The organism is Mesorhizobium sp. B2-7-3, assembly GCF_006440715.1.
Taxonomy (GTDB): Bacteria; Pseudomonadota; Alphaproteobacteria; order Rhizobiales; family Rhizobiaceae; genus Mesorhizobium; species Mesorhizobium australicum.
This window is the reverse complement of sequence record NZ_VFTY01000010.1, coordinates 224,355-272,935: the sequence shown is the minus strand read 5'-3', so window position 1 is coordinate 272,935 and position 48,581 is coordinate 224,355. Positions and strand designations below refer to the sequence as shown.

Annotated in this window: 52 protein-coding genes and 1 tRNA gene (1 of these 53 only partly in view); 16 read left to right on the top strand and 37 right to left on the bottom strand. The window is 61.8% G+C overall.

The window, feature by feature from the left end; translation table 11 throughout:
• Positions 1–87: 87 nt before the first annotated feature.
• Positions 88–163 (bottom strand) — tRNA-Lys (locus tag FJW04_RS22975).
• Between the two features lie 257 nt (positions 164–420).
• Here FJW04_RS22975 and FJW04_RS22970 point away from each other — a divergent pair.
• Positions 421–891 carry a BA14K family protein gene (locus tag FJW04_RS22970; RefSeq protein WP_140664185.1) on the top strand — a complete coding sequence of 157 codons (471 nt, stop codon included), beginning with the start codon at positions 421–423 and terminating at the stop codon, positions 889–891.
• 104 nt (positions 892–995) lie between these two features.
• On the opposite strand, the gene FJW04_RS22965 is transcribed toward FJW04_RS22970, so the two are convergent.
• From FJW04_RS22965 to FJW04_RS22890, 16 genes are all read right to left on the bottom strand, one after another.
• Positions 996–1,472 (bottom strand): DUF6882 domain-containing protein, encoded by a 477-nt coding sequence (locus tag FJW04_RS22965; RefSeq protein WP_140716900.1) that lies wholly within the window; start codon positions 1,470–1,472, stop codon positions 996–998.
• Positions 1,473–1,495: 23 nt separating this feature from the next.
• Positions 1,496–2,998, bottom strand: a complete 1,503-nt coding sequence (gene glpK / locus FJW04_RS22960; RefSeq protein WP_140716898.1) for a glycerol kinase GlpK — start codon at positions 2,996–2,998, stop codon at positions 1,496–1,498.
• Positions 2,999–3,089: 91 nt separating this feature from the next.
• A complete protein-coding gene (locus FJW04_RS22955) occupies positions 3,090–4,817 on the bottom strand; it encodes an ABC transporter substrate-binding protein (RefSeq protein ID WP_015317738.1) in 1,728 nt (575 codons plus the stop codon).
• A gap of 79 nt (positions 4,818–4,896) precedes the next feature.
• The gene (locus tag FJW04_RS22950) at positions 4,897–5,184 is read right to left on the bottom strand and encodes a DUF2160 domain-containing protein (RefSeq protein ID WP_015317737.1); all 288 of its coding nucleotides are present in this window, start codon (positions 5,182–5,184) and stop codon (positions 4,897–4,899) included.
• 2 nt (positions 5,185–5,186) lie between these two features.
• Entirely contained in the window at positions 5,187–6,104 is a 918-nt protein-coding gene (locus tag FJW04_RS22945) for a carbohydrate ABC transporter permease (protein ID WP_140616343.1), read from the bottom strand.
• A 1-nt stretch (position 6,105) separates the two neighbouring features.
• Entirely contained in the window at positions 6,106–6,972 is an 867-nt protein-coding gene (locus tag FJW04_RS22940; protein ID WP_027044598.1) for a sugar ABC transporter permease, read from the bottom strand.
• Positions 6,973–8,040, bottom strand: a complete 1,068-nt coding sequence (locus FJW04_RS22935; protein ID WP_140716896.1) for an ABC transporter ATP-binding protein — start codon at positions 8,038–8,040, stop codon at positions 6,973–6,975.
• Between the two features lie 10 nt (positions 8,041–8,050).
• Positions 8,051–9,130 (bottom strand): ABC transporter ATP-binding protein, encoded by a 1,080-nt coding sequence (locus FJW04_RS22930; protein WP_140716894.1) that lies wholly within the window; start codon positions 9,128–9,130, stop codon positions 8,051–8,053.
• Between the two features lie 41 nt (positions 9,131–9,171).
• On the bottom strand, positions 9,172–10,698 hold the full coding sequence (gene glpD / locus FJW04_RS22925) for a glycerol-3-phosphate dehydrogenase (RefSeq protein WP_140616337.1): 1,527 nt from the start codon (positions 10,696–10,698) through the stop codon (positions 9,172–9,174).
• A 126-nt stretch (positions 10,699–10,824) separates the two neighbouring features.
• Entirely contained in the window at positions 10,825–11,592 is a 768-nt protein-coding gene (locus FJW04_RS22920; RefSeq protein WP_140716892.1) for a DeoR/GlpR family DNA-binding transcription regulator, read from the bottom strand.
• 127 nt (positions 11,593–11,719) lie between these two features.
• A complete protein-coding gene (locus tag FJW04_RS22915) occupies positions 11,720–13,132 on the bottom strand; it encodes a pyridoxal-dependent decarboxylase (RefSeq protein WP_140716890.1) in 1,413 nt (470 codons plus the stop codon).
• 115 nt (positions 13,133–13,247) lie between these two features.
• Positions 13,248–13,979: a peptidase gene (locus tag FJW04_RS22910; RefSeq protein ID WP_015317729.1), complete on the bottom strand. Its 732-nt coding sequence runs from the start codon at positions 13,977–13,979 to the stop codon at positions 13,248–13,250.
• Positions 13,980–14,010: 31 nt separating this feature from the next.
• Positions 14,011–14,802 (bottom strand): transglutaminase family protein, encoded by a 792-nt coding sequence (locus tag FJW04_RS22905; protein ID WP_140716918.1) that lies wholly within the window; start codon positions 14,800–14,802, stop codon positions 14,011–14,013.
• 64 nt (positions 14,803–14,866) lie between these two features.
• A complete protein-coding gene (locus tag FJW04_RS22900) occupies positions 14,867–15,808 on the bottom strand; it encodes an alpha-E domain-containing protein (RefSeq protein WP_140716888.1) in 942 nt (313 codons plus the stop codon).
• Positions 15,809–15,949: 141 nt separating this feature from the next.
• Positions 15,950–17,362, bottom strand: a complete 1,413-nt coding sequence (locus FJW04_RS22895) for a circularly permuted type 2 ATP-grasp protein (RefSeq protein WP_181166272.1) — start codon at positions 17,360–17,362, stop codon at positions 15,950–15,952.
• A gap of 171 nt (positions 17,363–17,533) precedes the next feature.
• Entirely contained in the window at positions 17,534–17,770 is a 237-nt protein-coding gene (locus FJW04_RS22890) for an Lrp/AsnC family transcriptional regulator (protein WP_010909609.1), read from the bottom strand.
• Between the two features lie 319 nt (positions 17,771–18,089).
• Between FJW04_RS22890 and FJW04_RS22885 the strand changes: the two genes are divergently transcribed.
• Entirely contained in the window at positions 18,090–18,509 is a 420-nt protein-coding gene (locus FJW04_RS22885) for a DUF4864 domain-containing protein (RefSeq protein ID WP_140716886.1), read from the top strand.
• 6 nt (positions 18,510–18,515) lie between these two features.
• Here FJW04_RS22885 and tgt read toward each other — a convergent pair whose 3' ends face one another.
• From tgt to coaD, 7 genes are read right to left on the bottom strand one after another with little or no spacing between them, the layout of a single operon-like run.
• Entirely contained in the window at positions 18,516–19,646 is a 1,131-nt protein-coding gene (gene tgt / locus FJW04_RS22880) for a tRNA guanosine(34) transglycosylase Tgt (protein WP_140716884.1), read from the bottom strand.
• Positions 19,639–19,908 (bottom strand): hypothetical protein, encoded by a 270-nt coding sequence (locus FJW04_RS22875; protein WP_140716882.1) that lies wholly within the window; start codon positions 19,906–19,908, stop codon positions 19,639–19,641. Before FJW04_RS22875 ends, tgt begins: the two co-directional genes overlap by 8 nt.
• Positions 19,898–20,983: a tRNA preQ1(34) S-adenosylmethionine ribosyltransferase-isomerase QueA gene (gene queA / locus FJW04_RS22870; RefSeq protein ID WP_015317722.1), complete on the bottom strand. Its 1,086-nt coding sequence runs from the start codon at positions 20,981–20,983 to the stop codon at positions 19,898–19,900. Before queA ends, FJW04_RS22875 begins: the two co-directional genes overlap by 11 nt.
• 6 nt (positions 20,984–20,989) lie before the next feature.
• Positions 20,990–21,439, bottom strand: a complete 450-nt coding sequence (locus tag FJW04_RS22865; protein WP_023773870.1) for a DMT family transporter — start codon at positions 21,437–21,439, stop codon at positions 20,990–20,992.
• 12 nt (positions 21,440–21,451) lie between these two features.
• Positions 21,452–21,964, bottom strand: a complete 513-nt coding sequence (locus FJW04_RS22860; RefSeq protein ID WP_140716880.1) for a peptidylprolyl isomerase — start codon at positions 21,962–21,964, stop codon at positions 21,452–21,454.
• Between the two features lie 27 nt (positions 21,965–21,991).
• The gene (locus FJW04_RS22855) at positions 21,992–22,579 is read right to left on the bottom strand and encodes a peptidylprolyl isomerase (protein ID WP_140616324.1); all 588 of its coding nucleotides are present in this window, start codon (positions 22,577–22,579) and stop codon (positions 21,992–21,994) included.
• 15 nt (positions 22,580–22,594) lie between these two features.
• Positions 22,595–23,095, bottom strand: a complete 501-nt coding sequence (coaD, locus tag FJW04_RS22850; RefSeq protein WP_015317718.1) for a pantetheine-phosphate adenylyltransferase — start codon at positions 23,093–23,095, stop codon at positions 22,595–22,597.
• A gap of 194 nt (positions 23,096–23,289) precedes the next feature.
• Between coaD and FJW04_RS22845 the strand changes: the two genes are divergently transcribed.
• The gene (locus FJW04_RS22845) at positions 23,290–23,442 is read left to right on the top strand and encodes a hypothetical protein (RefSeq protein WP_015317717.1); all 153 of its coding nucleotides are present in this window, start codon (positions 23,290–23,292) and stop codon (positions 23,440–23,442) included.
• Between the two features lie 67 nt (positions 23,443–23,509).
• Here FJW04_RS22845 and gyrA read toward each other — a convergent pair whose 3' ends face one another.
• Together gyrA and FJW04_RS22835 are read right to left on the bottom strand one after the other, a co-directional pair.
• The gene (gene gyrA / locus FJW04_RS22840; RefSeq protein ID WP_140716878.1) at positions 23,510–26,308 is read right to left on the bottom strand and encodes a DNA gyrase subunit A; all 2,799 of its coding nucleotides are present in this window, start codon (positions 26,306–26,308) and stop codon (positions 23,510–23,512) included.
• Between the two features lie 235 nt (positions 26,309–26,543).
• Positions 26,544–27,374, bottom strand: coding sequence for an AraC family transcriptional regulator (locus tag FJW04_RS22835; RefSeq protein WP_140716876.1), 831 nt, complete (start codon positions 27,372–27,374; stop codon positions 26,544–26,546).
• Between the two features lie 85 nt (positions 27,375–27,459).
• Between FJW04_RS22835 and FJW04_RS22830 the strand changes: the two genes are divergently transcribed.
• The 3 genes from FJW04_RS22830 to FJW04_RS22820 all read left to right on the top strand — a co-directional run bounded on the left by FJW04_RS22830 (position 27,460) and on the right by FJW04_RS22820 (position 29,130).
• Entirely contained in the window at positions 27,460–27,993 is a 534-nt protein-coding gene (locus tag FJW04_RS22830) for a hypothetical protein (RefSeq protein ID WP_140716874.1), read from the top strand.
• 32 nt (positions 27,994–28,025) lie between these two features.
• Positions 28,026–28,418 (top strand): VOC family protein, encoded by a 393-nt coding sequence (locus FJW04_RS22825; RefSeq protein WP_140716872.1) that lies wholly within the window; start codon positions 28,026–28,028, stop codon positions 28,416–28,418.
• A gap of 82 nt (positions 28,419–28,500) precedes the next feature.
• A complete protein-coding gene (locus FJW04_RS22820) occupies positions 28,501–29,130 on the top strand; it encodes a MarC family protein (protein WP_015317712.1) in 630 nt (209 codons plus the stop codon).
• Positions 29,131–29,136: 6 nt separating this feature from the next.
• Here FJW04_RS22820 and FJW04_RS22815 read toward each other — a convergent pair whose 3' ends face one another.
• Both FJW04_RS22815 and FJW04_RS22810 read right to left on the bottom strand, forming a co-directional pair.
• A complete protein-coding gene (locus FJW04_RS22815; RefSeq protein WP_140716870.1) occupies positions 29,137–29,562 on the bottom strand; it encodes an OsmC family protein in 426 nt (141 codons plus the stop codon).
• Positions 29,563–29,688: 126 nt separating this feature from the next.
• Positions 29,689–30,213, bottom strand: coding sequence for a single-stranded DNA-binding protein (locus FJW04_RS22810; protein WP_023773877.1), 525 nt, complete (start codon positions 30,211–30,213; stop codon positions 29,689–29,691).
• A gap of 225 nt (positions 30,214–30,438) precedes the next feature.
• On the opposite strand from FJW04_RS22810, the gene FJW04_RS22805 reads away from it, so the two are divergent.
• The 8 genes from FJW04_RS22805 to FJW04_RS22770 all read left to right on the top strand — a co-directional run bounded on the left by FJW04_RS22805 (position 30,439) and on the right by FJW04_RS22770 (position 38,521).
• Positions 30,439–30,753, top strand: a complete 315-nt coding sequence (locus FJW04_RS22805) for a metalloregulator ArsR/SmtB family transcription factor (RefSeq protein ID WP_015317709.1) — start codon at positions 30,439–30,441, stop codon at positions 30,751–30,753.
• Positions 30,750–31,211, top strand: coding sequence for an SRPBCC domain-containing protein (locus FJW04_RS22800; RefSeq protein ID WP_140716868.1), 462 nt, complete (start codon positions 30,750–30,752; stop codon positions 31,209–31,211). The genes FJW04_RS22805 and FJW04_RS22800 overlap by 4 nt, the downstream gene beginning before the upstream one ends.
• 23 nt (positions 31,212–31,234) lie before the next feature.
• A complete protein-coding gene (locus FJW04_RS22795) occupies positions 31,235–31,840 on the top strand; it encodes an ATP-dependent Clp protease proteolytic subunit (RefSeq protein WP_140716866.1) in 606 nt (201 codons plus the stop codon).
• Positions 31,841–31,927: 87 nt separating this feature from the next.
• Positions 31,928–32,227, top strand: a complete 300-nt coding sequence (locus FJW04_RS22790; protein WP_140664216.1) for a hypothetical protein — start codon at positions 31,928–31,930, stop codon at positions 32,225–32,227.
• Between the two features lie 697 nt (positions 32,228–32,924).
• Entirely contained in the window at positions 32,925–35,846 is a 2,922-nt protein-coding gene (gene uvrA / locus FJW04_RS22785; protein ID WP_140716864.1) for an excinuclease ABC subunit UvrA, read from the top strand.
• A 41-nt stretch (positions 35,847–35,887) separates the two neighbouring features.
• Complete coding sequence (locus tag FJW04_RS22780) at positions 35,888–36,355, top strand: GNAT family N-acetyltransferase (protein WP_140616514.1); 468 nt, start codon at positions 35,888–35,890, stop codon at positions 36,353–36,355.
• 28 nt (positions 36,356–36,383) lie between these two features.
• Entirely contained in the window at positions 36,384–37,190 is an 807-nt protein-coding gene (locus tag FJW04_RS22775) for a DUF72 domain-containing protein (protein ID WP_140664221.1), read from the top strand.
• 182 nt (positions 37,191–37,372) lie between these two features.
• Positions 37,373–38,521 (top strand): GGDEF domain-containing protein, encoded by a 1,149-nt coding sequence (locus tag FJW04_RS22770; protein ID WP_140664224.1) that lies wholly within the window; start codon positions 37,373–37,375, stop codon positions 38,519–38,521.
• Positions 38,522–38,558: 37 nt separating this feature from the next.
• On the opposite strand, the gene FJW04_RS22765 is transcribed toward FJW04_RS22770, so the two are convergent.
• The 6 genes from FJW04_RS22765 to urtA all read right to left on the bottom strand — a co-directional run bounded on the left by FJW04_RS22765 (position 38,559) and on the right by urtA (position 44,754).
• Positions 38,559–38,735: a hypothetical protein gene (locus FJW04_RS22765; RefSeq protein ID WP_013531844.1), complete on the bottom strand. Its 177-nt coding sequence runs from the start codon at positions 38,733–38,735 to the stop codon at positions 38,559–38,561.
• A 261-nt stretch (positions 38,736–38,996) separates the two neighbouring features.
• A complete protein-coding gene (gene urtE, locus FJW04_RS22760; protein ID WP_015317701.1) occupies positions 38,997–39,692 on the bottom strand; it encodes an urea ABC transporter ATP-binding subunit UrtE in 696 nt (231 codons plus the stop codon).
• A gap of 69 nt (positions 39,693–39,761) precedes the next feature.
• Positions 39,762–40,508, bottom strand: a complete 747-nt coding sequence (urtD, locus tag FJW04_RS22755; protein WP_015317700.1) for an urea ABC transporter ATP-binding protein UrtD — start codon at positions 40,506–40,508, stop codon at positions 39,762–39,764.
• 6 nt (positions 40,509–40,514) lie between these two features.
• Entirely contained in the window at positions 40,515–41,750 is a 1,236-nt protein-coding gene (urtC, locus tag FJW04_RS22750; protein WP_140716862.1) for an urea ABC transporter permease subunit UrtC, read from the bottom strand.
• Complete coding sequence (urtB, locus tag FJW04_RS22745) at positions 41,747–43,363, bottom strand: urea ABC transporter permease subunit UrtB (protein ID WP_140716860.1); 1,617 nt, start codon at positions 43,361–43,363, stop codon at positions 41,747–41,749. Before urtB ends, urtC begins: the two co-directional genes overlap by 4 nt.
• A gap of 110 nt (positions 43,364–43,473) precedes the next feature.
• Positions 43,474–44,754, bottom strand: a complete 1,281-nt coding sequence (gene urtA / locus FJW04_RS22740) for an urea ABC transporter substrate-binding protein (RefSeq protein WP_224528120.1) — start codon at positions 44,752–44,754, stop codon at positions 43,474–43,476.
• A gap of 344 nt (positions 44,755–45,098) precedes the next feature.
• On the opposite strand from urtA, the gene FJW04_RS22735 reads away from it, so the two are divergent.
• Complete coding sequence (locus FJW04_RS22735) at positions 45,099–45,506, top strand: hypothetical protein (protein WP_015317696.1); 408 nt, start codon at positions 45,099–45,101, stop codon at positions 45,504–45,506.
• A 156-nt stretch (positions 45,507–45,662) separates the two neighbouring features.
• Here the strand turns inward: FJW04_RS22735 and FJW04_RS22730 are convergent, their stop codons facing one another.
• From FJW04_RS22730 to FJW04_RS22720, 3 genes are all read right to left on the bottom strand, one after another.
• Entirely contained in the window at positions 45,663–47,234 is a 1,572-nt protein-coding gene (locus tag FJW04_RS22730) for a GMC family oxidoreductase (protein ID WP_140716856.1), read from the bottom strand.
• 46 nt (positions 47,235–47,280) lie between these two features.
• Positions 47,281–47,811, bottom strand: a complete 531-nt coding sequence (locus tag FJW04_RS22725; protein ID WP_015317694.1) for a hypothetical protein — start codon at positions 47,809–47,811, stop codon at positions 47,281–47,283.
• Positions 47,812–47,889: 78 nt separating this feature from the next.
• On the bottom strand, positions 47,890–48,285 hold the full coding sequence (locus FJW04_RS22720) for a VOC family protein (protein WP_140664242.1): 396 nt from the start codon (positions 48,283–48,285) through the stop codon (positions 47,890–47,892).
• 245 nt (positions 48,286–48,530) lie between these two features.
• Here FJW04_RS22720 and FJW04_RS22715 point away from each other — a divergent pair, with 245 nt between their 5' ends.
• Positions 48,531–48,581: the start of a ribbon-helix-helix domain-containing protein gene (locus tag FJW04_RS22715; protein ID WP_015317692.1), read on the top strand. The gene runs 249 nt beyond the window's last position; the window shows 51 of its 300 coding nt (coding positions 1–51); its start codon is at positions 48,531–48,533; its stop codon lies off the right edge, out of view.

The window sequence follows — 48,581 nt, the reverse complement described above, 5'->3', positions numbered from 1 at the left end:
ACTCCAAAACCCCTTCGGGCCAAAAGTGTTACCCATGTCTCCGGTATAAACCGTAACCTATGTGTCCGGAACGGACCCCTTTGACGATGGTGAGCGCGATGGGATTCGAACCCATGACCTACTGATTAAAAGTCAGTTGCTCTACCGGCTGAGCTACGCGCTCCCGCGGGCTCGAAAAGGCCGCCCTCGAAATTGCGCGGAACATAGGGAGAGTGCCGCGACCGGTCAACCGGAAAAGATGGGTTCCAAACCTGCTCTTTGCCCTAATCCGCCGCCTCTTGCTTGTTCCCCCGGGTTCTGGCGAGCAGTCCGGCGGTTTGGGTTTCGGTGCGGGAACGGCTGCCTACACGGCGGAACAAATCCGACGCACTGTCGTTTTTTGCCAAAGGGACGTTCGCCAAACCCTCGAGGAGAATACCAATGAATAGAATCACAACGGGCCTGCTTGCCGCCACCCTTTCGGCGACATTCGTCGCGGCGGAGGTGGTGCCGGTCAACGCCCAGCCCAACTACGTGCCACTCTCCCAGGCGGCAGCGCCGGATGTACAGACGGTGCAATACCGGGAGTGGAGGAGAAACCGCTCCTTCGACCGCAATTTCTCGCGCAATCGAAGCTTTAGCCGCAACGGTGACATGTATTGGAATGGGCATCGCGGCTATCGTGAATATCGCCGCGGCTATCGCCGTCATGGCGACTACTGGTTCCCGCTGGCCGCCTTCGCGACTGGCGCGCTGATCACCGGCGCGATTGTCAACAACGAGAACAACCGCGTCTATGAAGGCAACTCGCACGTTCAGTGGTGCTACGATCATTATCGGAGCTATCGCGCTTCCGACAACACCTTCCAGCCGAACAATGGTCCTCGTCGGGAGTGCCGCTCCCCTTACTGATCCCTGTTGAGTATCAGTAGCTGGTAATGGTGAGTAAAGGCCCGCGTATAGAAGACGCGGGCCTTGTCGCGCTATCCTAACATGGTTGGCAGTGGTCGCGTTTGTCAGCTGGCCCAGCTCAGGCTCTTGATAACCAGGTAAAGACCGCCACCTTTGCCGCGGGGAGAGCGGTACGCTCCAACAGCGTCGCAAATCCGTACCATAGCCCCGCTGAGTTCCCATCCGAGTGCTTCGAGGTCGTCGTCGGTATCGACCACGTAAGCCTGCGCCAGCTCGTCGATGCCGTTCTGTTCCCCGAAGGATCGGACCTGCTTTGCGTCCGCAAGGAGTTCGTCGGGCAGGTTGGAGTTCGCCCAGGCCCATAGCCAGTTGCCAGCCATTGTGCTCGTGGAACCCGCGATCTGGATTTCGGCGACGACCGCGACCTTCCCTTCCTGTGAAAACAGCAGCTTCCCCGCTGTCAGGTCGTAGTCATAGCGCGGCCAGTGCCCCAAGTGGAAATCCTTCTCCAGACGGGCGTTCTTCGCGGTAAGCTGTTCGAATGCCTCCGCGCACCAGTTGCTATACCATTCCGGCGTCATTTCCCCCTCGCCAAGCCCTCACATCAAGGCGAATATGGCACGCTCAATGTCCGGCGCACAGCGTCCCGCCAGCCCGCCAATTTGACGGACCGGGTAGCGGATTCCATGTCGGGCACGAACCGCCGCTCCAGGGCCCAGGTCTTCGCGAATTCCCGCGCCTTCGGCCATACGCCGGCCTTCGAACCGGCAAGCCATGCCGCCCCCAGCGCGGTCGTCTCCAGAATTGTCGGCCGATCGACCGGCGCGTCGAGAATGTCGGCCAGGCGCTGCATGGTCCAGTCCGATGCCACCATGCCGCCATCGACCCTGAGCACCGTCTTTGCCTTGGCGCCCTTCCAATCCTTGTGCATGGCGTCGAGCAGGTCGCGGGTCTGGTAGGCGACGGATTCCAGTGCCGCGCGGGCAAACTCCGCCGGTCCGGTGTTGCGGGTCAATCCGAAAATCGCGCCCCGCGCCTCGGCATCCCAGTGCGGCGCACCGAGCCCGACAAAGGCCGGCACCAGATAGACGTTCTGCGTCGGATCGGCTTCCGCCGCGAGTTTGCCGCTCTGCTCTGCCTTGCCGATCACCTTGATGCCGTCGCGCAGCCATTGCACGGCAGCCCCAGCGATGAAGATCGAGCCTTCCAGCGCATAGGTGGTCTTGCCGTTCAGCCGATAAGCAATGGTGGTCAAGAGTCGGTTCTTCGACCGCACCAGGTCGCTGCCGGTGTTGAGCAACGCAAAACAGCCGGTGCCATAGGTGGATTTCATCATGCCCGGCTCGAAGCAGGCCTGGCCAATCGTCGCGGCATGCTGGTCGCCGGCAACGCCGAGGATTCTGATTTCGGCGCCAAACAGGTTTTTCTCTGTTATTCCATAATCATCGGCGCAATCCTTGACTTGGGGCAGCATCGCGGCGGGGATGCGCAGGATGGCCAGCAGCTCCTCGTCCCAGGCATTCTCCGCAATGTTGTAGACCAGCGTGCGCGACGCGTTGGTGGCATCCGTGGCGTGAACCTTGCCGCCGGTCAGCCGCCAGATCAAAAAGCTGTCGATGGTGCCGGCGAGCAGCTCGCCCTTCTCGGCACGCTTCCTCGCGCCCTTCACCTTGTCCAGCATCCAGGCGATCTTGGTGCCGGAGAAATAGGGGTCGAGCAGCAGGCCGGTCTTGCGGGTGAATTTCTTCTCAAGCCCCTGCTTCCTGAGCTTCTGGCATAGCGGTGCGGTGCGCCGGTCCTGCCAGACAATGGCGTTGTGAATCGGTTTGCCGGTCGCTTTGTCCCAGATGACGACCGTCTCGCGCTGGTTGGTGATGCCGATCGCAGCCACATCCGAAGCGTCGCGGCCGGCATTCTTCAGCGCGGCCCTCACCGTCTCAATGACGCTCGACCAGATCTCCTCCGGATCGTGTTCGACCCAGCCTGAGGCCGGATAGTGCTGGGCGAATTCCTTCTGTCCGCTGCCCGCGACATTCATCGTGCCGTCGAACAGGATCGCCCGTGTCGATGTCGTTCCCTGGTCGATCGCAAGCACCAAACCGCTCATTCTGCATCCTCCGCCTTGACAAAAAGAAGGGAGACGGCAACGCGCCGCCTCCCTCAATTTCACACGGGCGCGAACGCCCGCATAGATCGTCTTACTTTTGCCAGCTCTTGACCAGTTCGTCGTAGTTGATGGTGACCGGCTTTTCCTTCTCGTTCTCGATCTTGAGCTGAGGCGCGAGATTGCCCTTCTTGACCGCGTCGGCGTTCCAGTAGGCGAGATCATGCTCTTCGGCCATCTTCGGGCCGATATCGCCCTGGACACCCGATTTCTCGATGCGGCTCATCACCTTCTCCTGCTCGCCGCAGAGCGAGTCCATCGCTTCCTGCGCCGTCTTGGCTCCGGACGACGCATCGCCGATTGCCTGCCACCAGAGCTGAGCCAGCTTCGGATAGTCAGGCACGTTGGTGCCGGTCGGGGACCACTGCACACGGGCGGGTGAGCGGTAGAACTCGATCAGGCCGCCGAGCTTCGGCGCACGTTCGGTGAAGCTCTTGTCGTGGATAGTACTCTCGCGGATGAAGGTCAGGCCGACATGGCTCTTCTTCACGTCCACGGTCTTCGAGGTGACGAATTGCGCGTAAAGCCAGGCGGCCTTGGCGCGATCGGTCGGCGTCGACTTCATCAGCGTCCAGGAACCCACGTCCTGGTAGCCGAGCTTCATGCCGTCCTTCCAGTAGACGCCGTGCGGCGACGGCGCCATGCGCCACTTCGGCGTGCCATCGTCGTTCAGCACCGCCTTGGCGCCGGCGTCGACCATCGAAGCGGTGAAGGCGGTGTACCAGAAGATCTGCTGGGCAACCGCCCCTTGCGCCGGCACCGGGCCGGATTCAGAGAAGGTCATGCCTTGCGCTTCGGCAGGCGCGTAGGCTTTCAACCAGTCGAGATACTTCTGGATCGAATAGACCGCCGCAGGACCATTGGTATCGCCGCCGCGGGCGGTGCAGGAGCCGACAGGGCGTGAATTCTCGTCGACCTTGATGCCCCACTCGTCGACCGGCAAGCCATTCGGCAGGCCCTTGTCGCCATTGCCGGCCATCGACAGCCAGGCGTCGGTGAACCGCCAGCCCAGCGACGGGTCCTTCTTGCCGTAGTCCATGTGGCCATAGACCTTCTTGCCGTCTATCTCGCGACCGGTGAAGAATTCGGCGATGTCCTCATACGCCGACCAATTGACCGGAACGCCGAGGTCGTAGCCGTATTTCGCCTTGAAGTCGGCCTTGTTCTTCTCGTCGTTGAACCAGTCGTAACGGAACCAGTAGAGGTTGGCGAACTGCTGATCGGGCAGTTGGTAGAGCTTCTTGTCGGGAGCCGTCGTGAACGAGGTGCCGATGAAGTCCTTCAGGTCCAGGTTCGGATTTGTGACGTCCTTGCCCTCACCCGCCATCCAGTCGGTCAGATTGCGCACCTGCTGGTAGCGCCAGTGGGTGCCGATCAGGTCGGAATCGTTGACCCAGCCGTCATAGAGGTTCTGGCCGGTCTGCATCTGCGTCTGGATCTTCTCAACGACGTCGCCTTCCTGGATAACGTCATGTGTGATCTTGATGCCGGTGATGGCGGTAAAGGCCGGCGCCAGCACCTGCGATTCATACTGGTGGGTGGCGATGGTTTCAGAGACGACCTTGATGTCCATGCCGGCGAACGGCTTGGCGGCGTCGATGAACCATTGCATTTCGGCTTCCTGATCGGCGCGCGAAAGCGTCGACAGGGGGCCGATTTCCTTGTCCAGGAAGGACTTGGCTTCGTCCATTCCGGCATAGGCATTGCCTGCCCCCAGCAACAGGACAAGGGCGGTCGTTGACGTTAAAAATTGCCGTCGCATTAGTTTCCTCCACAGTTTTAAGTTTCAAGTGCGATCTGGAGCAGTCGCCGGCACGCGGCCGCTCCAACAGTTTCCCCCTCTATACGTAGCGGAACACGCCGACGGCGTAGACCACGGAGAGAGCGAGAGCCCACCAAAGGTTGGATCCGACGAGACCCAGCCAAGCGAGATGAATAAAGGCACTGCCAAGCAGCGACAGAAACAGGCGATCGCCGCGTGTCGTCTCGAAGCGCAGCATGCCGACGCGCGGATTGCCGCCTGGCGAGGCGTATTCCCAAGCGGCCATGCCGCACAGCAACAGAAGAATGGTGGCGAAGAAAGCGGCCGTCGGCCACGTCCACGCCATCCAGGAGAGGTCGAGATTCATGATCATACCCTCCCCAGGGCGAAGCCCTTGGCGATATAGTTGCGGACAAACCAGATGACGAGCGCGCCAGGGATCAGCGTCAGCACGCCGGCTGCGGCAAGGAGGCCCCAGTCCATGCCGGCGGCCGATACGGTGCGCGTCATGGTGGCGGCGATCGGCTTGGCGTCGGTGGTGGTCAGTGTGCGCGCGATCAACAGTTCCACCCATGAGAACATGAAGCAGAAGAAGCAGGCGACGCCGATGCCGCTGGCGATCAGCGGCATGAATATCCTGACAAAGAAGCGCGGGAACGAATAGCCGTCGATATAGGCGGTTTCATCGATCTCCTTCGGCACGCCCGACATGAAGCCTTCGAGGATCCACACCGCCAGCGGCACGTTGAACAGGCAGTGCGCCAGCGCCACCGCAATGTGCGTGTCGATGAGGCCGAAGGCCGAATAGAGCTGGAAGAACGGCAGTGCGAACACGGCCGGCGGCGCCATGCGGTTGGTCAGCAGCCAGAAGAATAGATGCTTATCGCCGAGGAAACGATAGCGCGAGAAAGCGTAAGCCGCAGGCAGCGCCACCGACACCGAAATCACCATGTTCATGACGACATAGGTGATCGAGTTGATGTAGCCGGAATACCAAGCCCTCTGCGTGAAGATGGTGACGTAGTTGGCGATGGTCGGCGTGTGCGGGTAGAGCGTCATCGAGTTGACGATCTCGGCATTGGTCTTGAAGCTCATATTGATGAGCCAGTAAATCGGCAGCAGAAGTACGATGATGTAGAGCGTCGGCACGATCCACCACCAGCGCGATTCCTCGCCGCGCCGGCGCATGCGCCTGTCGAGATCGCTCTGCGACAGTGTACCGGCGAGACTTTCCGAGGCGGTCCCGTTCATCGAATTGCGCTCGGTTCGTTCATTGGCGCCAGCCATTTCAGCGCTCCGCGTCGTAATTGGTCATCACGGTGTAGAACACCCATGACAACAACAGGATGATGAGGAAGTAGACCAGCGACATGGCGGCCGCCGGGCCAAGGTCGAACTGGCCGAGCGCCGTCTTGACGAGGTCGATCGACAGGAAGGTCGTCGAGTTGCCCGGCCCGCCGCCGGTGACGACGAACGGTTCGGTGTAGATCATGAAACTGTCCATGAAGCGCAGCAGCACGGCGATCAAAAGCACGCGCTGCATCTTCGGCAGCTGGATGTAGCGGAATACCGCCCAGCGCGAGGCCCCGTCGATCTTTGCCGCCTGGTAGAAGGCATCGGGGATCGAGACCAGCCCGGCGTAGCAGAGCAGCACGACAAGGCTTGTCCAGTGCCAGACATCCATGACGATGATCGTCACCCAGGCATCGAACGGATCCTGCACGTAATTGTAGTCGATGCCGATCGCGTTAAGGTAATAGCCCAACAGTCCGATGTCGTTGCGTCCGAACACCTGCCAGATAGTGCCGACGACATTCCACGGGATCAGCAGTGGCAGCGACATCAGCACCAGGCAGACCGGCACGCCCCAGCCCTTCTTCGGCATGTTGAGCGCGATGAAGATGCCGAGCGGCACCTCGATCGCCAGGATGATAAAGGAAAAGATCAGGTTGCGAACCATCGCTTCCCAGAAGCGGCTGGATGAAAGCAGTTCCTCGAACCATTCGGTGCCGGCCCAGGTGAAGACATTGTTGCCGAACGTGTCCTGCACCGAATAGTTGACCACCGTCATCAACGGTATGACGGCGGTGAAGGCCACCAGCACCAGCACCGGCAGCACGAGGAACCAGGCCTTGTTGTTCCAGGTCTTGTCCATCTATGCCCCCATCTCGACACGCCAGGAATCGGCATAGATGTTGATGCCGGCCGGATCGAACCGCACCTTCGGTTCGGCTGGCACGGTCTCGTCCTCACCGATGACGGCAGCGATGTCCCTGCCTTCCAGCTTGGCGCGAACCACCTTGTGGCGGCCGACATCCTCGACCTTGGTGATCGAGACGGCCATGCCGTCCGGGCCGAGCCGCACATATTCGGGGCGAATGCCGAGTTCGACGGCGCCGCCGGCGGCTTTGGGCGCGCCCGGCAGTACGATACGCTGCGAGCCGAGCGTCGCCGTCTTGCCGTCGATCGCCACAGGCATGACGTTCATGCCCGGCGAACCGATGAAATAACCGACAAAGGTATGGCGCGGCCGCTCGAACAGTTCGGCCGGCGTGCCGATCTGCACGATGCCGCCATCATACATGACGACGACCTGGTCAGCGAAGGTCAGCGCCTCGGTCTGGTCGTGGGTGACATACACCATCGTGTAGCCGAAGCGGCGATGAAGCTGTTTCAATTGCGAGCGCAGCACCCACTTCATATGCGGGTCGATGACGGTCAGCGGCTCGTCGAACAGGATGGCGTTGACGTCCGAGCGCACCAGGCCGCGGCCGAGCGAGATCTTCTGCTTCTGGTCGGCGGTCAGGCCCCTGGCCTTCTTCTTGGCCCAGGACGCCAGGTCGATCATCTCCAGCGTCTCGCGCACCTTGCGGTCGACGTCTGCCTCCGGCACGCCGCGATTGCGTAGCGGGAACGCCAGATTGTCATAGACCGTCATGGTGTCGTAGATGACCGGGAACTGGAACACCTGCGCGATATTGCGCTCCTGCGTCGACAGGGTGGTCACGTCCCTGCCGTTGAACAGCAACTGGCCATGCGAGGGATGCAGCAGCCCCGATATGATGTTGAGCAGCGTGGTCTTGCCGCAGCCGGACGGTCCGAGCAGCGCATAGGCACCACCATCCTCGAAAGTGTGATGCACTTCGCGCAGCGCGAAATCGGCATCCCTGCGCGGGTTCGGCAGATAGGAATGCCTGACATGGTTGACGTCGATGCGCGCCATATCGTCCTCCTCAAGCCGCCAGCTTCGGCGCGGTCACGGCCCGGCCGTGCTCGTCGAAGACCATGATGTGACGTGGATCGATGAACACTTCGACCACCGCGTCTGTCTCGAAATCCCTGATGCCGTGGGTCAACATCACCCAGCGCACATCGGCAAAGTCGAGATGGATGAAGCTTTCGGACCCGGTGATTTCCGTGATGGTGATTTTCGCCCGCACCGGCACCGCGGAGGCATTGGGCCGGTCGAGCGAAAGATGGTGCGGCTGGAAGCCGACCGTATAGTTCGCATCGGCGATGTCGACGAGATCAGCGGGCACCGGCAGCTTGACGCCGCCCTCCAGCAGAAAATCCGCTCCCTTCTTGGCCAGCACGATGGTGTTGAGCGGCGGATCGGCGAAGGTCCTCGCCGTCACCAGGTCGACCGGTTTGCGGAACACGTCGATGGTCGGCCCAAACTGGGTGATGCGGCCTTCCGACAGCGTTGCCGTATTGCCGCCGAGCAGCAGGACCTCATGTGGCTCGGTGGTGGCATAGACGAAGATGGTACCGGCGGCCGCGAATATCCTCGGCAGTTCGGCTCGCAATTCCTCGCGCAATTTGTAGTCGAGATTTGCAAGCGGTTCGTCGAGCAGCACAAGGCTGGCATTCTTGACGATGGCGCGCGCCAGCGCGGTGCGCTGCTGCTGCCCGCCCGACAGATTGAGCGGCGTGCGGTCGAGATAGGGGGTCAGTTTGAGGAGTGCCGCCGCTTCGCGCACCTGGCTGTCGATCTTGCCCTGCTCGACGCCGGCCACCTTGAGGGGTGAGGCGATGTTGTCATAGACGGTCATCGCCGGATAATTGATGAACTGCTGGTAGACCATGGCGATCTTGCGCTTCTGCACAGGCGTGCCAGTGACATTCCGGCCGTCGAACCAGACCGAGCCGGAGGTCGGCACATCGAGGCCGGCCATCAGCCGCATCAGGCTGGTCTTGCCTGAAAGTGTGGGCCCGAGCAAAACGTTGAGCGAGCCGTGCTGAAGCGTCAGCGACACGTCGCGGATGTGCTCGACCGCACCGACCGTCTTGGTGACGTTCCTCAGTTCCAGCATGACGCCTCCTCCCAGGCTTTCCGCATCAGCTCAAAACCTCTTCATTCGGCGGCCGCGACGTGCTGCCGGCTTATGCCGCGCATGAATTCATCGAGTGCCGCGACCTGCTCGCGGTTAAGATGCAAGCCGCGCTTGGTCCGCCGCCACAGCACGTCTTCCGCCGTGACAGCCCATTCGTTTTCAACGAGATAGCGCACCTCGGCTTCGTGGAGATCGCCACCGAAATTGCGGCCGAGATCGGCAATCGACTTGGCCAAGCCGAGCAGCACCTGTACACGCGTTCCATAGAGCCTCGTCAGCCGGCGCGCCAAGCGCTGGTCGAGGAAAGGATAGGCGCTTTTCAGCTTCGCCACCTGCGCATCGAAACCCGTGGCCGGAAAATCGCCGCCCGGCAGCGGCGCATCTGATGTCCACGGCTTGCCGCGCTTGCCGAGAAAACCTTCGATCTTCTCCAGCATCGATTCCGACAGCCGGCGATAGGTGGTGATCTTGCCGCCAAACGCGTTGACCAGCGGTGCGGCGCCGTCGCCGCCATCCGCCTTCAGCACATAGTCACGTGTCGCTTCCTGCGCCTTGGAGGCGCCGTCATCGTAGAGCGGACGCACGGCCGAATAGGTCCAGACGATGTCGGAACGCTTGACGGGAACCGCGAAATACTCGCTCGCCGCGGCACAGAGATAGTCGATCTCGGTGTCGCTGATCCTCACATCATGTGGGTCGCCGGGATAATCCTGGTCGGTGGTGCCGATCAGCGTGAACTCGTCCTCGTAGGGGATGGCGAAGATGATGCGGCCGTCCCTGTTCTGGAAGAAATAGGCGCGCGGGTCGTCGAACTTCTTGGCGATGACGATGTGGCTGCCCTGCACGAGGCGGACATTGTGCACGTCGTTGAGGCCGACGACGCCGGACAGCACGTGGTCGACCCAAGGACCCGCCGCATTGACCAGCAACCGTGCCTTGACCTCGTCGGTCTCGCCGGTCCGCAGGTCCTCGATCTTTATCGCCCAGATTCCGCCCTCGCGGCGCGCTCCAACCACTTTGGTGCGAGTCCGGATCGTTGCGCCCCGGTCAGCGGCGTCACGAGCATTCAGCGCCACCAGCCGCGCGTCGTTGACCCAGCCATCCGAATATTCGAAAGCCTTTTTGAACAGCGGCTTCAAAGGCTTGCCCGCCGGGTCGCTTGCCATGTCGAGCGTTCTGGTCGCCGGCAGCAACTTGCGCCCGCCGATGTGGTCGTAAAGGAAAAGGCCGAGCCGGATCAGCCAGGCCGGGCGCAGGCCCTTGGCATAGGGCAGCACGAAGCGCATCGGCCAGATGATGTGCGGAGCGTTCTTCCACAGAACCTCGCGCTCCATCAGCGCCTCGCGCACCAGGCGGAATTCATAGAATTCGAGATAGCGCAGCCCGCCATGGATCAGCTTGGTCGAACCGGACGAGGTTCCGCTGGCGAGATCGTTCATTTCGGCGAGAAAGACCGAGAACCCGCGTCCCACGGCATCGCGGGCGATGCCGCAGCCGTTGATGCCGCCACCTATGACGAAAATGTCCCGGACTGAAGATGTGTCCACCTAGCTCCTCCACGATTTCGCATTGCACCATTTTTGCTCTTTTGCGAAACCGTGGCGGAATTATTTCGAACTCATAACGAATGTCAAACGAAATATCACACGCCTGTGAGAAGACCGTGAATTGCGTCAGCCAAGCGACGTCTCGATGAGCTGAACCTCGGCCTCCTGGCAGATCTTGCGCACGGACGGGATGTCGCAGCGATCGGTGATGAAGGTGTTGACCTGCGACAGATGGCCGATACGCACAGGCGCCGTGCGTTCGAACTTGGTCTGGTCGGAAACCAGGATGACGTGCCTGGCGTTGGCGATGATCGCTTGCGCCACCTTCACCTCGCGGAAATCAAAATCGAGCAGCGCGCCATCATGATCGATAGCCGAGGCGCCGATGACAGCGTAGTCGACCTTGAACTGCCTGATGAAATCGACCGCCGCCTCGCCGACAACACCCCCGTCGGAGCCGCGCACCACGCCGCCCGCAATCACCACCTCGATCGAGGGATAGATGCGCATCCTATTGGCAACATTGATGTTATTGGTGATGACCATCAGGCCCTCGTGATCGAGCAGTGCCTTGCTGACCGCCTCTGTCGTGGTGCCGATGTTGATGAACAGCGAGGCGTTGTCGGGGATCAGCCTGGCCGCCGCGCGGCCTATCGCTTCCTTCTCGTCGGCCGCGATCTTGCGCCTGGCTTCATACTCCATGTTCTCGATACCAGACGGGAACAAGGCGCCGCCATGGACTCGCGAAAGCAGCCGCTGGTCGCACAAATCGTTGAGGTCCTTGCGTATGGTCTGCGGCGTCACGTTGAAATGCGTGGCCAGGTCATCAACCAGCACGCGGCCGTTGTCCTTGGCCATCTGGATGATCTCTGCATGGCGCGGCGACAGATACATAAGGCAAGCTCCCGTTTTCGTTTTTCTTGCTTATAATAGAAAACGAAACCGATGAAAAGGTGCAAGCCGGCTAACGAAATCTGATGATTGTACGGGTGAACCTCGGTGCCACCTTCATCCAGCCTTTTCAGGCCGTGGCACGTGCAATTTCGGTAATGGCGGTGAAAGCGGCATCGACGTCTCCCGCCGTCGCGTCGAACTGGCCGACCTGGAAGCGGATCGCCACCTTCCCGTCGACCTTCGTTTGCGTCAGGTAGATGCGGCCATCGTCGTTGATCGCATTGACGAGCCGCAGATTGTGCTCGTCGGCATCTGCGCCCGAGGCAGCCTTGTGCCGGAATGAAAACAGCGACAGCATCGGCTCGGTGACGATCTCGAAATCCACCTCCCCTGCCAGCCGTGCGGCAAGGCCCTCGCTCCAGGCGACATGGTTGCGGATCATGGTTCGCAGGTTTTCCAGTCCATGCGCGCGCAGCAGAAACCAAAGCTTCAGCGCCCGGAAGCGCCGACCAAGCGGCACCGACCATTCGGAATAGTTGATGATGCCGTCACGGCCATGTGTCTTGAGGAATTCGGGCTTGATGGCCAGCGTGCGAACGAGGTTCTCGGGCTGGCGAATGAATTGCATCGAGCAGTCGAATTGCGCGCCCAGCCATTTGTGGGGGTTGAAGACGATGGAATCCGCCAGCTCGGCGCCAGCCCAGAAATGCCGGTACTCAGGACAGATCATCGCCGACCCGGCCCAGGCGGCATCGACATGCAGGTAGAGCCCATGCCGACCGGCGACCGCCGCAACTGCTGCAATATCGTCCGTGCCCCCGGTGCTGGTGCCGCCGACGCTGGCGATGATGCCGGCGGGCAACATGCCGGCCGCGCGGTCGGCGACGATTGCCGCGTCGAGTGCGGCCGCATCCATGGCACGAAAACGGCCGGCGACCGGAATGCGCACGAGATTATCCTCGCCTATGCCTGACACCCAGATCGCCCGATCGATCGAAGTGTGCACCTGGTTGGAGGAATAGATGCGCAACCGCCCCTGCCCGGCCAATCCTTTTTTGTTGCCTTGCCAGTCCAGCGCCCGCTCGCGCATGGTCAACACCGCGTTGAGTGTCGCCGACGAGGCCGAATCCTGGATAACGCCGGAGAATCCTTCCGGCAGGCCGAGCGCCTGGCGCATCCAGTCGACGGTCCGCATTTCAAGCTCGGTCGCCGCCGGCGAAGTCTGCCAGAGCATGCATTGCGCGGCCATCGCCGACACCAAATATTCAGCCACCACCGAGACCGGCGCCGCGTTGGCCGGGAAATAGGCGAAAAAGCGCGGGTGCTGCCAATGCGTCATCCCCGGCACGATCTTCTCTTGGAAATCGGCGAAAATCCTGTCCATCGACTCCGCGTCTTCGGGCGGCGATGCCTCGATGCTCCTGAAAATGTCGCCCGGCTCGATCAGCGGCCGCACCGGCCGCTCACGCAAATTGTTGCGATAGTCGGCGCCCCAATCGGCGGCGCGTTGCGACCATTGCCGGAAATCATCATTGTTCATCTTGTCCTCCCGACACGATCATTGGCTGCCGGTGGTAGCCGCCGGCTCCTCAAGATCGGATATTAGTCACCATGTGAAATATTTGAAGCCGCCGGCAGACTGCGAGATATGCGGACTAGCCAGGAAAATCCGGCAGGCTGGCGAAGGCCGTCTTCAGAGCATTCGACCATCCATCGGAGATCGTGCGGTAATACTGGTCGTCCTGGCCGATCCGCTTTTTGAGGCCGACCTGAAAGGCGTCCTGCTCCAGGAAAAGCAGGTCGAGCGGCAGGCCGACCGACAGGTTCGACTTCAGCGTCGAATCGAACGACACCAGAAGCAGTTTCACCGTCTCGGCCAGGCTCATCGTCTTTTCGTAGGCGCGAATGATGATCGGCTTGCCGTACTTGGTCTCTCCGATCTGGAAGAACGGCGTGTCATCGGTCGACTCAATGAAATTGCCTTCGGGGTAGATCATGAACAGGCGTGGCGGGCTGCCCTTGATCTGCCCGCCCAGGATGAAGGAAGCATTGAAATAAGAATCGGCCTTCTCGCCGGCGGGCGACGATTGCGCGATCACTTCCTTCACCGTGTCGCCGAGCAGCCGCACCGTCTGGTACATGGATGGCGTCTCGAGCAGCTTCTCATGACGGTCGGTCACCGCCTTTGTGCGTTCGTCGAGCAGGCTGACCACGGCCTGTGTCGTCGCCAGGTTGCCAGCCGACATCAGCACGATGACGCGCTCGCCCGGCTGTTCCCAGACATGCATCTTCTTGAAGGTCGAGATCGAATCCATACCGGCATTGGTGCGCGTGTCCGACATGAACACGAGCCCGCGATCGATCTTGAGGCCGACGCAATAGGTCATGGAATCTCTTAAGGCGGTAATCCCTGGGGGATTACTGCTCTACCGTGACGGTGACCGCAAGCAGTTCTTCCGCCTGTCCCAGTCGAATTCCCGACACAGGCGAAGCGTCACGGTAGTCGCGGCCGGTGGCCACCTTCACATAGCGTTCGTCGGGAGAAATACCGTTGGCGGGATCGAAGGCAACCCAGCCGAGGCCCGCGACATGCGCTTCTGCCCAGGCGTGGCTTGCTGCCTGCTCCACCGCATCCATCATCAGATAGCCGCTGACATAGCGGGCCGGAAATCCCATGGCGCGCGCGGCGGCGGCAAAGATGTGGCTATGGTCCTGGCAGACTCCGGTTTTCAGTACCAAAGCTTCCTCGGCCGAGGTCGTCGCATTGGTTGTTCCCGGTGTGTAGGCGACGCGCTCGCCAATGACGGCCATCAGCCGGTGCAGCCTGTCAAGGTCGGTGCCCTTGCCGACCGCCTCGGTAAGATCACGGATGCCGCCGCCTATGGTGGTCAAAGCGGTCTCCTGCGCGAACAACCAGAGTGGCGCGAAGCCTTGATGAGGCCCACAAACACCCGATGTATCGCGCGTCACCACCTCGCCCAACGCTTCGACTGTGATGAAGTCGTGGTCACCCTCGACGCTCAACAGCCTGTTGTCGTTGCCGTAGTGGTCGGTAAATCGCACTTCCTCGCGCACACCGTCGACCTTCAGCGCCCAGGACAGCACGGTCTGAGTCGGCCCGCTCACGGGAAGCAGCCGCAGCCTCTGGAGCAGATACTGCACCGGTGCGTCGTAGCGGTATTCGGTCCGGTGCGTGATTTTCAGCCGCATGGCCATCTTCCGTTCGCGTGCATGATCTCTAGCGAAAAACGATATCCACTACCCGGGATCATGCTCAATAAAACCTGTAGTCCTGCGCGATCTCGTCGCCGAGCCTGGTGTTGTCGCGAATGAACCCGGCCAGGAACTCGTGCAGCCCGGCGTCGAATATGTCCTTGATCGATCCTGCTTGCAGCATTGTCTGCGTGTTTTGCGCCGTCGCATGGCAGGCATGGCGCTCGCCATAGTCGTCGCCCAGGAACTTCAGATGCTCTGCCAGGAAGCGATAGCAGAAGGTTAGCGATCGCGGCATGCGGACGTTGAGGATCAGGTAGTCGGCGATGTTGGTCGGCTTATAATCGGCATCATAAACCCAGCGATACGAGCGATGCGCCGACACCGAGCGCAGGATCGATTCCCACTGATAGTTGTCGAGCGTCGAGCCGACCCAGGAGATCGACGGCAGCAGCACGTAGTATTTCACGTCGAGGATACGCGCGGTGTTGTCGGCGCGCTCGACATAGGTGCCGAGCTGCGAGAAATCGAAGATCTCGTTGCGCAGCATGGTGCCGTAAAACGAGCCGCGGATCAGCGCTGTCTCGCGCTTGATCGCGTCGAGCACGTTGGGCAGGTCGCGCTCGTCTATCGGCCTCGCCAGCATCCGTTTCAGCGCCATCCAGGCTTCGTTGATGCTCTCCCACGTCTCGCGCGTCAGCGCGGTGCGCACCATGCGCGCATTGTTGCGGGCGGTCTCGATCGACGACATCGTGCTCGATGGGTTCGACGTGTCGCGCAAGAGGAAATCAGAGACATTGGCGGCGGTATAGTCCGGGTATTTCTGCTTGAAGGTGACGTCGGAGCCGGCGCTGAGCAGCACCGAATTCCACTCCTCCGACGCGCTCTGGGTGCGAGTGAGCGCCATGCGCAGCCCGGCGTCGACCAGCCGCGCCATGTTTTCCGCCCGCTCGATATAGCGGTTCATCCAGTAGAGCCCGTTGGCGGTGCGGCCGAGAAGCATGGGAAGGCCCTTCGGGCTAGTGAGTAGGGATTAGTGAATAGTCAGTAGTAAATAGTTGAATCCATATGAGATATGACATGCGCTTTCCCTCTGTAGCTGACTACTCACTACTCACTAATCGCTAATCCCTACTCGCTCAGCTCAATCATCCAGCACCCAGGTATCTTTCGTCCCGCCGCCCTGGGAGGAGTTCACCACCAGTGAGCCTTCCTTCAGCGCCACCCGCGTCAGCCCGCCGGGCACGATCTGGATGCGATCCGAGACCAGGACGTAGGGCCTGAGATCGACGTGGCGCGGCGCCAGCCCCTTTTCCGTCAGGATCGGACAGGTCGAGAGCGCGAGCGTCGGCTGGGCGATGTAATTAGACGGTTTGGCCTGCAGCTTCTTGGCGAAATCCTGACATTCCTTCTTGGTCGCCGCTGGGCCGACCAGCATGCCGTAGCCGCCGGAACCATGCACTTCCTTGATCACCAGTTCGTGGATGTGCTCGAGCACATATTTCAGGCTGTCCGGTTCCGAACAGCGCCAGGTCGGGATGTTGCCGAGGATCGCCTTGCGGCCGGTGTAGAATTCGACGATCTCCGGCATATAGGAATAGATCGCCTTGTCGTCGGCGATACCCGTGCCAGGCGCATTGGCGATGGTGATATTGCCGGCGCGGTAGACATCCATGATGCCGGGTATGCCAAGCGCTGAATCCGGCCTGAAGGTCAGCGGATCGAGGAAGGAATCATCGACGCGGCGGTAAAGCACGTCGATCTGCTTGTAGCCTTCGGTGGTGCGCATCGCGACATGGCCGTCGACGACGCGCAGGTCCTGGCCCTCCACAAGCTGCACGCCCATCTGGTCGGCAAGGAAAGCGTGTTCGAAATAGGCGGAATTGAAACTGCCCGGCGTCAGCACCGCAATGGTCGGGGCACCCTTGGTGTTCTGTGGCCGCACGGCCGCCAGCGACTGGCGCAGCAGCTGCGGATAGTTCTCCACTGGCCGCACCTTGATCTTCTGGAACAGCTCGGGGAACAGCTGCATCATCGTTTCGCGGTTCTCAAGCATGTAGGAGACACCGGACGGCGTGCGCGCATTGTCTTCCAGAACGTAGAACTCGTCCTCGCTGATGCGAACAATGTCGACGCCGATAATGTGGGTATAAACGCCGGCCGGCGGCCGCACGCCGATCATCTCCGGCAGGAAGGCCTCGTTCCTGGCGATCAGATCTCTTGGGACGCGGCCGGCGCGCAGGATTTCCTGGCGATGGTAGATGTCGTCGAGGAAGGCGTTCAGCGCCTGGACGCGCTGCTCGATGCCCTGCGTCAGGCGCCGCCACTCATTGCCTGAAATGATGCGAGGGACGATGTCGAACGGGATCAGCCGTTCGGAGGCTTCCTGCTCGCCGTAGACGGCGAAGGTAATGCCAGTCTTGCGAAAGACGCGTTCGGCGTCCTGCATCTTCTCGGTAAGCCTGGCTGGATCCTGCTCCTTCAGCCAGCGATCGTAAGCCGAATACGGTCTTCTCAATCCGGAGACTTCCGGAAGCATTTCATCGAACGCTGCCAATCGCATACTCCCCTGTGAAGCCATTTCACTGGCGTCGTGGGAGAAAATCAAGCGCAATCGGTGATTTGGGGGAAGCGGACGATTAGTATGTTGCGGCTGCCCAAAATTAAGGCAGCCCAAATACAAGCTTGACCAGCCTTTGCCTCGTGCCCGGGCAACCGCCTCGCACTGCTAGAAGGCGCGGAAGGTGACGACGGTGAACGTGTCCTTGATGCCGGGAAGAATCTGCACCTTCTCGTTGACGAAATGGCCGACGTCTTCTTCGTCGTCGACATAGAATTTGGCGAGCAGATCGTAGTTGCCGGCGGTGGAGTAGATTTCCGAGGCGATCTCGGCGTCGGCAAGCGCGCTGGCAACCTCATAGGATTTGCCCAGCTCGCATTTGATCTGCACGAAAAAGGCCTTCATGGCTTCGTCCCGCTAAACTTCCAGGTCCAAGCGGCCCTTCTGGCAGACTGGAGGCAGCCTTTCAAGCACTGGAATGCGCGCTTAGCCGGCGCGGGGTCCCGGCCACCGCCTCGCGCGGCTCCGCAACCGGCATGCCGTGCTTGCAGAGCCTGCCACCGATCACCGGCGCGGGCATGCCCTGCAATATCGTTCGTGCATGGCTTCTGCACCGAGGCGCGACGAATATTGGCGGCCGCTGAAACCGTGAGGCGCCCTGGCACGTATGTTAGGATGTCTCCTGGAACTTCTGGAGGCGGTTCGAGGACGGTGGAGACAAGCCATGCGCCGCGGCTTTTTCGCATTCGCGTTCGTTTCGCTCATGCTGGCTTCCCAGGCGTCTGCCGGAGATGCCGAGATCAAGGCTGGTCAGTCCGTCATCGACAGTCAGTTGAAGGCCCTCATCGCCGATGACGGCGCCAAGGCCTACAGCTTTGCCGCCCCGAACGTGAAGCAGATATTCCCGACCGTCGATGCCTTCATGAACATGGTGACCAACGGCTACCCGCCTGTGCGCAAACCCCAGTCCTATGCTTTCGGCAAGGTCGAGCAGACTGGTCCCGGTTCGATCGTCCAGCAGGTACTGATCGTCGGCCCGGACGGCAAGGATTATGAGGCGGTCTACACGCTGCAGCAGCAGCCTGACGGCACATTCCAGATCACCGGCTGCAGCCTGCGGGCGTCGAACTCGCTCAGCACCTGAACGGGCTTACGGCGCCGGGATATCGCCCCTCGTCCAGCCATCGGAAATCTCGGCCCCACGCGTCTTGAAGGTGCCGGTTTCGATCGCGGCGCGGATGTCCTGCATCAGCTTCTGGTAGTAGGACAGGTTGTTCCAGGTCAGCAGCATCGCGCCGAGCGCCTCCTGCGAGCGCACCAGATGGTGCAGATAGGCACGCGAATAATCCCTGGCTGCCGGGCAGTCGCTCTCTTCATCGAGCGGGCGCGGATCGTCGGCATGGCGGGCGTTGCGCAGGTTGACCTTGCCGCGCCTAGTATAGGCCAGGCCGTGCCGGCCGGCCCGCGTCGGCATTACGCAATCGAACATGTCGATGCCGCGCGCAACCGATTTGAGGATATCGTCCGGGGTTCCCACGCCCATCAGATAGCGTGGCTTGTCGTCTGGCAGTTCGGGACAGGTGATGTCGAGCATGTCGAGCATCACCGCCTGCGGCTCGCCGACGGCCAAGCCGCCGACAGCATAGCCCTTGAGCTCCATCGCGCTCAGCGCCTGTGCCGAGCGAACCCTGAGCGCCGCGTTGTCACCACCCTGCACGATGCCGAACATCGCTTTGCCCGGCTGGTCGCCGAACGCCGTCTTGCAGCGCTCCGCCCAGCGCAGCGACAGTTCCATGGCGCGCTCGATCTCCTTGACCTCGGCCGGCAGCGCGGTGCATTCGTCGAGTTGCATCTGGATATCGGAATCGAGCAGACCTTGAATTTCGATCGAGCGTTCCGGCGACATCTCATAAGCCGCGCCATCGATGTGCGAACGGAAGGTGACGCCCTTTTCCGTCAGCTTCCTCAGCTTCGACAAAGACATCACTTGAAAACCGCCGCTGTCGGTCAGGATCGGGTGCGGCCAGCGGGCGAATTCGTGCAGACCGCCGAGCCGCGCCACGCGCTCGGCCCCGGGCCGCAGCATCAGGTGATAGGTGTTGCCAAGGATGATGTCGGTGCCAACGCCGCGCACCTGGTCCATGTACATGGCCTTGACCGTGCCACCGGTGCCGACCGGCATGAAGGCCGGCGTGCGAATCTCGCCGCGCGGCATGTCGATCAGGCCGCGCCGCGCCCTGCCATCGGTCGCCAACACCCTGAAGGTGAAATTCTCAGCCATTGAATTCCTTGTCGAATACCGGCGCATCCGGCGCCTGCTCGTCGAGCGACTGACGGTACTGGATGCAGCCGCGCATGAATTTTGGCCAGGGCGGCACCGCGATTGACGGCTCGGTCCTTTCCGGCAGCAGGTCCCACAGGTCGGGGTGATGCCAGCAGAGGTCATGACCTGATGTATCGCGGTGCGCGCGAATGCCGGCGCGCAGCCTTTTCACTTCCGCGATCAGCTTGTCGCGGTCGAAGGTCTGCAGATCATCGTCCATCGTTCTCCTCCCTGAACAAAAGACTGGCGTCTCCATAGGAATAGAACCTGTAACCGCTCTCGATGGCATGCGCATAGGCGGCACGCATCGTGTCGAGGCCACTGAAAGCCGAGACCAGCATGAACAGCGTCGAGCGCGGCAGATGGAAGTTGGTCATCAGCATGTCGGCCGTGCGAAAGCGGTAGCCGGGCGTGATGAAGATGTCGGTCGGTCCGGACCATGGCGCCAGTGTGCCGTCTTCACGCGCCGCACTCTCGAGCAGGCGCAGCGAGGTCGTACCGACGGCAATGACGCGCCCGCCCCTCGCCTTCGCCGCATTGAGCGCATCGGCGGTCGCCTGGCTGACCGAGCCGATCTCGGCATGCATCTTATGGTCCGCGGTATCGTCCGCCTTGACCGGCAGGAACGTACCGGCGCCCACATGCAAGGTGACGAAGCGGCGTTCGACCCCTTTGGCGTCCAGCGCCGCGAAAAGCGCCGGCGTGAAGTGCAGGCCCGCGGTGGGCGCCGCTACCGCGCCTTCTTCCCGGGCATAGATGGTCTGGTAGTCGGCACGATCGCGCTCGTCGTCATCGCGCTTCGAGGCGATGTAGGGCGGTAGTGGAATGTGGCCGACCGCGTGCAGCGCTTCGTCGAGGAAAGGACCGGATAGATCAAAGCCGAGCAGCGCTTCGCCGCCCTCGCCTTTTTCGATCACGGTGGCGTCGAGCTGGCCGAGGAAACAGGAATTGCCGTCATGGCCGAAATGGATGCGGTCGCCGGCGGCAATCCGCTTGCCCGGCCGCATGAAGGCCAGCCAGCGGTCCGGCGCCATGCGCATGTGCAGCGTGGCCTCGACCTGCGACTGTGCTTCGCCGCGCCGCCTGATGCCTTTCAACTGCGCCGGAATGACCTTGGTGTCGTTGAAAACCAGCACGTCGCCGGCGCGGAGCAAGGATGGCAGGTCGCCAACCGTCCTGTCCTCCAGCCCCTTGCCTGGCTTGACCACCAGCATTTTGGCGCTGTCGCGCGGTTCTGCCGGGCGAAGCGCGATGCGCTCCTCCGGCAGGTCGAAGTCAAAGAGGTCGACGCGCATCGGGACTCAAAACAGCCGAACGAGCAGCGCTCCGGCCAGCAGAAGCACCGCGCCGGCGACGCGGCCGAGCGAGATTTCACGCACGGCGACCCCAAGGAAGCCGACGCGGTCGATGAGCATACCCGCGAGCAGCTGGCCGGCCACCAGGAACGCCATCAGGGCGGCCGCGCCGATGCGCGGCGTCAGGATCGTCGAAAGCGTGACATAGAAGCCGCCAAGCATGCCGCCGGCGACAAACAACCAGGGCGCGGGCGCCTTCCAGTCGAGCGAGATGCCTTGCAGCTTCACCACCGTGACGGAGATGATGCCAAGCACGACCGCGCCCGACAGGAACGAAAACGCTGCCGCCGCGACCGGGAGACCCAAGCCGCGCGCAAGCTGCGAATTGATCGGCGCCTGGATGGCAATGAAGGCGCCGGACAGGATGCCGAGAAGCGACCAGACGACGCCCATCATTGTCGTTTGTCCTTACTTGACGTCGGCCGCGACCTTTAGGGACACGATCTTGTCGGGATCCTGCACCGGCTCGCCGCGGTTGATCTTGTCGACATTGTCCATGCCCTCGATGACCTGGCCCCAGACCGTGTACTGGCGGTTGAGGAACGCGGCGTCGTCGAAGCAGATGAAGAACTGCGAATTGGCCGAGTTCGGGTTCTGCGAACGAGCCATCGAGCAGGTGCCGCGGCCGTGGTTTGCGTTGGAGAACTCGGCCTTCAGGTCAGGCTTTTCCGAGCCGCCCATGCCGGCGCGAGACGGCGCGAAGCTGGGCTTGCTGGAATTGCCGAATTTCACGTCGCCGGTCTGCGCCATGAAGCCTTCGATGACGCGGTGGAAGACGACGCCGTCATAGGCGCCTTCACGCGCCAATTCCTTGATGCGGGCGACATGGCCAGGAGCCAAATCGGGAAACAGTTCGATGACGACCTTGCCTTTGGTCGTTTCCATGATGAGCGCGTTCTCGCGGTCCTTGATCTCAGCCATGTCAGATATCCTTTTGTAAAAATGAAACTATTTGTCGGCGGCGATGCGCACTTTGATCATCCGGTCGGGATCGGTGACCGTGCCATTGTCCGCCTCGTCGCCCTTCTTGATCTTGTCCACCAGGTCCATGCCGCTGACGACATTGCCGACGATCGTATACTGGCCATCGAGCGGCGGCGCCGGTGCGAACATGATGAAGAACTGCGAATTGGCGGAGTTCGGATCCTGCGAACGGGCCATGCCGACCACGCCGCGCTTGTAATGCTCGGCCTGCGAGAACTCGGCAGGCAGGTCGGGCAGGTCGGAGCCGCCGGTGCCGACGGCCTGGGCATTGAAACCCTTATTCATGTTGCCGAACTTGACGTCGCCGGTCTGCGCCATGAAGCCGTCGATGACACGGTGGAATGCGACATTGTCGTAGGCATGGTCACGCACCAGCTTCTTGATCTGCGCGACATGCTTGGGCGCCAGATCGGGGCGCAGCGCGATGGTCACGTCGCCATCTTTCAGCGTGATGATCATCGTGTTTTCCGGATCTGCGGCATAGGCCGAGACCGATGCGGTCACGAGACCGGCGAGCACAACAAGGAATGAGGCGAGCCTTTTGAGCTGCATGAGGGTTCTCCGAGCTTATTTCGCGAATTTTGCGGTGAGCGCGCCGGCCACGGCCGCCGGCACGAAGGGGCGGATGTCGCCGCCCATTGAGGCTATCTGGCGCACAAGTGTGGCGGTAATGGTGCGCACCGACGGGCTGGCGGGCAGGAAAACCGTCTGCAATTCAGGCGCCATGGTTTCGTTCATGCCGGCCATCTGCATTTCGTAGTCGAGGTCGGTGCCGTCGCGCAGACCGCGGATCATGATCGAGGCGCCTTCTCTCCTGGCCGCATCGATCACCAGCCCATCGAAGGCAACCACCTTGATGCGGGCGCCATCGCGGCCGAATTCGGCCTTCGCGGCGGCTTCGATCAACTGCACCCGATCCTCGAACGAAAACAGCGGCTTCTTGCCCGGATGAATGCCGATCGCGGCATAAACAATGTCGGCAACCGCCAGCGACGCTTTCAGCACATCGAGATGGCCGTTGGTCAGCGGGTCGAAGGAGCCGGCATAAAGGGCGATGCGTTCGGTCATGGCGGAGCTTCTAGCGAGCCTCTATCACAAAGGCAAATCCGATTGGCAGGCGGCCCATGAACCTTTTCCGGCGCATGAACGACAGATGAACACGCTGATCACGAAGCCTTCACGCAGCGTTCACTAGGCTGCACCCTTAATAAGATGAAACCAAAGTCCCATATATCCGTTGTAAGGCGCAGGAGAACACGCACATGCTGATCTACATGCTCGCCACCGCAATGACCGTCGCCATGCTGATCGCCACAGTATTCGGACTGCATCAGGAAGCGCAGCGCATCCGCGTCAAAGCCACCACCAAACGCTTCGAAGGCTTTGGCCTGCGCAAGCCGTATCGCCACTACTAAGACAGTCCGCACTTGCTGCCGCGCCGGCCGACAGGCCGGCGTTGCTATGTCAAACCTGCTCCAGGAACTATTCGGCGTTATCCGGACCGCTGGCAGTCGAATCCGGCTCCGCGCCACCCTCGACGGCCTCTTCCACTTCCTCGTCCGATTGCGGCTCCGAAATCCGCTCGACCGAAACCACCTTCTCACCTTCAGCCGTGTTGAAGATGGTCACGCCCTTGGTGGCGCGGCTAGCGAAACGGATGCCGTTGACGGGCACCCGGATGACGGTGCCGCCATCCGACACCAGCATGATCTGATCGTCATTGCCGACCGGGAAGGTTGCCACCAGCTGGCCGATTTCGGCTGCCTTGGACACGTCGGTGGCACGGATGCCCTTGCCGCCGCGGCCGGTCAGGCGGAAGTCGTAGGACGACGAGCGCTTGCCGTATCCATATTCGGTCACCGTCAGCACGTACTGCTCATGCGCCTTGAGGAATTCGTAGCGGTCGTCTGGAAGCTCGGTCTCCTCGCCGATCTCCTCATTGGTGAGCGCGATCTCTTCTTCCTCTCCGGCCGTCTCGGCGGCAAGCCGCCGTTCCGACGCCGCCCGCTTGAGGTAAGCGGCGCGTTCCGCCGGTGAAGCATTGACATGCTCGATCACCGACATGGAGATGATGCGGTCGGTTTCAGCCATGGTTATGCCGCGAACGCCGACGGAATTGCGGCTCTGGAATACGCGCACGTCGCCGACGGAGAAGCGAATGCACTGGCCCGAATTCGCCGTCAGAAGCACGTCGTCATTGTCGGTGCAGGTCTCGACGCCGAGAATTTCGTCGCCCTCCTCCTCCAGCTTCATGGCGATCTTGCCGTTGCGATTGACCTGGACGAAGTCGGACAATTTGTTGCGGCGCACGGTGCCGCGCGTCGTGGCGAACATCACGTCGAGATCGCCCCAGCTCGTCTCGTCCTCGGGCAGCGGCATGATGGTGGTGATGCGCTCGCCCTGCTCCAGCGGCAGCATGTTGATCAGCGCCTTGCCGCGTGACTGCGGGTTGCCGATCGGCAGCCGCCAGACCTTTTCCTTGTAGACGATGCCGCGCGAGGAGAAGAACAGCACCGGCGTGTGGGTGTTGGCCACGAACAGCCGGGTGACGAAATCCTCTTCCTTGGTCGACATGCCGGAGCGGCCCTTGCCGCCCCGGCGCTGCGCCCGATAGAGCGACAGCGGCACGCGCTTGATGTAGCCGGAATGGCTCACCGTCACGACCATGTCCTCGCGCTGGATCAGATCCTCGTCTTCCATGTCCGCGCCGCCATCGGTGAGCTCGGTGCGGCGTGGCGTGCCGAATTCGTCGCGCACGGCGGCGAGCTCGTCCTTGACGATCTGCTGGATACGCGCGCGCGACGACAGAATGTCGAGGTAGTCCTTGATCTCGTCGCCGATCGTATTCAACTCATCGGCGATTTCGTCGCGGCCAAGCGCGGTCAGGCGCTGCAGGCGCAGTTCGAGGATGGCGCGCGCCTGTTCCTCGGAAAGATTATAGGTGCCGTCCTCGTTGATACGGTGGCGCGGATCGTCGATCAGGAGGATCAGCGATTCAACGTCACCCGAGGGCCAGCGCCGCTCCATCAATTGCTCGCGCGCCGTCTGCGGGTCCGGCGCGGTGCGGATCAGCTTGATGACCTCGTCGATGTTGGCGACGGCGATGGCCAGGCCAACCAGCACATGGGCGCGGTCCCGCGCCTTGCGCAGCAGGAACTTCGTCCGCCGGCTGATCACCTCCTCGCGGAAGGTGACGAACGCCTTCAGCATGTCGGTCAGGTTCAGCAGCTCCGGTTTGCCGCCGTTCAGAGCCACCATATTGGCGCCGAAAGAGGTCTGCAGAGGCGTGAACCGGTAGAGCTGATTGAGGACGACGTCGGCAACGGCGTCACGCTTGAGCTCGATGACGACGCGATAACCCTGGCGGTCGCTTTCGTCGCGGATGTCGGAAATGCCCTCGACGCGCTTGTCGCGCACCAGTTCGGCCATCTTCTCGATCATCGAGGCCTTGTTCACCTGGTAGGGAACCTCGGTGATGATGATCGATTCGCGGTCATTGCCGCGCTGTTCGATGTTGACCTTGCCACGCATGACGATGGAGCCGCGGCCGGTGGAATAGGCGCTGTAGATGCCGGAACGGCCAAGCACGATGCCGCCGGTCGGAAAATCGGGGCCCGGAATGATCTCCATCAGCGCCGGCAGGTCGATCGCCGGATTGTCGATGACGGCAATAGCGGCGTTGCAGACTTCACCGAGATTGTGCGGCGGGATGTTGGTGGCCATGCCGACGGCAATGCCGCCCGAACCGTTGACCAGCAGATTGGGAAAGCGCGCAGGCAGAACCTTCGGCTCGGTGTCCGAAGCATCATAAGTGTCCTGGAAATCGACGGTATCCTTGTCGATGTCCTCCAACAGCTCGTGCGCGACCTTGGTCAGGCGCGATTCGGTGTAGCGCATCGCCGCCGGCGGATCGCCGTCGATCGAACCGAAATTGCCCTGCCCGTCGATCAGCGGCACGCGCAACGACCAGTCCTGCGCCATGCGCACCAGGGCGTCATAGATCGAGGCGTCGCCATGCGGATGGTATTTACCCATCACGTCGGCTACGGGGCGCGCCGATTTCACATATTTGCGGTTCCAGTGGTAGCCGCTCTCATGGGCGGCATAGAGGATGCGACGGTGCACCGGCTTCAGGCCGTCGCGCACATCGGGCAGCGCACGGCTGACGATCACGCTCATGGCGTAATCGAGATAGGAGCGCTGCATCTCCTCGATGATGGATATCGGCTCGATGCCGCTGGGGCCGCCGTCTGTGCCGCGCGGTGTCTTCTGGTCGGTCAAATCGGATCACAATCTAATCAGGAATCACTCGCTGCTTATATAGGAAGCGAGGCCGAAACTCCAATGTTCGCGGCACTTTTCCAGTGTCAATTTTGGTGGTAATTTCAAATGGATACCACTGATTGCGACGATATGGCCAAGGCGCTTTCGCCGCCACCAAGGCAAAAGCCGGCAATGGACCGTTTTCCCCAGACGAACGCCGCGAGCGCGATCAATTGGACCTCGTGGCAACTTTTCAGCGGCTGCCAACCCGCCCGGACCGATACCGGCCCGGCGTCTCGCCCATGACCCGCCGAAACCGGCGGTTGAAAGTCGACAGATCGTTGAAGCCGGCTTCGAAAGCAATTGCCGAGATGGCATCGTTGGACGTGCGCAATCGCACCGCCGCGCGATGCAATCGGGTTCTGAGCAGGTACTGATAGGGCGTCATGCCGGCGACCTGCCGGAAGGTGCGCAGGAAATGATAGGGACTGGTCGCGGTCTCATCCGCCAACGCTGGAAGCGAGACCGGTCCGTCGGCATCCAGTTCGATCCGCCTCACCGCCTCGGCAACCCTTTTCTGATCGCGGCGGCTTGGATCGCGACTGGCATGCCTTGCGCCTGAGATTATCGCCACGGCGGCACCGGCGATGCGTAGGGCAACTTCCTCGAAGGCGCCTGCGTCGGCCATGTCGCGCGCGGCTTCCGCCTCGGCCAGCAGCGGTGCGATGGCGGGTAACGGCGGCAGGCGGGGCGTCTTGAAGGTGAGCTTCCCAGCGCCCGGTACGTCGGCGACGATCCGGTCCATATAGGCCGGCCCGAAATGGAAGGAGAGGCAACGGTCGCCGCTGCCATGCTCGTGCCCGCATTCGTAGCATGTGCCGGAATTGCCAAGCAGGAGGCTGCCTGGCGCGAGCATTGCGGTGCCTTGCTGTGCGCGATAGCGGAAGGTGCCACTGGTGACCGCCGCAACGCAAAAATCCCGATGGACTTCCTCGAACGGCCGATCGCCGGCGCTGGCCGTGCAGATCACATCCGCCACGTGCCAGCCAGGTCCGGATGCAAGGGTGTTCGCGGTCGCCGTCATGGCTGAAATATAGCAATTTTTCCCAAGCCCAAAACCCCGGCGGCACCTATTGCTCGCGGTCTCCTGACAAGAAGAGATCGCAGCCATGCCCGACCAATCCACATTTGCCGAAGCCTTGCACAGTCCCGGACCGATCCAAGGGCTTGCCGAAAAACTGAGCCTTTACGGCCGCTTCGTCGGTGCGTGGACGTTTGACGCCGCGCGCCATCTCGAGGACGGCACGGTGCTGACCGGACGCGGCGAGGTGCACTTCGGCTGGGCGCTGGAAGGCCGCGCCATCCAGGACGTCTGGATCCTGCCCGCGCGTGACGCCGGCCCCACGCCATCGCTTGGCAAATGGACCTTTTACGGCACGACGCTGCGGGTCTATGACCCTGGAATCGATGCCTGGCACATCTTCTGGAGCGACCCGCGCAACCAGTACTTCAGCCGTCAGCTCGGCCGCGCCGAAGGCGACACGATCGTGCAGGTCGGCGCCGACGGCACTGGTTCCTCGGTACGCTGGAGCTTTTCGCGCATCACCGAGAATTCCTTCCGATGGCTCGGCGAGCGCTCGCATGACGGCGCGGACTGGCACCTCGAAGTCGAGTTCCTGGCGCGTCGTCAAACTAAAAGATGACCCCACAACCCTTAGTAACAATGGAGAAAACCATGTTCGATCATATCTCGATCGGCGTTCGCGACGTCACTGCCTCCAAACGTTTCTACGATGCCGCGCTGAGGCCGCTCGGCTTCACTTGCGTCAGCCAATCGCCGGGTTCGCTCGGCTATGGTGTCCAGGCTGTCGCGCCCCAGGCTGTCGCGCTGTGGGTCAACGAGGCGGCGCGCCCGGTGCCGGCGGACGAAAGATCCGGCCTGCATTTCTGCTTCGCCGCGCCGACACGGGATAGCGTTGGTGCCTTTCATGCCGGGGCGTTGCGCGAAGGCGGGAGCGACAATGGCGGACCGGGCCTGCGCGCCGACTATGGCGAGAACTATTACGCGGCCTTCGTCGTCGATCCGGACGGCTATCGCCTGGAGGCCTATTGCGGCGCTGCCGCCTAACCTGCGGCTCTGACTGTTCCCACCGACCGGGCTTTGCTCTACCAATGTGGGTACGGGCTTGGCCCGGCGGGAGGGGTCAGCGATGCCGAGTTTCGACAGCCTGTTCAATGCCTTCGTCACCATTCTCGTGACCATCGATCCGCCTGGGCTGGCGCCTCTGTTCCTCGCCGTGACGCGCGGCATGAACCGCGAGGAGCGCAGCCAGGTTTCCGTGCGCGCCTCGGTCATCGGTTTTCTGGTGATGGCGCTGTTTGCGGTAGCCGGCGCGTCGATCCTGTCGGTGTTCGGCATCACTCTGCCGGCGTTCCGTGTCGCCGGCGGGTTCCTGCTGTTCTTCATCGCCTTCGAAATGGTGTTCGAGCGCCGGCAGGACCGCAAGGAAAAGATCGGCGACGTCGCCATCACCAAGGACATGATCCACAACATCGCCGCCTTCCCCCTGGCGATCCCGCTGATCGCCGGCCCCGGCGCGATTTCAGCGACGGTGCTGCTCTCCGGCTCGTTTCAGGGTTTTGCGGCGCAGGCGGCCCTGGTCGGCATCATCCTTGTCTGCCTCGTCATAACCTATCTGGTGTTCGTGCTGTCGGAACGCATCGACCGCATCCTCGGCCAGACCGGCCGCTCGATCCTGACCCGCCTGCTCGGGGTTATCCTGGCGGCACTGGCCGTGCAGTTCGTGGCAGATGGCATCAAGGCGCTGATGGCCTCGTAGGCCCGCTTATTTTGCGGTCGTATCGATGACTTCAAAGTCGTGGGTAATCGTCGCGGTCTTGGCCATCATGGCGGAGGCCGAGCAGTATTTTTCGATTGAAAGGTCGATTGCCCGCTTGACCTTGTCGCTGGACAGCGCCCGGCCCTTGACGATGAAATGCATATGGATGCGGGCAAACACTTTGGGATCGGTTTCGGAGCGGTCGGAATCGAGCTCGACCACGCAATCCTCGACGGCCTCGCGCCCCTTTTCGAGGATATGGACGACATCATAGGCCGAGCAGCCGCCGGTGCCGATCAGCACCAGCTCCATCGGGCTCGGTCCCGGCGTCTTGCCTTCCGGGCCTGACGCCGTGCCCAGCACGACCTTGTGGCCGCTGCCGGACTCGCCGACGAAGGTGCGCTCCTCGACCCATTTTACCCGTGCCTTCATCGCCAGTCCTCTTACGTCTCTGATCGCGCCAACGTCAGCTCAAACCACCATGCAAAACCCCGAAAGTCCATGCGGACCCTCGGGGCATATCAAGTAAAGGCATTCGCTATTTGGTGCGGCTTTCGATCAGAACGGAATTTCGTCGTCCAGTTCGCGCGACGAACCACCGCCACCGCCGCCCCTGGGAGCGTTGCCGCCACCGCGGTTGAACCCTTCGTTCGGGCTCGACTGGCCGAAATCGGAACCACGGCTGCTGCCGCCACCGCTGTAGCCGCCAACCTGACCGCCCTCACCCTGGCCACGCGCGTCGAGCATCTGCAACTCGCCACGGAATTTCTGCAGCACGACTTCGGTCGTGTATTTGTCGGCACCGGTCTGGTCCTGCCATTTGCGCGTCTGCAGCTGGCCCTCGACATAAACCTTCATGCCCTTCTTCAGATACTGCTCCGCCACCTTGGCGATGCCCTCATTGAAGATGACGACGTTATGCCACTCGGTCTTTTCCTTGCGCTCGCCGGAATTCTTGTCGCGCCAGCTTTCCGACGTCGCGATGCGGATGTTGACGACCGGCTCGCCCGAGTTCAGGCGGCGGATTTCAGGGTCAGCGCCGAGATTGCCGACCAGAATGACCTTGTTGACGCTACCCGCCATGATATTTCTCCGCGCTATCCGAAACAAATTTTTGTCGCAGCACCTTACAGGCTACGCACGTCAGCCGCTTGCCAAGGCTGGCTTTTCCCACAAGGTTTTTGTTCCCTTTTCGTTCCTATATGCACCGCCGCCAATTGTCAAGGAATGGCAGCAATGCCGGAACGCCGCATATGGGTCTCAAAACAGCGCTTGCCAAATCGATAAGTATCGACTTATGCTTTTGTCATGATCGAAGCAGAGATTTTCCGCGCCTTGGCCGACCCGACACGCCGCGCCGTCTTTGAGCGTCTCGCCACAAGCGAGATGAGCGTGTCGGAATTGCGCAGCGGCCTGACGGTGTCGCAACCGGCGGTGTCGCAGCATCTGGCGGTGCTGCGGGGCGCCGGCCTCGTGGTCGAGCGGCGGGCCGGCCGCAACGCCTATTATCGTGCGGATCCGCAGGGGCTTGCCCCGCTGCTCTCATGGATCGAACGCTACCGTACCTTCTGGCCGGAGCGCATCGAAAGGCTGAAGACGGTTTTGAAGGACATGGATCAATGAACAGCCAAAGCGAAGTCTCTCCCGATGCGATTGAGTTCGAATACGATCTTGCCGAGCCGCCGGAAAAGGTTTGGCGGGCGCTGACCGTGCCGGAACTGCTCGCCGCCTGGATGATGCCCAACGACATCAGGCCGCAGACCGGCAGCCGCTTTGCCTTCGCCGGTCAAGACGCGGCGATCGAATGCGAGATTCTCGATGCCGAGCCCGAACGCCTGCTGCGCTATTCCTGGCGCGAGCGGTCGGACGATGCCGCGCACCCACTCGACAGCACCGTCACCTTCACACTCGCCCGAACCGTTTCCGGCGGCACGCATCTGCGCATCCTCCATGACGGCTTTGCTCGCAAGGCGATGCCGGCCGTGGCCATGGCGGGGGCAGGCTGCCGGCTTTCGCTGCACGGGACCGGCACGCCTATAGCCGCGAACACCCCACGCCTTCTGCTGCTGCACGCGGCTTGAACACGGAAAATTGGAGACAGAAAATGAGCGGTGTTGCCAGTCTTGTGCCGATGGTAATCGAGCAATCGAGCCGCGGCGAACGCGCATTCGACATTTTTTCGCGGCTGCTGCGCGAGCGCATCGTCTTCGTCAACGGGGAGATTAACGATGACGTCTCGGCGCTGGTCTGCGCGCAGCTTTTGTCGCTGGAGTCGGACAATCCCGAGAAGGAGATCTCGCTCTACATCAACTCGCCGGGCGGCATGGTGACCAGCGGCTTCGCCATCTACGACACGATGCAGTATATCAGCTGCCCGGTGTCGACCGTGTGCATGGGCTTTGCCGCATCGATGGGATCGTTCCTGCTGATGGCGGGCACGGCCGGGCGGCGCATCGCACTACCCAACGCCACCATCCTGCTGCATCAGCCGCTGGGCGGCTTCCAGGGCCAGGCTTCCGACATCCAGCGGCACGCCGAACGCATCGGCCAGACCAAACGCCACATGACCGAACTCTACGCCCAGCATTGCGGCCGCAGCTATGAAGACGTCGAGCGCACGCTCGACCGCGACCATTTCATGACCGCCCGCGAGGCCCAGGCCTGGGGCATCGTCGACCATGTGTTCGACACCCGCAAAAAGGCTGCGTAGGACCAGAGTGAGGTCAAATCCTGCTGCTTGTCGAAGATTTGACGATCCCGCTCTGGCTCCGGTGGCGGCAGGCCCCTATAACAAGGGATGACCGACACTCATCGATCAAGAACATCGCACCGTGTCACGGCCGCCATGGTGCTTGCCATCGTCGGCCTTGTGTCCAGGTCGGCACTTGCCGACGAGGCCTCGTCGTCGGTTCGGAAAGGCGCCCTGCCCGGCGTAACCGGCGACTATCGCATCGCAAAGCCCGCCCCGGTGCCCGAACCCGACGACGCGTTCCCCAGCAGCGGCAACGGGCAGTTCAAGATCGGCAATACCGATGTCAGGATTTCCGGCAGCATCACCGTCGATGTCGGAGTTGGCGGGACCAAGCCACCCAGATAGGCAAAGATCGGGCCTTCCAACTGGAGCCCGCCAAAAGAACAGCCCCGCCGTGCCTTGGGCAAACGGACGGGGCTTTTCTGGATCTCAAATCCATTTTTGCCGGGAGTGTACTGCCGGCGTTTGATTTCGGATGCTTCGCGGCATTCAGCCGACGATCCGACTAGCAGTCTCTGATTTTCAGGGATACGGCAGGTCACGGTTTGTCGGGTGGCGCAAACGCCTGCCCTTGGCACTTATGCCTGCCGCGGCTCCAGTAACAACTGAAGCCCTGGGGGACTATCCGGTGGCGTCATGCTCCGCTCCTCTTGTCCGTTGCGACATTGTCGTCGTGAAGCGCAAATCGCAAATGCCTGCGGCGTCTCGCAGGCCGCCTTGGGGCGGCGAGGCCATCGATAGACGGCCGGCTTCGCTGACTTCGCAAGACTGCTCCCGTGAGTTGGCCGCGTCAACCATCAATAGCCGGTTACGGAAAAATGTGATCGCCGGGAGCTTACGTTCGGGTCAGCTTCCGCACAGCTTTGTCAGGAGCGTGTTCGGCCTTTGTTCTTTCCGCTTGCCCCCTCGCGCGAAAGGCGGTTAAACGACTTCTGTCGAGAATTGTGGCGTCTCTCGACGTGGCGGCAAAAATAACTACATAGGGAATGGCCGGGGAAACCCGCCGATCCCACAAATTCCAGATCTGAGGCGGCGACCTGACATGGCCGACCATAAATATCTTTCCATTCGCGGGGCGCGCGAACACAATCTGAAGAATGTCGATCTCGACCTGCCGCGTGACAGCCTGATCGTCATGACCGGCCTGTCGGGCTCCGGCAAATCGTCGCTTGCTTTCGACACCATCTATGCAGAAGGCCAGCGCCGCTATGTCGAGAGCCTCTCGGCCTATGCCCGGCAATTCCTCGAAATGATGCAGAAGCCGGACGTCGACCAGATCGACGGCCTGTCGCCGGCCATCTCGATCGAGCAGAAGACCACGTCGAAGAACCCGCGTTCGACGGTCGGTACCGTCACCGAGATCTACGACTATATGCGCCTTCTGTTTGCCCGCGTCGGCGTGCCCTATTCGCCGGCCACCGGCCTGCCGATCGAGAGCCAGACGGTCAGCCAGATGGTCGACCGGGTGCTGGCGGTCGAGGAAGGCACGCGCCTGTTCCTGCTGGCGCCCATCGTGCGCGGCCGCAAGGGCGAGTACCGCAAGGAATTGCTGGAGTTGCAGAAGAAGGGCTTCCAGCGCGTCAAGGTCGACGGCGTCTTCTATGAAATCGCCGATGTGCCGGCGCTGGACAAGAAGTACAAGCACGACATCGACGTCGTCGTCGACCGCATCGTCGTGCGCGGCGACCTTGCCACAAGACTTGCCGATTCCATCGAGACGGCGCTGAAGCTGGCCGAGGGGCTGGCGGTGGCGGAGTTCGCCGACAGGCCGCTCGATGCCAGCCAGACTGGCGAGGATTCGGTCAACAAGTCGAAGAACGAGACGCATGAGCGCATCCTGTTCTCGGAAAAGTTCGCCTGCCCGGTCTCCGGCTTCACCATTCCGGAAATCGAGCCCAGGCTGTTCTCCTTCAACAACCCGTTTGGCGCCTGCCCGACCTGCGACGGTCTCGGCAGCCAGCGCGCCATCGACCCCAACCTCGTGGTGCCCGACGAGAACGTGTCGCTGCGCGACGGCGCCGTCAGCCCATGGGCGAAATCGACCTCGCCCTATTACTCGCAGACGCTCGAGGCATTGGGCAAGGCGTACGACTTCAAGCTCGGCGACAAGTTCAAGGATCTTTCAGCGCCGGCCCAGGAAGCGATCCTGCGCGGCACCGGCGAGCGCGAGATCACCTTCCAGTATGATGACGGCCTGCGCTCCTACAAGACGACCAAGACCTTCGAAGGCGTCATCCCCAATCTCGAACGGCGCTGGAAGGAGACCGAATCCGCCTGGATGCGCGAGGAGATCGAGCGTTTCATGTCGGCAACGCCCTGCCCGGTCTGCAAGGGCTACCGGCTGAAGCCGGAGGCGCTGGCGGTGAAGATCGCCGGCAAGCACATTGGCGAAGTGACGGAACAGTCGATCCGCAACGCCGACAAATGGTTCACCGACCTGCCGGCGCAGCTCAACGACAAGCAGAACGAGATCGCTGTCCGCGTCCTGAAAGAAATCCGCGAGCGTCTGCGCTTCCTCAACGATGTCGGGCTCGACTATCTCACCTTGTCGCGCAATTCCGGCACGCTGTCGGGTGGCGAAAGCCAGCGCATCCGGCTGGCCTCGCAGATCGGCTCAGGCCTGACCGGCGTGCTCTACGTGCTGGACGAGCCGTCGATCGGCCTGCACCAGCGCGACAATACCCGCCTGCTCGACACGCTCAAGCACCTGCGCGACATCGGCAACACCGTGATCGTCGTCGAGCATGACGAGGACGCCATCCTGCATGCCGACTATGTCGTCGATATGGGTCCGGCCGCCGGCATCCATGGCGGCGAGATCATCGCCCAGGGCACGCCGCAGCAGGTGATGGCCAATCCCAATTCGATCACCGGCAAATATCTGTCGGGCGCGCTCGAAGTGGCAACGCCCGGCGTGCGCCGCGAGGCGAAGAAAAACCGGCGGCTGAAGATCGTCGGCGCGCGCGGCAACAATCTGAAGAACGTCACCGCCGAAATCCCGCTCGGCACCTTCACCGCCGTCACCGGCGTATCGGGCGGCGGCAAGTCGACCTTCCTGATCGAGACGCTGTTCAAGGCGGCCTCGCGCCGCATCATGGGCTCGCGCGAACATCCGGCCGAGCATGACCGCATCGAGGGATTGGAGTTCCTCGACAAGGTCATCGACATCGACCAGTCGCCGATCGGCCGCACGCCGCGTTCGAACCCCGCCACCTATACCGGCGCCTTCACGCCGATCCGCGACTGGTTCGCCGGGCTACCGGAAGCGAAGGCGCGCGGCTATCAGCCCGGCCGTTTCTCCTTCAACGTCAAGGGCGGCCGCTGCGAGGCCTGCCAAGGCGACGGCGTCATCAAGATCGAGATGCACTTTTTGCCCGACGTCTACGTCACCTGCGACGTCTGTCACGGCAAGCGCTACAACAGGGAGACGCTCGACGTGCTGTTCAAGGGCAAGTCGATCGCCGACGTGCTCGACATGACCGTCGAGGAAGGCGTCGATTTCTTCGCCGCCGTACCCGGCGTACGCGACAAGCTGGAGACGCTGAAGCAGGTCGGCCTTGGTTACATCCATATCGGCCAGCAGGCGACGACGCTGTCCGGCGGTGAAGCGCAGCGCATCAAGCTCGCCAAGGAACTGTCGCGCAAGGCGACCGGCAAGACGCTCTACATCCTCGACGAACCGACCACCGGTCTCCATTTCCATGACGTCGCCAAGCTATTGGAAGTGCTGCACGAACTGGTCGACCAAGGCAATACGGTGGTGGTCATCGAGCATAATCTCGAAGTGATAAAAACCGCAGACTGGGTGCTCGACCTCGGCCCCGAGGGCGGTGATGGCGGCGGCGAACTGGTCGCCTCGGGCACGCCGGAAGCGATCGTGCGCGAAAAGCGCAGCTACACCGGCCAGTTCCTGAAGGAACTGCTGGAGCGACGCCCCGGAGGCAAACGCGAAGCGGCGGAGTGATGGGTAAGGATGATCTCATCACGGTCCAGAGCAGCTTTGGCATGAGGCTTGCCGGCCCTGAAGATCTCGCCGCGATCGTCGCGCTGACGCAAGCCGCCTACGCTCCCTACAATGCCATACTCGATGCACCGCCGATCCCGGTTACCGAGGACTACGCGCCGCGTATTGCCCAGGGCCAGGTCTGGCTGCTGGAGAGCGGCGATGAACTTGCCGGAGTGATCACGCTGGAGCGGCATGAAGATCACGCGATGATCTTCTCCGTCGCGGTGTCGCCTGCCTTCCAGGGCAAGGGGTTCGGTATTGCATTGCTGAAGCACGCTGACGAGCAGGCGCGGCAGTGGGGCCTGCCGGAGATACGGCTCTACACCAATGCGAAAATGGAACGAAACATCGCGCTCTATCTCGCTTACGGCTATCGCGAAACGGGTCGCCGGCCCAATCCCTACCGGCCAGGGTGGATACTCGTCGACATGGCCAAACCCGTCGACAACAGGTCCACCACGGCCTGATCGCCACTAGAAATCTGGGAGGACGACAATGAGCAAATCGGGAACAATCCGCGCCGGCATGGGCGGCTGGACCTTCGAACCCTGGGACACGTCCTTCTACCCCGAGAAACTGTCGAAGGCCAAGCAACTGCAATACGCTACCCGGCAGGTGCCGAGCATCGAGGTCAACGGCACTTATTATTCGAGCTTCAAGGAGCCGACCTTCGTCAAATGGGCCAACGAAGCACCTGACAATTTCGTCTATTCGCTGAAAGGCAACCGCTTCGTTACCAACCGGCGCGTGCTGGGCGAGGCCGGTGAATCGATGATGCGTTTCCTGGGTTCCGGCGTTGCCGCGCTCGGCGACAAGCTGGGACCGATCCTGTGGCAGTTCGCTCCGACCAAGAAGTTCGATCCGGACGATTTCGAGGCGTTTCTGAAGCTGCTGCCGGAAAAGCAGGATGGTGTCGCGCTGCGCCACGCGCTGGAAGTGCGCAACGACAGTTTCATCGTGCCGGAATTCCCAGCGCTCGCCCGCAAATACAAGGCGGCGATCGTCTATGCCGATCATGCCAAATATCCTGACATCGCCGACATCACTGGCGATTTCATCTACGCCCGGCTGCAGACCGGCTCGGATGACAATCCGGACTGCTACACGCCAAAGGGCCTCGACGAATGGGCGGCGCGGGCCAAGATCTGGGCGCAAGGCAAGCAGCCGGCGGATCTGCGGCGCGCCGACCCTGCCAGCGACGCGCCGGTCCAACCGCGCGACGTGTTCGTCTACTTCATCACCGAGGGCAAGGTGCGGGCGCCGTTCGGGGCGATGGCATTGATGAGGCGCGTAGCCGACTGAAAAGGCATCAGTCGGTTTCCAGCTACACACAATAGGCGCATAGCCTGTGCGTATTAGCGTAGCAAAGCGCCTGTTCCTGGGCATCTTCGCCACGATCGTAACCTTATCGACACTTCCTTGCCGCATGAATGCGCCGACGCCAAGCCGCAGAGCTGGGACCGCCGCCGGCAGGGAAAGAGGGCATGTCGCTCGACTACACTTCACTTCTGCTGGCCGTCGGTTTCTCGGCCGCTTGCCTCAGCCTGACATTGTTCGGCATGTGGCTGACCGCCCGCTCGGAAAAATTCCTGCTGACATGGGCGATCAGCCTGGTGTTCGTGGTCGGCGATATTTTTATCTACGACGCCTATATCGAGATGCCGGGACGCCTGCTCGGCATCGCCACCTCCGCGTTTCTGCTGATCGGCTTTTCGGCCATGCTGGGTGCGGCCTATCAGTTCCGAACCGGCGGCTCGCCACTGCCGCGGACCCTGTGGGGTTGCTATTCCCTGGCGATAGCGTTGCCCCCCATGGCTCTGGGCTACGATGGCCTCGGCTTCGTGGCGGAGAACATGTTTGCCGCCGTGCTCCTGTTCGCCACGGCTTTCGAATACTGGAAGGGCCGTGATGAGGCACCCGCCCTGACGATCGGCATCACCGCGCTCTATTCGGCCACGGCCACCTCCTTCGGGCTCTGCGCCATGGTTCTCGCCTGGGAAGGAAAACTGGTGCTCGGACATGCACCAAGCAACTGGGCCGAGGAGCTCAGCCTCGTCGTGGTTATCGCCAGCATGACAGGTATTGGCGCGCTCTCGCTTGCCCTCAATCAGGGGCGTCTGGCGAGGCACCACCATCGCAACGCCCAGACGGATTCCCTGACCGGCCTGCTCAACCGGCGCGCGCTGTTCGACATGCATGGCCATGTCCCGGTCGGCGCCTTTACCGCGGTGGTCGTCTTCGACCTCGACAACTTCAAAACCATCAACGACGAATTCGGCCATGCGGCGGGCGATGAAGTGCTGAGGGTGTTCGCCAACGAGTTGGTAGCCAACCTTCGACCGGCCGACGTCGCCGCGCGCATGGGCGGCGAGGAATTCGCGCTGGTACTGAAGCGCACGCTGCCGGAGGCGGTCGAGGAAGCAGCCGAGCGTATCCGGGCGGCTTTCGCGGCGCGACTGATAGAAACCGAAACCGGTTCCCTCACCTGTACGGTCAGCGCCGGATTTGCGTTTGGCAGCAAAGAGGGGATCAGCCTGGACAAGGTACTCAGCGCCGCCGACAAGGCGCTCTATGACGCCAAGCGGGGAGGTCGCAACCGCGTCACCGCCTCGCCATTCCGACGCGCGAGCTAAACGCGCGTATCATGCCAAGCCCGCCGGGCGACATGCATTAGGCCGCCATGACGATTTCATTGAAGGTATCGAGATCGACATAGAAGACCTTGGTGATCTCCTCGATCAGGTCGTCGTAGTCACAGCCCTGTGACCTCAGAATGTTGATGGCGGCGATGATGTCGACGCGTTCGGTAAGCCGCCGCTTCTGGTAGTCCTCGACGTAACGTTCCATGGCTGTCCCTTAGCCTGTGTGCCCAAACGCGTTTGAACGACAATCAGATCGGGAAGGTAGGAAGCCTTGCTTGCGTGGAACTTGCAGGGCCTTTGCCGCGCCGCGATCTGCGATAACCAGACTGATACGGAAACGGCCGACTCACAAAGCCACGGAAACACTAGCATGCGATATTGCATGTGCCAGAGACGCAGATGATGGATGTAAGAAATATTGGTCTTGCCAATAACTTCAAATCTTCAATGAAGTCCGGCGCCGATTCTAGACTGTGAGGAATTTGCGGACATCAGCCCGGTCTAAATCTTCCGCTGGGCCGGTGTGGACGATCTGGCCGCGATCCATGATGTTGACCTCGTCGGCGAGTTCGCGGCAGAAATCGAGATACTGTTCGACCAGCAGCACCGCAATGCCGGCCTGGTCGCGCAGATAGCGTATGGCGCGGCCGATATCCTTGATGACAGAGGGCTGGATGCCTTCGGTCGGCTCGTCGAGCACCAGCAGCTTCGGCCGCATCACGAGTGCCCTGCCGATGGCGAGCTGCTGTTGCTGGCCGCCGGAAAGATCGCCGCCACGGCGGCCAAGCATCTGCTTCAGCACCGGAAACAGCTCGAAGACGTGCGCAGGCACGTTGCGGTCGGCGCGCTTCAAGGGCGCGAAGCCGGACTCGAGATTTTCCCGCACGCTGAGCAGCGGAAAGATCTCCCTGCCCTGCGGCACGAATGCGATGCCCGACCGGGCGCGGTCATACGCCGCGCTCCGGTCGAGCGCCTTCCCCTCGAAGGCAACGCTTCCGCTCGTCAGCCGGTTATGGCCGACGATCGATCTCATCAAACTGGTCTTGCCGACGCCGTTGCGGCCGAGCACGCAGGTGATTTTGCCCGCACCCGCCTTCAGCGACACCCCGCGCAACGCCTGGGCGGCGCCGTAGTGCAGCGTGGCATTGGAAACCTCGAGCATGTCAGCGCCTTCTCCAGAACCGAAGAAACGACATGTCGAAGTGATGGAATTGCACCCGCCAGACCATGCTCATCTCCCCAGATAGACTTCGACGACGCGCTCGTCGGCCGACACGAAATCGAGCGTGCCTTCCGACAGCACCGAGCCTTCATGCAGGCAGGTAACCTTGACGCCGAGTTCGCGGACGAAATGCATGTCGTGTTCGACGACAATGACCGAGTGGTCACGGGCGATATCCCTGAGCAGCCGCGCGGTTTCCTCGGTCTCGGCATCGGTCATGCCGGCCACCGGCTCGTCGACCAGAAGCAGCTTCGGGTCCTGCGCCAGCAGCATGCCGATCTCGAGCCATTGTTTCTGGCCGTGGCTGAGATTGGCGGCGAGTTCGCGGCGCTTGTCGCCCAACCGGATGATGCCAAGGATGTCATCGATCTGCCGCGCCTCGGCGGGCGATTGGCGATGGAACAGCGCCGGGAAGATCGAACGCGGTCCCTTCAGCGCCAGCATCAGGTTTTCTTCGATCGTGTGGCTTTCGAAAACGGTCGGCTTCTGGAATTTGCGGCCGATGCCCATCATGGCGATCTCGGCTTCGTCATGCCTGGTCAGGTCCACCTGGCCGTCGAAGAACACTTCGCCTTCATCCGGCCTCGTCTTGCCGGTGACGATGTCCATCATCGTCGTCTTGCCGGCGCCGTTGGGGCCGATGATGGCGCGCATCTCGCCCTTGTCGAGCACCAGGGACAGATTGTTGATGGCGCGAAAGCCGTCGAAGGACACCGAGACGCCGTCGAGATAGAGGATAGTGTTGGATTTGCTCATGGTCGCTTACTCCGCCGCCTGCGGTTCGGGGTCGGACCAGGACCATTCGCCTGGGTTTCTCGCCGGCGAGCGAGCGGGCTTCGAGGTCGCGGACGCGATGCCAACCTCGGCGCCGGCTTCTTCAGCCAGGGACGCCACGCGCAGCGCCCTGGCATTGCCGCGCCAGCTGTCCCACATGCCGATGATGCCCTTGGGCAGGAGCAAGGTGACGGCGACGAACAGGCCGCCGAGCGCGAACAGCCAGAATTCCGGCAGCACGCCGGTGAACCAGGATTTGCCGGCATTGACCAGCAACGCGCCGATGATCGGCCCGACAATGGTGCCGCGGCCGCCGACCGCCGCCCAGATCACCACCTCGATCGAATTGGCCGGCTCGAATTCGCCTGGATTGATGATGCCGACCTGCGGCACGTAGAGCGCGCCGGCAATGCCTGCCATGACGGCCGAAACGGTAAAAGCGAACAGCTTTACGTTCTCCGCCCGCCAGCCGAGGAAGCGCGTGCGGCTCTCGGCGTCGCGCACGGCCATCAGCAGCTTGCCGTATTTGGAGCCGACGATCGCCCAGGTGATGAAAACGGCGAGTGCCAGCATCACCGCGCTGGCCGCGAACAGTGCCGAGCGGGTCGTATCGGCCTGGACGTTGAAGTCCAGAATATCCTTGAAATCGGTCAGGCCGTTATTGCCTCCGAAACCCATGTCGTTGCGGAAGAAGGCAAGCAGCAGCGCATAGGTCATCGCCTGGGTGATGATGGAGAGGTAGACACCGGTGACGCGGCTGCGGAAGGCGAACCAGCCGAAGATGAAGGCAAGCAGGCCGGGCACCGCCAGCACCATGATGGCGGCGAACCAGAAATGGTCGAAACCGGTCCAGAACCAGGGCAATTCCTTGTAGTTCAGGAACACCATGAAATCGGGCAGGATCGGGTTGCCGTAGACGCCGCGCGAGCCGATCTGGCGCATCAGATACATCCCTATCGCATAGCCGCCGAGCGCGAAGAAGGCGCCGTGGCCGAGCGAGAGGATACCGCAATAGCCCCAGACCAGATCGAGCGAGAGCGCCAGCAGTGCATAGCAGAGATATTTGCCGGTCAGCGCCACGATGTAGGACGGAATGTAGAAGGCGCTTGTCGGCGAGACGGCCAGGTTAAGCACCGGCACGATTATAGCCACCGCCAGCAGGATGAAGATGGTGATGGCGATGCGGCGATCCGCGCCGGCGGCAAAGAAGCGTCCCGATATCATGCTTCCACCGCCCTGCCCTTGAGCGCGAACAGGCCTCGCGGGCGCTTCTGGATGAACAGGATGATCAGCACCAGCACGACGATCTTGCCGAGCACCGCGCCGGCATAGGGCTCGAGAACCTTGTTGACGATGCCGAGCGAAAAGGCGCCGACCAATGTACCCCAGAGATTGCCGACACCGCCGAAGACGACCACCATGAAGCTGTCGATGATGTAGCCGCGACCAAGGTTGGGCGAGACATTGTCGATCTGGCTGAGCGCGACGCCGGCGATACCGGCAATGCCGGATCCCAGCGCGAAGGTCAGCGCGTCGACCCAGGGCGTCCTGATGCCCATCGAGGCGGCCATGCGCCGGTTGGCGGTGACGGCGCGCATCTGCAGCCCCCAAGGCGTGCGCTTCATCACATAGAGCAACATGCCGAATACCGTGAGCGCGAACACCAGAATCCACAGACGGTTCCAGGTGATGGCCAGTTGCCCGACGTCGAAGGAGCCGGACATCCAGGACGGATTGCCGACCTCCTGGTTGGTCGGTCCGAAGATCGAGCGCACCGCCTGCTGCAGGATGAGCGAGACGCCCCAGGTTGCCAGCAGCGTCTCCAGCGGCCGGCCGTAGAGGAACCGGATCACGCCGCGCTCGATGACGAGACCGACGAATGCCGCGACCAGGAAGGCGAGCGGCAGCGCGATCACCAGCGACCAGTCGAACAGGCCGGGAAAGGACGTCCGGATCACTTGCTGGACGACGAAGGTCGTATAGGCGCCAAGCATCACCATCTCGCCATGCGCCATGTTGATGACGCCCATGACGCCGAAGGTGATGGCAAGCCCGATCGCTGCCAGCAGCAGCACCGAACCCAGCGAAATCCCGTACCAGATGTTCTGTCCGGCATCCCACAAGGCCAGCGTCGAATTGATGTTGGCGATCGCTGCGGTCGCCGCGTCCTTGACCGCGCCGGAGGCACTGCCCTCGACCGAAGTGAGCAGCGAAACCGCGTCGCGGTCGCCACGCGCGCCGATCAGGGCGACCGCGGCGAGTTTGTCGGCCTCGGGCCTGTCGGAAACAAGCACCGAGGCCGCGCGGGCCTGTTCGAGCAGAGCCTTGACGCTGGCCACGGTCTCGCTGGCGATTGCCGTGTCGAGTGGCTCGATGTTGGCTGCGTCGGGCGTCTTGAACATGGTGCGGGCGGCTGCCAGCCGCACGGCCGGATCCTTGGCGCCAAGCGTCAGCGTGCCGAGCGCATCGCGGATGACGCGGCGCAGCGTGTTGTTGACCTTGATCTTGGCGACGTCGCCCTTGGCCGCCTCGCCGGATGCTTCGCTGCTGAGCGGATCGAAAAGCTGGAGGCTTTCGCCGGTTTCCTTGCCGACGAAGACCAGGGAATCCGCCTTGCGGATATAGAGATTGCCATCGGCGAGTGCCGAAAGCGGGTGTTCGACCAAGGGATCGCCGGTGGCGGCGAGGTCATGCACGACGGCTCCGGTCTCGGAAAAGCCCTTGGCGGTCGCGAACTTGGCGATGATGGCGCGCAGATCGGCTTCGCCTGCGCCCGACGACGACAGTGTCGCCAGCAGGAACAACAGCGTCAGGCCAATCGTGCGGATCAAGGTCATCGGCTTGAGTTAACCCTTGAAGATTTGAAATGGGCGCGTCCGGACAGTGGAGGAAACCGTCCGGACGCGTGCGGTCTTGGGCTTGGCATGAAGGCCCAGCCCGGGGAGGATCAGTTTGTGCCCTTGCCGCCGCACTTGCCGGTGGCAACGTTGAAGTTGCCGCACGACAGCGGCTTGCGCCAATCGGAGATCAAATCCTTGGAGTCCGGCAGGTAGTCGGACCATTCGTCGCCCATCACAAGGCCGGGCGTGCGCGAAACCGTTTCGAACTGGCCGTCGGCCTGGATTTCGCCGATCAGCACCGGCTTGGTGATGTGATGGTTCGGCATCATCGTCGAGTAGCCGCCGGTCAGGTTTGGCACAGAAACGCCGATCATGGCGTCGATGACCTTGTCCGGATCGGTGGTGCCGGCCTTCTCAACCGCCTTCACCCACATGTTGAAGCCGATATAATGAGCTTCCATCGGGTCGTTTGTGGTGCGCTTGTCGCTCTTGATGAACTTGTGCCAGTCGGCGATGAACTTCTTGTTCTCGGGCGTATCGACGCTCTCGAAATAGTTCCAGGCGGCGAGATGGCCGACCAGCGGCGCGGTGTCGAGACCGGCCAGCTCTTCCTCGCCGACCGAGAAGGCCATGACCGGGATGTCCTCGGCCTTGATGCCTTGGTTGCCGAGTTCCTTGTAGAACGGCACGTTGGCATCGCCATTGACGGTCGAGACGACGGCGGTCTTCTTGCCGGCCGAGCCGAATTTCTTGATCGCCGAGACTTCGGTCTGCCAGTCGGAGAAGCCGAATGGCGTATAGTTGACCATGATGTCTTCGGCCGCGACGCCCTTGGCCTTCAGATAGGCTTCGAGGATCTTGTTGGTGGTGCGCGGATAGACGTAGTCTGTGCCTTCGAGCACCCAGCGCTTCACCGAACCGCCGTCCTCGCTCATCAGGTAATCGACGGCCGGAATGGCCTGCTGGTTCGGCGCGGCACCCGTGTAGAAGACATTGCGCTCGCTTTCCTCGCCCTCATACTGGACCGGATAGAACAGGATATTGTCGAGTTCGGAAAACACCGGCAGCACCGACTTGCGCGACACCGAGGTCCAGCAGCCGAACACCGCGGCGACCTTGTCCTTCGAGATCAGCTCACGCGCCTTTTCGGCGAACAGCGGCCAGTTGGAAGCCGGATCGACGACGACCGCTTCGAGCTTCTTGCCGAGCAGGCCGCCCTTGGCGTTCTGCTCGTCGATGAGCATCAGCATGGCGTCCTTCAGCGTCGTCTCTGAAATCGCCATCGTGCCCGACAGCGAATGAAGAATGCCGACCTTGATCGTATCATCGGCGGCCCTGGCCGGAGCAGACATCACCAGGCCGGCGGCAACTACGCTCGCCGAGAACATTTTTGCTATTGTCGAGAAATTACCCCTCATGCGGAAGACTCCCAAGCTGGTTTGATTGCACCGCGACTATGCAATGCAACCCCCGTGCCAACCGCTGAAGGCATGCGGAAAAGCGCAAAATAGATACATGTTATCAGTGCGTTGCTATATTAGATTGAACGAAACAAAGAGAGCCGGTTAAAAATTGATTGAGGGAAATTTGCGCAATGCACAAGGCATATGCCTAAGTTTTGCCCATTTTCTTTAGATGCCTATATTTTGATCTCGAAGGCAGATCGCCGACGGCAAATGTTGCGGCGCGGCGCAAAAATAGGGCAAGCTTGGTCGTTCAAGCGGACGGCATCATGACATCAGCCATTTCACGCATATTCATCGGCATAGTGGCTCTGGCGGCGGCAACCGGAGCGGCCCGAGCCGACTTCAGCGACGGCAGGATGCCCGACGGCATCTATCACTGCGAGGCCTACCTGCTCGGCATGTTCCTCAACCTCGGCGACATCACCATCAAGGGAAACGTCTACAACGGCCCGGTCACGTTCGGGACCGCGCAGCAGGGCTACAACTACCAGATGGATGCAAACGGCGTGATCTCCTGGTTGGGACCAGTTGGCGGTTACACCACCGGCGGCAACTCGCTCTCGCTCACCCAGGCAACGCTGGACGGCCAGAGTCCGCCCTCCTTCGACATCATCATGAAGCAGCCCGACGGCGCCTTCACCGCCACGACCTGCACCAGGGGAAGCAATCAATAGATCTTCCCTGGCAATGACACCGCCTCGGTCTGCAACCCCGCCCGTCTTCTCATCTCATCTGGATGTTGCCGAAGGACCGCCAGCCGGTCGGCGCCTGAGGCCATGAAAAAAAGGCGCGGAACTGGTCAAGTTCCGCGCCAGCAGGCAGTCGGGAGGTCAGATGGTTTTCGCCGACATCTGCGCGGCGATATAGTCGGCCTGGCGGATCGCCAGCGACACGATGGTCAGGGTCGGGTTTTCGGCCGCACCCGTCGTGAACTGGCTGCCGTCCGACACGAACAGGTTCTTGATGTCGTGTGCCTGGCCATGCTTGTTGACGACGCCGTCGGCGGCCTTCTCGCTCATCCGATTGGTGCCGAGATTGTGCGTCGAGGGATAGGGTGGCGTCGGGAAAGTGCGTGTGGCGCCGACCGCATCGTAAAGCGCGGTGGCCTGCTTGTAGGCATGATTGCGCATCGCCGTGTCGTTGGCATGGTCGTCGAAATGCACATCGGCGATCGGCATGCCGTGCTCGTCCTTCTCGTCGCCATGCAGCGTGATGCGGTTCTCCTGGCGCGGCATGTCCTCACCGACGATCCACAGGCCGGCCATGTGGTCGTAGTGGTCGAGCGCGGTGGCGAAGGAACGCCCCCAGCCGCCAGGGTTCAGGAAGGCAGCCATGAAGGGCAGGCCGAGCGACAGCGTCTCGAACTCGTAACCGCCGACGAAACCGCGTGACGGATCATGGCGCGCCTCATCACGGATGATGCCGGCCATGGTTGTGCCGCGATACATGTGCACTGGCTTGTCGAAGATGGCATAGACCGATCCCGTGGTATGCCGCATGTAGTTCTTGCCCACCTGCCCTGACGAGTTGGCAAGGCCGTGCGGGAACTTGGCTGATTCGGAATTGAGCAGCAGGCGCGGGCTCTCGATCGAATTGCCGGCGACCGCCACGATGCGGGCCTTCTGCTCCTGCAGCTTGCCGTCCTTGTCGGCATAGACGACGCCGGTGACCTTTCCAGAGGCGTCATGGTTGATCTTGATCGCCATGGCGTTCGGCCGGACCTCGAGGTGGCCGGTCGCCTCGCCCTTCGGGATTTCGGTATAGAGCGTCGACCATTTGGCGCCCCATTTGCAGCCCTGGAAGCAGAAGCCGGTCTGCTGGCAGGAATTGCGGTCGTCGCGCTCCACCGAGTTGATCGCCATGTTGCCGGTATGGCATTCCTTGTAGCCGAGCTTGTCGGCGCCGGCCTTCAGCACCTTGAAATTGTTGTTGCCCGGCAGGCGCGGCCAGCCATTGGTGCCGGTGACGCCCATCTTGGCTTCCGCCTTGGCGTAGTAGGGCTCCATCTCGGCCAGCGTCACCGGCCAATCCAAAAGGTTGGCGCCTTCCAGCTTGCCGTAGGTCGACAGCGTCTTGAACTCATGCTCCTGGAAGCGCAGCGATGCGCCCGCCCAGTGCGTGGTCGAGCCGCCGACCGACTTGACGATCCAGGCCGGAAGGTTGGGAAAATCCTTGGCCACGCGCCAATCGCCGGATGTGGTGCGCTTGTCCGTCCAGGCGAGCTGAGCGAACGAATCCCACTCGTCGTTGATGAAGTCCTCATATTCGTGGCGGGCACCGGCCTCGAGAATGACGACGTCGATGCCCTTCTGCGCCAGCTCGTTGCCGAGCGTGCCGCCGCCGGCGCCGGAGCCGATGATGACGACCACGCCCTCGTTTTTCAGATCAAATGCTGCTGCCATGGTTTCCTCCCATGAAATCAATTGAATGCGGTTTGGGCGAAGCGGGTCAGAGCCACTCGATGTCGCTGAATCCCCGCGCGATGTAGCCGCCCTTGGAATAGGATTCGCCCTCGTAGCCGAAGATCGGCCAGACCTCCTTCTGGTTGTAGAGGCTGACGACAAGACCGCCGCGAACCGCCTGGAAGAAGGCCGTACCCTCAATGTCCCTGAGCAGCGCGACCCGCTGCTCTTCCCAGCCGAGCCCGCGATAACCGCCCTCGCCGGCTCTCTTGTCGAGATCGGCGATCCCGTTTTCGATAAGCTCCTTGTGAGCCTTGTCCTTGGCGGCCATCTCATCATGGCCCTTGACCGCGACGGCGTAATATTTGTCAGGGACTTGGTCATGCGGGTAGATATCGCGCGCCAGCTGGATCAGCGTCGCCATTGTCTCGGGCTTCAGAGCCGAGGTTTCCAGCCCCCAGGCATGTTGCGGACTGATGACGGCGCTGCCGGAAATGACGAGCAGCGCGCCGACGCCGCCGCGTTTGAGAAGTTCGCGCCGTGAAAGCCCGGGCTTCCCCTCGTGGATCGTGACCATGTTTTCCTCCCTGCTTGCTGTTCGCACTCGAAAGAGTGCCGTTGCTGGCGCCGCGCCGGTCCGCGCGGCCGGTTGTCCCTATTGGAAGCGCCCTCCGCGCTGCAGGACCTCGACCTTGTAGCCGTCGGGGTCCTCGATGAAGAAGAAGCGGGCGATGAGCGACCCGTCGCGGCTGAATTCGACGATCTTCTTCGGATTGAGGCCGAGAGCGCCGAGCCGATCATGTTCGCTGTCGAGATCGGCGACCGAGACCGCGAGGTGACCGTAGCCATCGCCCAGCGCATAGGGCTCCGCGCGCCCCTTGTTGACGGTCAACTCAACCTCGAAAGGCGCATCGGCATTGCTGAGGTAGACAAGCGTGAAGGTCTCGAAGTCCAGTCGTTGGGCGACCTCAAGGCCGAATGCCTTGGTGTAGAAATCGATGGAGCGGGCTTCGTCGAGAACCCGGATCATGGTGTGGATTGCCTTCGCCAAATCAGACTCCGCAGCTTCGTGCTTTCGAAGATGATTATGCGCGCCGGCGAAGAAAGGTGGTGGCAGCCGACTACCACGCATGGGATTGGAAAAACGGATATGCCACCCCAAGGACGAAAGTCTGCCAAGGACGAAAGTCTGATTGCCGTTGACGACCTTCCGGTCGATGATGAAACCGCAGGCAGTGTTCAAAAGGCACCGACCGCCCCGTCGGCGCCCAAGACCAACAAAAACGGGAGGTAACGATGTGCAGAGTCTTTGCCGCACAGGATCCGGAAGGCTATCGTCAGATCAAC

What these genes read in the sequence shown, in the direction of transcription:
- FJW04_RS22795 (WP_140716866.1), top strand. Translation starts at nt 31,235, where the DNA reads ATGAGCGGTGTTGCCAGTCTTGTGCCGATGGTAATCGAGCAATCGAGC.
- urtA (WP_224528120.1), bottom strand. Translation starts at nt 44,754, where the DNA reads ATGTTCTCGGCGAGCGTAGTTGCCGCCGGCCTGGTGATGTCTGCTCCG.
- FJW04_RS22860 (WP_140716880.1), bottom strand. Translation starts at nt 21,964, where the DNA reads ATGGCTGAGATCAAGGACCGCGAGAACGCGCTCATCATGGAAACGACC.
- FJW04_RS22930 (WP_140716894.1), bottom strand. Translation starts at nt 9,130, where the DNA reads ATGCTGGAACTGAGGAACGTCACCAAGACGGTCGGTGCGGTCGAGCAC.
- urtD (WP_015317700.1), bottom strand. Translation starts at nt 40,508, where the DNA reads ATGAGCAAATCCAACACTATCCTCTATCTCGACGGCGTCTCGGTGTCC.
- FJW04_RS22825 (WP_140716872.1), top strand. Translation starts at nt 28,026, where the DNA reads ATGTTCGATCATATCTCGATCGGCGTTCGCGACGTCACTGCCTCCAAA.
- FJW04_RS22910 (WP_015317729.1), bottom strand. Translation starts at nt 13,979, where the DNA reads ATGACCTATTGCGTCGGCCTCAAGATCGATCGCGGGCTCGTGTTCATG.
- FJW04_RS22920 (WP_140716892.1), bottom strand. Translation starts at nt 11,592, where the DNA reads ATGTATCTGTCGCCGCGCCATGCAGAGATCATCCAGATGGCCAAGGAC.
- FJW04_RS22725 (WP_015317694.1), bottom strand. Translation starts at nt 47,811, where the DNA reads ATGGTCACGATCCACGAGGGGAAGCCCGGGCTTTCACGGCGCGAACTT.
- FJW04_RS22865 (WP_023773870.1), bottom strand. Translation starts at nt 21,439, where the DNA reads ATGATGGGCGTCGTCTGGTCGCTTCTCGGCATCCTGTCCGGCGCCTTC.
- FJW04_RS22800 (WP_140716868.1), top strand. Translation starts at nt 30,750, where the DNA reads ATGAACAGCCAAAGCGAAGTCTCTCCCGATGCGATTGAGTTCGAATAC.
- FJW04_RS22730 (WP_140716856.1), bottom strand. Translation starts at nt 47,234, where the DNA reads ATGGCAGCAGCATTTGATCTGAAAAACGAGGGCGTGGTCGTCATCATC.
- FJW04_RS22915 (WP_140716890.1), bottom strand. Translation starts at nt 13,132, where the DNA reads ATGAACAATGATGATTTCCGGCAATGGTCGCAACGCGCCGCCGATTGG.
- FJW04_RS22890 (WP_010909609.1), bottom strand. Translation starts at nt 17,770, where the DNA reads ATGAAGGCCTTTTTCGTGCAGATCAAATGCGAGCTGGGCAAATCCTAT.
- FJW04_RS22815 (WP_140716870.1), bottom strand. Translation starts at nt 29,562, where the DNA reads ATGAAGGCACGGGTAAAATGGGTCGAGGAGCGCACCTTCGTCGGCGAG.
- FJW04_RS22940 (WP_027044598.1), bottom strand. Translation starts at nt 6,972, where the DNA reads ATGGACAAGACCTGGAACAACAAGGCCTGGTTCCTCGTGCTGCCGGTG.
- tgt (WP_140716884.1), bottom strand. Translation starts at nt 19,646, where the DNA reads ATGGCTGAGAATTTCACCTTCAGGGTGTTGGCGACCGATGGCAGGGCG.
- FJW04_RS22875 (WP_140716882.1), bottom strand. Translation starts at nt 19,908, where the DNA reads ATGGACGATGATCTGCAGACCTTCGACCGCGACAAGCTGATCGCGGAA.
- urtB (WP_140716860.1), bottom strand. Translation starts at nt 43,363, where the DNA reads ATGACCTTGATCCGCACGATTGGCCTGACGCTGTTGTTCCTGCTGGCG.
- FJW04_RS22775 (WP_140664221.1), top strand. Translation starts at nt 36,384, where the DNA reads ATGAGCAAATCGGGAACAATCCGCGCCGGCATGGGCGGCTGGACCTTC.
- urtC (WP_140716862.1), bottom strand. Translation starts at nt 41,750, where the DNA reads ATGATATCGGGACGCTTCTTTGCCGCCGGCGCGGATCGCCGCATCGCC.
- coaD (WP_015317718.1), bottom strand. Translation starts at nt 23,095, where the DNA reads ATGACCGAACGCATCGCCCTTTATGCCGGCTCCTTCGACCCGCTGACC.
- FJW04_RS22780 (WP_140616514.1), top strand. Translation starts at nt 35,888, where the DNA reads ATGAGGCTTGCCGGCCCTGAAGATCTCGCCGCGATCGTCGCGCTGACG.
- FJW04_RS22820 (WP_015317712.1), top strand. Translation starts at nt 28,501, where the DNA reads ATGCCGAGTTTCGACAGCCTGTTCAATGCCTTCGTCACCATTCTCGTG.
- FJW04_RS22905 (WP_140716918.1), bottom strand. Translation starts at nt 14,802, where the DNA reads ATGCGGCTGAAAATCACGCACCGGACCGAATACCGCTACGACGCACCG.
- FJW04_RS22810 (WP_023773877.1), bottom strand. Translation starts at nt 30,213, where the DNA reads ATGGCGGGTAGCGTCAACAAGGTCATTCTGGTCGGCAATCTCGGCGCT.
- FJW04_RS22835 (WP_140716876.1), bottom strand. Translation starts at nt 27,374, where the DNA reads ATGACGGCGACCGCGAACACCCTTGCATCCGGACCTGGCTGGCACGTG.
- FJW04_RS22955 (WP_015317738.1), bottom strand. Translation starts at nt 4,817, where the DNA reads ATGCGACGGCAATTTTTAACGTCAACGACCGCCCTTGTCCTGTTGCTG.
- glpK (WP_140716898.1), bottom strand. Translation starts at nt 2,998, where the DNA reads ATGAGCGGTTTGGTGCTTGCGATCGACCAGGGAACGACATCGACACGG.
- FJW04_RS22885 (WP_140716886.1), top strand. Translation starts at nt 18,090, where the DNA reads ATGCGCCGCGGCTTTTTCGCATTCGCGTTCGTTTCGCTCATGCTGGCT.
- FJW04_RS22735 (WP_015317696.1), top strand. Translation starts at nt 45,099, where the DNA reads ATGACATCAGCCATTTCACGCATATTCATCGGCATAGTGGCTCTGGCG.
- FJW04_RS22805 (WP_015317709.1), top strand. Translation starts at nt 30,439, where the DNA reads ATGATCGAAGCAGAGATTTTCCGCGCCTTGGCCGACCCGACACGCCGC.
- FJW04_RS22770 (WP_140664224.1), top strand. Translation starts at nt 37,373, where the DNA reads ATGTCGCTCGACTACACTTCACTTCTGCTGGCCGTCGGTTTCTCGGCC.
- FJW04_RS22970 (WP_140664185.1), top strand. Translation starts at nt 421, where the DNA reads ATGAATAGAATCACAACGGGCCTGCTTGCCGCCACCCTTTCGGCGACA.
- FJW04_RS22945 (WP_140616343.1), bottom strand. Translation starts at nt 6,104, where the DNA reads ATGGCTGGCGCCAATGAACGAACCGAGCGCAATTCGATGAACGGGACC.
- queA (WP_015317722.1), bottom strand. Translation starts at nt 20,983, where the DNA reads ATGCGCGTCGACCTCTTTGACTTCGACCTGCCGGAGGAGCGCATCGCG.
- FJW04_RS22855 (WP_140616324.1), bottom strand. Translation starts at nt 22,579, where the DNA reads ATGCAGCTCAAAAGGCTCGCCTCATTCCTTGTTGTGCTCGCCGGTCTC.
- FJW04_RS22830 (WP_140716874.1), top strand. Translation starts at nt 27,460, where the DNA reads ATGCCCGACCAATCCACATTTGCCGAAGCCTTGCACAGTCCCGGACCG.
- FJW04_RS22950 (WP_015317737.1), bottom strand. Translation starts at nt 5,184, where the DNA reads ATGAATCTCGACCTCTCCTGGATGGCGTGGACGTGGCCGACGGCCGCT.
- FJW04_RS22935 (WP_140716896.1), bottom strand. Translation starts at nt 8,040, where the DNA reads ATGGCGCGCATCGACGTCAACCATGTCAGGCATTCCTATCTGCCGAAC.
- urtE (WP_015317701.1), bottom strand. Translation starts at nt 39,692, where the DNA reads ATGCTCGAGGTTTCCAATGCCACGCTGCACTACGGCGCCGCCCAGGCG.
- FJW04_RS22790 (WP_140664216.1), top strand. Translation starts at nt 31,928, where the DNA reads ATGACCGACACTCATCGATCAAGAACATCGCACCGTGTCACGGCCGCC.
- FJW04_RS22845 (WP_015317717.1), top strand. Translation starts at nt 23,290, where the DNA reads ATGCTGATCTACATGCTCGCCACCGCAATGACCGTCGCCATGCTGATC.
- FJW04_RS22900 (WP_140716888.1), bottom strand. Translation starts at nt 15,808, where the DNA reads ATGCTTCTCGGCCGCACCGCCAACGGGCTCTACTGGATGAACCGCTAT.
- FJW04_RS22765 (WP_013531844.1), bottom strand. Translation starts at nt 38,735, where the DNA reads ATGGAACGTTACGTCGAGGACTACCAGAAGCGGCGGCTTACCGAACGC.
- FJW04_RS22965 (WP_140716900.1), bottom strand. Translation starts at nt 1,472, where the DNA reads ATGACGCCGGAATGGTATAGCAACTGGTGCGCGGAGGCATTCGAACAG.
- uvrA (WP_140716864.1), top strand. Translation starts at nt 32,925, where the DNA reads ATGGCCGACCATAAATATCTTTCCATTCGCGGGGCGCGCGAACACAAT.